General features: G+C 70.7%; 52 protein-coding genes, 1 tRNA gene, 1 pseudogene and 1 riboswitch. Of the genes and pseudogenes, 31 read left to right on the forward strand and 23 right to left on the reverse strand.

Annotation, left to right across the window (positions count from 1 at the left end; genetic code table 11):
- The 5 genes from ABZ194_RS01190 to der all read left to right on the forward strand — a co-directional run.
- The coding region (locus ABZ194_RS01190; RefSeq protein WP_355590397.1) for a pseudouridine synthase at positions 1-1,471 on the forward strand (1,471 nt) is incomplete at its 5' end.
- A gap of 75 nt (positions 1,472-1,546) precedes the next feature.
- Positions 1,547-1,906, forward strand: a complete 360-nt coding sequence (gene aroH / locus ABZ194_RS01195) for a chorismate mutase (protein ID WP_355590400.1) — start codon at positions 1,547-1,549, stop codon at positions 1,904-1,906.
- Between the two features lie 7 nt (positions 1,907-1,913).
- Complete coding sequence (locus ABZ194_RS01200) at positions 1,914-3,050, forward strand: prephenate dehydrogenase (RefSeq protein ID WP_355590403.1); 1,137 nt, start codon at positions 1,914-1,916, stop codon at positions 3,048-3,050.
- A 191-nt stretch (positions 3,051-3,241) separates the two neighbouring features.
- Entirely contained in the window at positions 3,242-3,898 is a 657-nt protein-coding gene (gene cmk, locus ABZ194_RS01205) for a (d)CMP kinase (protein WP_355590406.1), read from the forward strand.
- 41 nt (positions 3,899-3,939) lie between these two features.
- A complete protein-coding gene (der, locus tag ABZ194_RS01210; protein WP_355590586.1) occupies positions 3,940-5,328 on the forward strand; it encodes a ribosome biogenesis GTPase Der in 1,389 nt (462 codons plus the stop codon).
- A gap of 187 nt (positions 5,329-5,515) precedes the next feature.
- Here the strand turns inward: der and ABZ194_RS01215 are convergent, their stop codons facing one another.
- The 4 genes from ABZ194_RS01215 to ABZ194_RS01230 all read right to left on the reverse strand — a co-directional run bounded on the left by ABZ194_RS01215 (position 5,516) and on the right by ABZ194_RS01230 (position 9,338).
- Positions 5,516-6,208: an LppX_LprAFG lipoprotein gene (locus ABZ194_RS01215; protein ID WP_355590410.1), complete on the reverse strand. Its 693-nt coding sequence runs from the start codon at positions 6,206-6,208 to the stop codon at positions 5,516-5,518.
- 60 nt (positions 6,209-6,268) lie between these two features.
- A complete protein-coding gene (locus ABZ194_RS01220; RefSeq protein WP_355590413.1) occupies positions 6,269-6,745 on the reverse strand; it encodes a MarR family transcriptional regulator in 477 nt (158 codons plus the stop codon).
- A gap of 109 nt (positions 6,746-6,854) precedes the next feature.
- Positions 6,855-7,571, reverse strand: a complete 717-nt coding sequence (locus ABZ194_RS01225) for a 4'-phosphopantetheinyl transferase superfamily protein (RefSeq protein WP_355590416.1) — start codon at positions 7,569-7,571, stop codon at positions 6,855-6,857.
- Positions 7,572-7,907: 336 nt separating this feature from the next.
- A complete protein-coding gene (locus ABZ194_RS01230; protein ID WP_355590420.1) occupies positions 7,908-9,338 on the reverse strand; it encodes an aminopeptidase P family protein in 1,431 nt (476 codons plus the stop codon).
- A gap of 294 nt (positions 9,339-9,632) precedes the next feature.
- Between ABZ194_RS01230 and ABZ194_RS01235 the strand changes: the two genes are divergently transcribed.
- On the forward strand, positions 9,633-10,061 hold the full coding sequence (locus tag ABZ194_RS01235) for a CBS domain-containing protein (RefSeq protein ID WP_355590423.1): 429 nt from the start codon (positions 9,633-9,635) through the stop codon (positions 10,059-10,061).
- A 64-nt stretch (positions 10,062-10,125) separates the two neighbouring features.
- On the opposite strand, the gene ABZ194_RS01240 is transcribed toward ABZ194_RS01235, so the two are convergent.
- Positions 10,126-13,479 (reverse strand): S8 family serine peptidase, encoded by a 3,354-nt coding sequence (locus ABZ194_RS01240; RefSeq protein ID WP_355590425.1) that lies wholly within the window; start codon positions 13,477-13,479, stop codon positions 10,126-10,128.
- Positions 13,480-13,869: 390 nt separating this feature from the next.
- On the opposite strand from ABZ194_RS01240, the gene ABZ194_RS01245 reads away from it, so the two are divergent.
- The 4 genes from ABZ194_RS01245 (at position 13,870) to ABZ194_RS01260 (ending at position 15,830) form a co-directional block, all read left to right on the forward strand.
- Entirely contained in the window at positions 13,870-14,124 is a 255-nt protein-coding gene (locus ABZ194_RS01245; RefSeq protein WP_355590427.1) for a Smr/MutS family protein, read from the forward strand.
- A 202-nt stretch (positions 14,125-14,326) separates the two neighbouring features.
- A complete protein-coding gene (locus ABZ194_RS01250; protein WP_355590430.1) occupies positions 14,327-15,079 on the forward strand; it encodes a lysophospholipid acyltransferase family protein in 753 nt (250 codons plus the stop codon).
- A gap of 38 nt (positions 15,080-15,117) precedes the next feature.
- Complete coding sequence (locus tag ABZ194_RS01255) at positions 15,118-15,666, forward strand: hypothetical protein (protein WP_355590433.1); 549 nt, start codon at positions 15,118-15,120, stop codon at positions 15,664-15,666.
- Entirely contained in the window at positions 15,663-15,830 is a 168-nt protein-coding gene (locus ABZ194_RS01260) for a hypothetical protein (RefSeq protein ID WP_355590436.1), read from the forward strand. The genes ABZ194_RS01255 and ABZ194_RS01260 overlap by 4 nt, the downstream gene beginning before the upstream one ends.
- Here ABZ194_RS01260 and ABZ194_RS01265 read toward each other — a convergent pair.
- On the reverse strand, positions 15,820-16,791 hold the full coding sequence (locus ABZ194_RS01265) for an NAD(P)-dependent alcohol dehydrogenase (protein ID WP_355590439.1): 972 nt from the start codon (positions 16,789-16,791) through the stop codon (positions 15,820-15,822). The two genes, ABZ194_RS01260 and ABZ194_RS01265, sit on opposite strands and share 11 nt — an antisense overlap.
- 513 nt (positions 16,792-17,304) lie before the next feature.
- Between ABZ194_RS01265 and ABZ194_RS01270 the strand changes: the two genes are divergently transcribed.
- Entirely contained in the window at positions 17,305-17,541 is a 237-nt protein-coding gene (locus ABZ194_RS01270; protein ID WP_355590442.1) for a hypothetical protein, read from the forward strand.
- On the forward strand, positions 17,481-17,747 hold the full coding sequence (locus tag ABZ194_RS01275) for an FAD-binding protein (protein ID WP_355590444.1): 267 nt from the start codon (positions 17,481-17,483) through the stop codon (positions 17,745-17,747). Before ABZ194_RS01270 ends, ABZ194_RS01275 begins: the two co-directional genes overlap by 61 nt.
- Here ABZ194_RS01275 and cobF read toward each other — a convergent pair.
- A complete protein-coding gene (gene cobF / locus ABZ194_RS01280) occupies positions 17,701-18,465 on the reverse strand; it encodes a precorrin-6A synthase (deacetylating) (RefSeq protein ID WP_355590447.1) in 765 nt (254 codons plus the stop codon). The two genes, ABZ194_RS01275 and cobF, sit on opposite strands and share 47 nt — an antisense overlap.
- Positions 18,466-18,889: 424 nt before the next feature.
- On the opposite strand from cobF, the gene ABZ194_RS01285 reads away from it, so the two are divergent.
- The 11 genes from ABZ194_RS01285 (at position 18,890) to ABZ194_RS01335 (ending at position 27,936) form a co-directional block, all read left to right on the forward strand.
- Positions 18,890-19,309 (forward strand): CBS domain-containing protein, encoded by a 420-nt coding sequence (locus tag ABZ194_RS01285; RefSeq protein WP_355590450.1) that lies wholly within the window; start codon positions 18,890-18,892, stop codon positions 19,307-19,309.
- Between the two features lie 92 nt (positions 19,310-19,401).
- Positions 19,402-19,602 carry a hypothetical protein gene (locus ABZ194_RS01290; RefSeq protein ID WP_355590452.1) on the forward strand — a complete coding sequence of 67 codons (201 nt, stop codon included), beginning with the start codon at positions 19,402-19,404 and terminating at the stop codon, positions 19,600-19,602.
- 39 nt (positions 19,603-19,641) lie between these two features.
- The gene (locus ABZ194_RS01295) at positions 19,642-19,824 is read left to right on the forward strand and encodes a hypothetical protein (protein ID WP_355590455.1); all 183 of its coding nucleotides are present in this window, start codon (positions 19,642-19,644) and stop codon (positions 19,822-19,824) included.
- Positions 19,825-19,992: 168 nt separating this feature from the next.
- A riboswitch (cobalamin riboswitch) is annotated at positions 19,993-20,181 on the forward strand.
- A gap of 156 nt (positions 20,182-20,337) precedes the next feature.
- Positions 20,338-21,342 carry an ABC transporter substrate-binding protein gene (locus ABZ194_RS01300; RefSeq protein ID WP_355590458.1) on the forward strand — a complete coding sequence of 335 codons (1,005 nt, stop codon included), beginning with the start codon at positions 20,338-20,340 and terminating at the stop codon, positions 21,340-21,342.
- Positions 21,339-22,415 carry an iron ABC transporter permease gene (locus ABZ194_RS01305; RefSeq protein WP_355590461.1) on the forward strand — a complete coding sequence of 359 codons (1,077 nt, stop codon included), beginning with the start codon at positions 21,339-21,341 and terminating at the stop codon, positions 22,413-22,415. The genes ABZ194_RS01300 and ABZ194_RS01305 overlap by 4 nt, the downstream gene beginning before the upstream one ends.
- Positions 22,412-23,206, forward strand: a complete 795-nt coding sequence (locus ABZ194_RS01310) for an ABC transporter ATP-binding protein (RefSeq protein ID WP_355590589.1) — start codon at positions 22,412-22,414, stop codon at positions 23,204-23,206. Before ABZ194_RS01305 ends, ABZ194_RS01310 begins: the two co-directional genes overlap by 4 nt.
- Positions 23,203-23,901: a (2Fe-2S)-binding protein gene (locus tag ABZ194_RS01315; protein WP_355590464.1), complete on the forward strand. Its 699-nt coding sequence runs from the start codon at positions 23,203-23,205 to the stop codon at positions 23,899-23,901. Before ABZ194_RS01310 ends, ABZ194_RS01315 begins: the two co-directional genes overlap by 4 nt.
- A 300-nt stretch (positions 23,902-24,201) precedes the next feature.
- Positions 24,202-24,912, forward strand: a complete 711-nt coding sequence (locus ABZ194_RS01320; RefSeq protein WP_355590467.1) for a class I SAM-dependent methyltransferase — start codon at positions 24,202-24,204, stop codon at positions 24,910-24,912.
- 584 nt (positions 24,913-25,496) lie between these two features.
- The gene (locus ABZ194_RS01325; protein WP_355590469.1) at positions 25,497-26,228 is read left to right on the forward strand and encodes a class I SAM-dependent methyltransferase; all 732 of its coding nucleotides are present in this window, start codon (positions 25,497-25,499) and stop codon (positions 26,226-26,228) included.
- Between the two features lie 74 nt (positions 26,229-26,302).
- Positions 26,303-27,121: an iron-containing redox enzyme family protein gene (locus ABZ194_RS01330; protein ID WP_355590472.1), complete on the forward strand. Its 819-nt coding sequence runs from the start codon at positions 26,303-26,305 to the stop codon at positions 27,119-27,121.
- Positions 27,118-27,936: a glycosyltransferase family 2 protein gene (locus tag ABZ194_RS01335; RefSeq protein ID WP_355590474.1), complete on the forward strand. Its 819-nt coding sequence runs from the start codon at positions 27,118-27,120 to the stop codon at positions 27,934-27,936. The genes ABZ194_RS01330 and ABZ194_RS01335 overlap by 4 nt, the downstream gene beginning before the upstream one ends.
- Here the strand turns inward: ABZ194_RS01335 and ABZ194_RS01340 are convergent.
- The 6 genes and pseudogenes from ABZ194_RS01340 to ABZ194_RS01365 form a co-directional block, all read right to left on the reverse strand.
- Positions 27,900-28,022, reverse strand: a pseudogene (locus ABZ194_RS01340) (hypothetical protein); the annotation flags it as partial. The gene ABZ194_RS01335 and the pseudogene ABZ194_RS01340 overlap by 37 nt on opposite strands.
- A 410-nt stretch (positions 28,023-28,432) precedes the next feature.
- Positions 28,433-29,032: a hemerythrin domain-containing protein gene (locus ABZ194_RS01345; RefSeq protein ID WP_355590477.1), complete on the reverse strand. Its 600-nt coding sequence runs from the start codon at positions 29,030-29,032 to the stop codon at positions 28,433-28,435.
- A gap of 521 nt (positions 29,033-29,553) precedes the next feature.
- The gene (locus ABZ194_RS01350; RefSeq protein WP_355590592.1) at positions 29,554-30,255 is read right to left on the reverse strand and encodes a DUF2071 domain-containing protein; all 702 of its coding nucleotides are present in this window, start codon (positions 30,253-30,255) and stop codon (positions 29,554-29,556) included.
- A 272-nt stretch (positions 30,256-30,527) separates the two neighbouring features.
- Complete coding sequence (locus tag ABZ194_RS01355) at positions 30,528-31,724, reverse strand: PP2C family protein-serine/threonine phosphatase (protein ID WP_355590595.1); 1,197 nt, start codon at positions 31,722-31,724, stop codon at positions 30,528-30,530.
- Between the two features lie 423 nt (positions 31,725-32,147).
- Positions 32,148-33,773 carry an L-glutamate gamma-semialdehyde dehydrogenase gene (gene pruA / locus ABZ194_RS01360; RefSeq protein ID WP_355590480.1) on the reverse strand — a complete coding sequence of 542 codons (1,626 nt, stop codon included), beginning with the start codon at positions 33,771-33,773 and terminating at the stop codon, positions 32,148-32,150.
- On the reverse strand, positions 33,773-34,699 hold the full coding sequence (locus ABZ194_RS01365) for a proline dehydrogenase family protein (protein WP_355590483.1): 927 nt from the start codon (positions 34,697-34,699) through the stop codon (positions 33,773-33,775). Before ABZ194_RS01365 ends, pruA begins: the two co-directional genes overlap by 1 nt.
- A gap of 93 nt (positions 34,700-34,792) precedes the next feature.
- Here ABZ194_RS01365 and ABZ194_RS01370 point away from each other — a divergent pair, with 93 nt between their 5' ends.
- On the forward strand, positions 34,793-35,860 hold the full coding sequence (locus tag ABZ194_RS01370) for a helix-turn-helix domain-containing protein (RefSeq protein ID WP_355590486.1): 1,068 nt from the start codon (positions 34,793-34,795) through the stop codon (positions 35,858-35,860).
- 58 nt (positions 35,861-35,918) lie between these two features.
- Here the strand turns inward: ABZ194_RS01370 and ABZ194_RS01375 are convergent, their stop codons facing one another.
- Positions 35,919-36,674 (reverse strand): glycoside hydrolase family 16 protein, encoded by a 756-nt coding sequence (locus tag ABZ194_RS01375; protein ID WP_355590489.1) that lies wholly within the window; start codon positions 36,672-36,674, stop codon positions 35,919-35,921.
- Positions 36,675-36,785: 111 nt separating this feature from the next.
- On the opposite strand from ABZ194_RS01375, the gene ABZ194_RS01380 reads away from it, so the two are divergent.
- Positions 36,786-37,751 (forward strand): hypothetical protein, encoded by a 966-nt coding sequence (locus ABZ194_RS01380; RefSeq protein ID WP_355590492.1) that lies wholly within the window; start codon positions 36,786-36,788, stop codon positions 37,749-37,751.
- A 118-nt stretch (positions 37,752-37,869) separates the two neighbouring features.
- Here the strand turns inward: ABZ194_RS01380 and ABZ194_RS01385 are convergent, their stop codons facing one another.
- Entirely contained in the window at positions 37,870-39,021 is a 1,152-nt protein-coding gene (locus ABZ194_RS01385; RefSeq protein ID WP_355590495.1) for a glycosyltransferase, read from the reverse strand.
- A 302-nt stretch (positions 39,022-39,323) separates the two neighbouring features.
- Positions 39,324-41,183: a SpoIIE family protein phosphatase gene (locus ABZ194_RS01390; protein ID WP_355590498.1), complete on the reverse strand. Its 1,860-nt coding sequence runs from the start codon at positions 41,181-41,183 to the stop codon at positions 39,324-39,326.
- A 129-nt stretch (positions 41,184-41,312) separates the two neighbouring features.
- Here ABZ194_RS01390 and ABZ194_RS01395 point away from each other — a divergent pair, with 129 nt between their 5' ends.
- Entirely contained in the window at positions 41,313-42,029 is a 717-nt protein-coding gene (locus ABZ194_RS01395; RefSeq protein WP_355590501.1) for a GAF and ANTAR domain-containing protein, read from the forward strand.
- 68 nt (positions 42,030-42,097) lie between these two features.
- Here ABZ194_RS01395 and ABZ194_RS01400 read toward each other — a convergent pair whose 3' ends face one another.
- On the reverse strand, positions 42,098-42,469 hold the full coding sequence (locus ABZ194_RS01400; RefSeq protein WP_355590504.1) for an STAS domain-containing protein: 372 nt from the start codon (positions 42,467-42,469) through the stop codon (positions 42,098-42,100).
- A 193-nt stretch (positions 42,470-42,662) separates the two neighbouring features.
- On the opposite strand from ABZ194_RS01400, the gene ABZ194_RS01405 reads away from it, so the two are divergent.
- From ABZ194_RS01405 to ABZ194_RS01415, 3 genes are all read left to right on the forward strand, one after another.
- Positions 42,663-43,439 (forward strand): SigB/SigF/SigG family RNA polymerase sigma factor, encoded by a 777-nt coding sequence (locus ABZ194_RS01405; RefSeq protein ID WP_355590507.1) that lies wholly within the window; start codon positions 42,663-42,665, stop codon positions 43,437-43,439.
- Between the two features lie 120 nt (positions 43,440-43,559).
- Positions 43,560-44,015, forward strand: a complete 456-nt coding sequence (locus ABZ194_RS01410) for an ATP-binding protein (protein ID WP_355590510.1) — start codon at positions 43,560-43,562, stop codon at positions 44,013-44,015.
- Between the two features lie 26 nt (positions 44,016-44,041).
- Positions 44,042-45,379 carry an NAD(P)/FAD-dependent oxidoreductase gene (locus ABZ194_RS01415; protein ID WP_355590513.1) on the forward strand — a complete coding sequence of 446 codons (1,338 nt, stop codon included), beginning with the start codon at positions 44,042-44,044 and terminating at the stop codon, positions 45,377-45,379.
- Positions 45,380-45,764: 385 nt separating this feature from the next.
- Here ABZ194_RS01415 and ABZ194_RS01420 read toward each other — a convergent pair whose 3' ends face one another.
- From ABZ194_RS01420 to ABZ194_RS01435, 4 genes are all read right to left on the reverse strand, one after another.
- Complete coding sequence (locus tag ABZ194_RS01420) at positions 45,765-45,956, reverse strand: hypothetical protein (protein WP_355590515.1); 192 nt, start codon at positions 45,954-45,956, stop codon at positions 45,765-45,767.
- Positions 45,957-45,959: 3 nt separating this feature from the next.
- Positions 45,960-46,664, reverse strand: a complete 705-nt coding sequence (locus ABZ194_RS01425; RefSeq protein ID WP_355590518.1) for a hypothetical protein — start codon at positions 46,662-46,664, stop codon at positions 45,960-45,962.
- A gap of 395 nt (positions 46,665-47,059) precedes the next feature.
- On the reverse strand, positions 47,060-47,692 hold the full coding sequence (locus ABZ194_RS01430; RefSeq protein ID WP_355590521.1) for a hypothetical protein: 633 nt from the start codon (positions 47,690-47,692) through the stop codon (positions 47,060-47,062).
- A 198-nt stretch (positions 47,693-47,890) separates the two neighbouring features.
- Positions 47,891-48,340: a hypothetical protein gene (locus ABZ194_RS01435; RefSeq protein ID WP_355590524.1), complete on the reverse strand. Its 450-nt coding sequence runs from the start codon at positions 48,338-48,340 to the stop codon at positions 47,891-47,893.
- Positions 48,341-48,436: 96 nt separating this feature from the next.
- On the opposite strand from ABZ194_RS01435, the gene ABZ194_RS01440 reads away from it, so the two are divergent.
- A tRNA-Pro gene (locus ABZ194_RS01440) sits at positions 48,437-48,510 on the forward strand.
- A gap of 89 nt (positions 48,511-48,599) precedes the next feature.
- Here ABZ194_RS01440 and ABZ194_RS01445 read toward each other — a convergent pair.
- The gene (locus ABZ194_RS01445) at positions 48,600-48,779 is read right to left on the reverse strand and encodes a hypothetical protein (protein ID WP_355590528.1); all 180 of its coding nucleotides are present in this window, start codon (positions 48,777-48,779) and stop codon (positions 48,600-48,602) included.
- The gene (locus ABZ194_RS01450; protein ID WP_355590604.1) at positions 48,719-49,300 is read right to left on the reverse strand and encodes a hypothetical protein; all 582 of its coding nucleotides are present in this window, start codon (positions 49,298-49,300) and stop codon (positions 48,719-48,721) included. Before ABZ194_RS01450 ends, ABZ194_RS01445 begins: the two co-directional genes overlap by 61 nt.
- 14 nt (positions 49,301-49,314) lie before the next feature.
- Between ABZ194_RS01450 and ABZ194_RS01455 the strand changes: the two genes are divergently transcribed.
- Positions 49,315-49,483, forward strand: a 169-nt coding sequence (locus ABZ194_RS01455) for a UTRA domain-containing protein (RefSeq protein ID WP_355590598.1), incomplete at its 3' end; no start/stop codon positions are given.

Genomic DNA, 49,483 nt, shown 5'->3' on the forward strand with positions numbered 1-49,483 from the left:
CGACGGTCCGCGCCGCGACGATCGCGGCGGTTTCCGTGCCGGTGGTCCGGCTCGCGGGGACGACCGCGGTGGTTTCCGCGGTGACCGTGACTCCTCGCGTGGCGGCTTCCGTTCCGCGGCCCCTCGCGGGGACGATCGTGGCGGTTTCCGCTCCGAGGGTCCGCGCAGGGATGATCGTGACGATTCGCGTGGCCGGTACGGCAGGCCCGCCGCCGGTTCGCAGGGCGGTTCCCGTTTCGAGGGTCCGCGCAGGGATGACCGTGGGGGCTTCCGCTCCGACGGTCCGCGCAGGGATGACCGTGAGGGTTTCCGCGCCGGTCCGGCCCGCCGTGACGATCGTGGCGGTTTCCGCTCCGCGGCCTCTCGCGGGGAGGACCGTGGCGGTTTCCGCTCCGAGGGTTCCGCCCGCCGGGACGACCGGGACGACCGCGGTGGTTTCCGCGCCGACCGCGACCCCTCACGCGGCCGGTCCGGGGCGGACCGTGGCCGGACCGAGGCGCCGGGGAGCGGTTCCCGCGGCCGGTTCGGCAGGACGGCCCGCAGGGACGAGGTTCAGACGATCGGCGGCGGGCGGACCGGCCCCTCCACCGGGCGTGGTGCCGCGGCCGGCCGCTCCCCGGCGGCGAAGGCCGAGCTCCGGCCCGGTGCGATCCAGAACGACCGGTTCAAGACCGCCCGCCAGCCCCGCCGCGACTCCGACTTCTACGACGGCGGCTACGTCGACGAGCGCGACACCACCGAGGTTCCGGACGGCGTCCGGCTGCAGAAGGTCCTCGCCCAGGCGGGCGTGGCCAGCCGCCGGGCCTGTGAGGAGATGATCGGTGAGGGCAGGGTGACGGTCGACGGTCAGGTGGTCCGCCGCTTCGGCGCCCGGGTGGACCCGGCCAAGCAGGTCATCCACGTGGACGGCAAGCGACTGCCGACAATGCCCGACCTGGTCTACCTCGCCGTCAACAAGCCGATCGGCGTCGTCAGCACCATGTCCGACCCCGACGGCCGCCCCTCCCTGGCCGACTACGTGGCCGACCGCACCGAGCGGCTGTTCCACGTGGGCCGCCTGGACACCGAGACCGAGGGTCTCATCCTGCTCACCAACGACGGCGAGCTGGCCAACCGCCTCACCCACCCGAGCTACGGCGTGCAGAAGAAGTACTGGGCGAAGGTCCCCGGCAAGATCGAGCGCGATCTGGGCCGCCGCCTGAAGCAGGGCGTCGAACTGGAGGACGGCATCGCCAAGGCCGACTCCTTCACCCTGGTCCAGGAGCACGGGCAGCAGGCGCTGGTGGAGGTCGTTCTGCACGAGGGCCGCAAGCACGTCGTCCGCCGCATGCTGGAGGAGGTCGGGCACCCGGTCATCGACCTGGCCCGCATCGAGTTCGGCCCGGTCAAGCTCGGCCGCCTCAAGCCGGGTACGGTCCGCACGCTGACCCTCAAGGAGGTCGGCGAGCTCTACGCGGCCGTGGGCCTGTAACCTTCACGGGCATGCTCGGGACACGCCGGGCCGCCTCATGGGCGGTCCGGCGTGCCAGGATACGGAGGAGCGACGATGGTGCGGGCGATCCGCGGTGCGATTCAGGTGGAGGGCAACGACCGGGACGCGATCCTGGCCGGGGTGACCGAGCTGGTCACCGAGGTGATGGGGCGTAACAGGCTCACCACCGCCGACGTGATCAGTGTGATCTTCACGTCCACGCCCGACCTGACCGCGGAGTTTCCCGCCCTGGCCGCCCGCAAGCTCGGCTTCCACGACGTCCCGCTGATCTGCGCCTCCGAGATCGACGTTCCGGGCGCGTTGCCCCACGTCGTGCGGCTGATGGCCCACGTGGAGACCGATCGGCCGCGTCATGAGATCCAGCACGTCTATCTGCGCGGCGCGGTCGCCCTGCGCGTGGACATCGCTCAGTGAACCCGTCATGCGACACCATGTCCGAGGAGCGCGGGTGAGCGGGATCGAAAGCGTCCTTGTCGTCGGCACCGGCCTGATCGGCACCTCGATCGCCCTGGCCCTGCGGGAGCAGGGCGTCACCGTCTTCCTGGACGACTGTGACGCGGCGGCCGTACGGCTGGCGCGTGAGCTCGGCGCGGGCGTCGAGTGGCCCGCCGAGGGGAGCCCGGACACCGCCTCGGGCGTCGCTCCGGACACGATCGTGGACATCGCGGTCATCGCGGTCCCGCCGCACGTGGTCGCGGACCGGCTCGCCGGCCTGCAGAGGGCCGGGGCGGCCCGGTTCTACACCGACGTGGCCAGCGTCAAGGCGCTTCCGCTTCAGCAGGCCGCGGCCCTCGGCTGCGACCTGACCACCTATGTCGCCGGGCATCCCCTCGCGGGCCGGGAGCGTTCCGGGCCCGCCGCCGCCAGGGCCGACCTGTTCCTGGGGCGGCCGTGGGCGCTGTGCCCGACGGAGGAGACCTCACCCGAGGCGGTGGAGGTCCTGCGCGGGCTGATCAAACTCTGCGGCGGCGAGGCCGTCGAGGTCGAGGCGGCCGAGCACGACCGGGCCGTCGCGATCATCTCGCACGCCCCGCATGTGGCCGCCTCCGCGGTCGCCGCCCGGCTCGCCGACGCCTCGGCCACCGCGCTGGGCCTGGCCGGTCAGGGGGTCCGCGACGTCACGCGCATCGCCGCCGGCGATCCGGGCCTGTGGACCGGCATCCTGTCCGGCAACGCCCTGCCGGTGGCCGAGGTGCTGGAGGCGGTGGCGGCCGACCTGGCGGCGGCGGCCGCCGCGCTGCGTGCGTCCTCCGACCCGGCGGCCATGGGCGGCGTCACCGAGCTGCTGCACCGGGGTGTGGCGGGCACCGGCCGGATCCCCGGCAAGCACGGCGGTCCGGCACGCGTCTACGCGACCGTCCAGGTCATCATCGGTGACCGTCCGGGTGAGCTGGCCCGGCTGTTCCAGGTGGCCGAGGCCGCGGGTGTCAACATCGAGGACGTCCGGCTGGAGCACGCTCCCGGTCTCCCGCTGGGCGCGGCCGACCTGTCGGTGCAGCCGGAGGCGGTGGCCGCGCTGTCGGAGGCGCTGCGGGCCCACGGCTGGCACCTGCCCTGAGGGCTCCCGGCCAGACCCGGCCGGTCATTCCCGGCAGGCGCGGAGGGATTCCCCGCGGGGCCCGTTCCGGCGACCCCCGCGGCCCGCTCCGGCGGTCCTCGGGGGCGGCCCGCCGTCTTGATGCGTGATTCCCCCGTCGTTCCCGGTAGCCTCGTACGGACAACTGAAGCGGGCTGCAAGGGAGAGGCGTCGTGACCGGACTGGTCGTCGCCATGGACGGTCCTTCGGGGTCGGGCAAGTCGAGCGCGTCGCGCGGGATCGCGCGGGCGCTGGGGCTGCGTTATCTCGACACCGGGGCGATGTACCGTGCGATCACCTGGTGGATGCTCCAACGGGGTGTCGACCTCTCCGACCCCGAGGCGGTCGCTGCCAGGGCGCTGGATCCCCTTCTCACGGTCGGCACCGACCCCGGCGCTCCGTCGGTGGCCGTGGACGGAGTCGACGCCGCCGTGCCCATCCGCACCTCCGAGGTCACCGCGGCCGTCTCCGCGGTCAGCGCGGTGCCCGAGGTGCGGCGCCGGCTGGTGGCCGAGCAGCGTGAGATCATCGGTCTGGGCGACATCGTCGTCGAGGGCCGTGACATCGGCACGGTGGTCGTGCCCGGCGCCCAGGTCAAGATCTACCTGACCGCGAGCGCGGACGCCCGGGCCCTCCGCCGTACGGCGGAGCTCGCCGGCACCACGCTGGAGGCGCAGAAAAGCGCCATGGCCAGGCGTGACACCCTGGACTCGACGCGGAAGACCGACCCATTGGCGATGGCGGCCGACGCCGTCGAACTGGACACCACGGCGCTGAACCTGGAAGAGGTCGTCGCCGAGGTACTGCGCGTGATTAAGGAAAAGGCGTGACGGGGGAATACGACGGAGACAACGGCTGGATCGAGGCCGAGCTGCTCGATCCGGATACCGGTGACGGCTCAGGGGAGGCGGGCCCCGACTTCGACCCGCAGCCGGTCGTGGCCGTGGTGGGCCGTCCCAACGTGGGCAAGTCCACCTTGGTCAACCGGATAATCGGCCGCCGGGAGGCGGTCGTGGAGGACGTGCCGGGCGTGACCCGTGACCGGGTCACCTACGACGCCACCTGGCGAGGCCGCCGGTTCACGGTGGTCGACACCGGCGGCTGGGACCCCGACGCGACCGGCATGGCGTTGAAGATCGCCGAGCAGGCGCAGGTCGCGGCCGAGCTGGCCGACGTGATCCTGTTCGTCGTGGACGCCGTGGTGGGCGTCACCGACGCCGACGAGATCGTCGGCCACGTGCTGCGCGGTTCCGGGAAGCCGGTCATCCTCGCGGCGAACAAGGTCGACAACCAGCAGATGGAGCTGGAGGCCGCCGGTCTGTGGGCCCTCGGCCTGGGCGAGCCGCAGCCGGTCTCCGCCCTGCACGGCCGTTCCAGCGGCGACCTGCTCGACGTGATCCTCGACAAGCTGCCGGAGACGCCGCCCCAGCGTTTCGGCGCCGAGCGCGGCCCGCGCCGGGTCGCCCTGGTGGGCAAGCCCAACGTGGGCAAGTCCTCCCTGCTGAACAAGCTGGCCGGTGAGGAGCGCGTGCTCGTCGATCCGATGGCGGGCACCACCCGCGACCCGGTCGACGAGCTGATCCAGCTCGGCGGCAAGACCTGGCGCTTCGTGGACACCGCGGGCATCCGCCGGCGTGACCGGGAGCTGAAGGGCGCCGACTTCTACGCGAGCATGCGCACCCGGGCCGCCCTGGAGCGGTCGGAGGTGGCGGTCGTGCTCATCGACGCCAGCGAGGTGCTGACCGAGCAGGACCTGCGGATCATCTCCCTGGTGATCGACTCCGGTCGTGCCATGGTGGTGGCGTTCAACAAGTGGGACCTCCTCGACGAGGACCGCCGGCACTACCTGGAGAAGGAGATCGACCGCCAGCTCATCCGCGTGCCGTGGGCACTGCGGGTCAACATCTCGGCGAAGACCGGCTGGCACGTGGACCGGCTTGTCCCGGCCTTGGAGAAGGCGCTGGACTCCTGGGCCACCCGGGTGCCCACCGCCCGCCTCAACGCCTTCCTCACCGACCTGGTGGCGGCCACTCCGCCCCCGGTCCGGGGTGGCAAGCAGCCCAAGATCCTCTTCGCCACCCAGGCGACGACCGAGCCGCCCAGGTTCGTGCTGTTCACCTCGGGCTTCCTTGAGGAGACCTACCGCCGCTTCATCGAGCGCCGGATCCGCGAGGAGTTCGGCTTCGCCGGCTCTCCCATCGAGGTCACGATGAAGATCCGGGAGAAGCGGCAGTCCCAGAAGAACCAGAAGAAGAAGTAGCTACCCCCGGCGGACGGCCCGGCCCGCGCCGGGCCGTCCGCCGTCTTCGCCGAAGGCCCGTCCGGCCGGCGTGTCCGGAGGGCTCGGGGCTTTCGGGGTTCCCGGGGTTTTCGGCCCGTCGCGGGAGTGACAGCGGGAGCAGGGCTCCCACCGCGCACAGGGCGGAGGCCGGCAGGAAGATCTCGCCTCACTCCGCCGGCGCGGTGATCCGCGCCGGCACGTCGTAGTCGTGGAGGGCGACGGTCACCCCGCCGCCGGTCATCGGCAGATCGGCCCTGATCAGACGGCCGGTGGCCCTGTCGATCCAGAGCCTGCCGTCCACGCTCTGCTTGAGGCCGGGGACCATCGCCGCGAGGACCTGCTGGGAGAACGTGGCCGAGAGCCGGTAGGCGTCGGCGCCGTCCACCCTCTCCGTGGCCTCGGTCTCCGGGTTCTGCGCGGTGCTCAGCAGCCGCACGACGCCCCGTCCGGGGTCGAGGATGGCCGAGGGGTCGTAGATCGAGGCCAGCTGGCTCCGCGACATCCTCTGAAAGCCGCCCGTCGCGCCCTTGAAATGGACGGTGTCACCGATCAGGACGAAGCTGATCTCCTGGAGGGTGCCCATCAGGTCGATCTGAATGGTCCACTTGGCGTCGCCGGTCCCGCTGAGGCGGCCGGCGGCCTTCTTGACCGGCAACGGCGATGTGCCCTCGGTCTCCATGCTGAAGGCCGCGGACCTGACGGCCCGCATCGCGTCCGCGCACCTGGCGACCAGTTCGGCGCCGCTGGGAAGGGCCGCCCTGCCGTCGGAGACGTCACCACCGCCGCACGCTGTGATCAGGGAGAGCGCGGCGGCGACCACGGCTACGAGGATCCGGCGGGCGGGCGGGGGAACGGGCATGGCGGGATCGTAACGACCGCCCGGTCAACCAAGGGAGGAGCCGCCGGTATCGGTTTCGCGTCAGCGGAGGCTCTTGAGGTGGTCCACCACGGGGGTGTAGGCGGCCTCCAGTTCGCGAAGTTGGTCGTCGGTCAGCAGGTCGATGAAGTGCTGCCGCACGCTGGCCACATGGTGCGGCGCGACCCTCTGGATCGTGTCCCAGCCGTGTTCGGTGAGCACGGCGAAGGTGCCGCGCCGGTCGTCGACGCAGGTCTCCCGGGCGACCAGCCCGGCGGCCTCCATCCGGGAGATCTGGTGGGACAGGCGGCTACGCGACTGGATCGTGGCGTCGGCCAGGTCGCTCATGCGCATCCGGTGGCCGGAGCTCTCCGACAGGTTGACCAGGATTTCGTAGTCGTTCACCGACAGCCCGAAGGTCTGCAGTTCACGGTCGAGACGGTGTTCCAGAAGCTTGTGCGCGGCCAGATGAGCACGCCAGGCCCGCTGCTCCATTGAGGTGAGCCAGCGGGGCTCCCCGTTGTTCACTGGTGGTGTCACCATTCCTCATTCGCCACTCGCGGCCCGATTCGCGGCGCGGGAGCTCCGGCCGGCCGGTCGTTCCCCTGCCGTGTCGCGCTCGCTCCCGGCTCATAGATCAAAACCTACCTCAGGCAGGGGTGACGCCCTCGTCGCAGGTCCGGCGAACCGGGCGGTCCGCCCGGCTTCCGGCGGATCGGGCCAGCGCGGCCGGACGGTCGGTGACGGCGCAGGCCGCCACGCCCGAGTCGGTCCGCCACTCCAGCAGATGCCTGCCTTCCCACTCCAGGCGGCGGGGGCCGTCCGCCTCCCGCAGGCCGGTGAGAGGGAGCGCGGACAGGTCTGTCGTGTGCAGGTCGTCCAGGGTCAGCTCACCGCGTTTGATGAGCGCCTCCTTGCGTACCCAGAACCGGATCAGAGCCTCGTTGCCGGTGACCAGGGCGCGTTCGGCGGGGGAGAGCGTCTGCGCGGCCAGGGACTCCTTCAGCGGGCCCGCGGGGACGTGCTCGGCGTCCACCCCGACCCGTCCGGGGCCGGCCGCCGCGCAGACATAGCCTCGGCTATGGCTGAGGCTGACCCCAAGTTCCGGGGCCTCCGCGAGATACGGCCTGCCGTGCCCGGGACCGCATCGGCCGCAGTGCTGCAGCAGCGTGAGCCGGTCTTCCGGAACGCCGATGGCCTGGGCCGCGCAACGCCGTACGAGGAGGTGGGCCGCGATGAAGTCACGGCGGTGGTCCTCGTGGAGGAATTTCGCCGCGCGTCCGCGCTCGGCGTCGGTCAGCAGATCCAGCGCGGAGGGGGAGTAGATCTCGTCGGTCGGGCCGGCCAGCACCAGGCAATCGCGCATCCGCCTAGGTTATGCGGACCAGGCGGGCCTGTGGGGGCGGGGCGGGTCTTATCTCGTCCGCCGGGGCCCCGGATGAGGGCCCGCGTCCTGATCCGGTCGCCGCCGTTCCGGCCCGGACCACGTCACCGGGGCGGCTGGGGCGTTCGGAACTCCGGTGGGGCCGGGCCGCGCGTGGGGCGGGCGGGGGTCCCGGTTCCAGGAGTTGGCTCGGGGTGGGGCCGGGGCGCGGGTGGGGCGGTCCGGTCCCGCGCCCGGCCGGGCCGAAGCCGGGCGGGCGCGGAGTGGTCCGGGGCTGTCAGGAGGGTCGGGAGGGAGCGGCCGGAGGGAGACCGCCGGTCAGGAGGAGATCGCGTTCATCCAGCCCTCGATCTCGTCGGGGTGACGGGGCAGCCCGGCCGACATCAGACGGGCGCCGTCGGCGGTGATGACGAGGTCGTCCTCGATCCGCACGCCGATGCCGCGCAGTTCCGGCGGGAGCGTCAGGTCGTCCGGCTGGAGGTAGAGACCGGGCTCGACGGTGAGCACCTGTCCTTCGGCCAGCACGCCGTCCAGGTAGGTCTCCGCGCGGGCCTTGGCGCAGTCGTGCAGGTCGATGCCGAGCATGTGACCGCTGCTGCAGATGGTGTATCGGCGGTACAGGCCGCTGCCGGCCTCCATGGCCTCGTCGGGGCCGATCTTGAGCACGCCCCAGTCGTAGAGCCCCTCGGCGATGACCCGCATGGCCGCCCGGTGGAAGTCGCGGAATCTCGCGCCCGGCCGCAGCGTGGCGATCGCCGCGCTCTGGGCCTCGTAGACCAGCTCGTAGACCTGGCGCTGGATCGGGCTGAAGCGCCCGGACAGCGGCAGCGTCCTGGTGATGTCGGCGGTGTAGAGGTTGTCGGTCTCCACGCCCGCGTCGAGCAGCAGCAGCTCGTTCTCGTTCAGCCGGCCGTCGTTGCGGATCCAGTGCAGCACGCACGCGTGCGCGCCGGAGGCCACGATGCTGTCGTAGCCGACCGAGTTGCCCTCCAGCCGGGAGCGGAGGCCGAAGACCCCTTCGAGGTACCGCTCGCCCCGCCGGTGGGCCAGGGCGGCGGGCAGCGCCCGCACCACGTCCTCGAACCCGCGTGTGGTGGCGTCCACCGAGAACTGGAGCTCGGCGACCTCCCACTCGTCCTTGATCAGCCGCATCTCGGACAGGAAGACGGCCAGCTCCTCGTCCTTCTCCGGACCGCCGTCGTAGGAGGTGACCAGGGCGTCCACCGAGGGGTCCACCCCGCGCAGCACCCGGGCCGGCCCCTTGAGCGCCTCGTCGATCCTGTCGATCGCCGCGCAGTCGATCAGGTAGAGCGCCTCGGCCTCGGCCAGGTCGGGGCGGCGGCCCACCCAGAACTCGCCGTAGCGGCGGTCCCGGTAGAACTCCTGGCCGGCCCGTCCCGGCGCGGAACGCTGCGAGCGCGGGCGCAGGAACAGCGTGGCGGACCCTGACGGCTCGACGACCAGGACGTTGTCCGGCTCCTGGTCCCCCGTGAGGTAGGTGAACGCGCTGTGCGCCCGGAACCGGTAGTCGGTGTCGTTGCTGCGGACCTTCAGCGTGCCGGACGGGATGATCAGCCGTTCGCCGGGGAAGCGCGCGGCGAGCGCGGCCCGGCGCTTGGCGGTGTATGTGGCAAGCGGCAGGGCGGTCAGATCGTCACGGTGGGTATCGGCCCAGCCGGTGCGCATGAACGCGGCGAGGGCGTCGGAGACCGGCAGGTCGTGGCTGCCGGTGTTGAGCTTCTCGGTCATCGTGTCCCCGGGAACGGAGGTGTGTAGTATTTCACACATTACTCGTGCCGGGTTGGGCTCGCATCCCTCCGGGTGAGCCGTGGAGCGGTCCCGGGGCTATGGGCCCGGTGGCGCCGAGCCTCCGGGACGCACGCGAGATCCCGCCTCCGCAAAACCCCGGACACTCTCTCGGCGCGCCCCATTACTGTGTGTAACATTGCGATTACCGCTTTTGTCCTTGTCTGTGCTTAGAGAGGGCCCTGACGGGGCAAAGAATAGGGATACCCCCAGCCAGGCTGAACCGAGGTGGTCTTGATGCTGATCGGTACGATTCTGCAGACCAAAGGCTCGGATGTGGAGACCGTCCATCCCAGGGCGACGGTGACCGAACTGCTGGCCATACTGGCCGACAGGAACATCGGTGCCGTGGTGGTCTCCGAGGACGGCTCGTCGATTCTGGGCATCGTCTCCGAGCGCGACATCGTGCGGCGGCTCCACGCTCGCGGCGCGGACGCGCTGAACGCCCCCGTCTCCTCCATCATGACGACGGAGGTCCGCACCTGTTCACCGGGCGTCAACGTCGACGACCTGCGCCAGACCATGACCACGCACCGCATCCGGCACGTCCCGGTCGTGTCCGGCGACCGGCTGATCGGCATCGTGAGCATCGGTGACGTGATCAAGAGCGCCATCGAGACCCTGGAGACCGAGAGGGCCCACCTGGTCGACTACCTCCACCGCTGAGCCCCCGGTGGGGCCCGGCGACGGTGCCGGGCCCCATGGGTTTTTCCGGGTTTCCCCGGGTCTTCTACTGCACGGTTATCTTGTCGACCTCGATGGTGACGCCCTTCACCTGCGGTGTCGACGTTCCGGTTGTCACCGTTCCGGTTCCCGAGCCCACGCCCTTGACCTTCAGTGTGTAGTTCAGGCTGCCGCCGGGGGCGCCGGGCGTGCTGACCACCCGCAGGTCCCCGGCCGGCGCCCCGGCGATCCGGCCGCCGGCCGTACCCTCGTCGTTCTCGGCGCCGACGGTCAGGCCGTAGATCGCCGGCGCGTCACCGGGCAGCCGGTTCGGGTCGTAGGTGTAGGTGACGTCCTCGGCCCCGTTGAGCCCGATCCACTGCTGGAACACCTTGACGTCCGTCGTCCCGTAGACGTTGAGCCGCCATTCGACGACGAGCCACCTGTTCACGCCGTCGCTCAGCGTGCCGGTGTAGACGCCCGGCGCGCCGGTGCCGTCCAGGTCGGTCCAGTAGGGGGCGAGCACGTTGTTCGGGGCGGACGGATCCGGCAGGGGCTGAGGCGTGGCGTTGATGTCGGCCGAGCCCGAGGTGCCTCCCGCCACCGTGTAGCCGTTGGAGACGATGCCGATCCGGGTGTAGGTCTTGCCCGCGTACGTGAACGCGGGAACGGTGAAGTTAAGCGCCTGCTCGTCGCCGATCGGCGTCGGCTGGATGCCGAAGGTGTCGAGCGGCAGGTAGGGTGCGGGGCCGGTCCCCGGGGTGATGCCCGGCCGGTCGGGCCGCCTGGCCACCAGGGTGGCCTTGGCCGTCGCCACCTGCGAGCCCACCTTCGTGGCCCCGGTCACGCCGGTCAGCCGCAGCTTGCCGTTCAGCGTGCTGACCGCCGTCACCTCGGCGTCGGTGAGGGTGTCGTTCCGCACGCCGACCGTGCAGACGGCCTCGCCGGTCCCCTTCGGGATGGTGGCCGGCGTGCAGGTCTGCTCGATCGGGACCGCGCCCTCCTTGCGGAAGAACGCCACAGGCAGGTGCAGGTCGCGCCCGCCGCCCACCTGCTTGAGGTTCACCTGACCGAAGTACTGCCCGTCCGGCAGGTCGGGTGCGGTGATCATCACGGTGACCTTGGCGGTCTTGCCCGGCCTGACGCTGAACACCGGTGGCAGCACCGCGATGCTCGCCCCGCTCACGGTGGTGCCGGCGGCCCGGTAGGTGAGCGTCCGGCCGGTGACGTTGGTGAAGGTCCGCTTGGCCGTGATGAGACCCGGCATGATCGGGGCGTTCACCGACGGCAGGTTGAGGTCGACCCGGTTCAGCTCGTCGTTCGCCGAGGCGGTGAAGTTCTCCGCCGTCTCGTTCAGGGTCAGGCCGGGATCGCCCGCCTTGGTCAGGTCGATACGGCCGCCGCCCAGATCGAAGGGGTCGGCGGGGGTGACGCGGTCCTGTTTGGTGACCGAGGTCTTGGCCGTGGTCTCCAACGCGGACTTGACCTGGCCCGGAGTCCAGTCGGGGTGCAGCGCGAACACCAGGGCGGCGGCGCCCGCGACGTGCGGCGACGACATCGAGGTGCCCGAGATGACCTGATAAAGGTTGCCCTGCGGGCCGCCGGCCGGACCCTCCAGCGTGGGGGTCTGCCCGGCCAGGATATGCAGGCCGGGCGCGGTGACGTCCGGCTTGAGGAAGTCCCCGCCCGGGCCGCGAGAGGAGAACGTGGTGATCACGTCGCCCTGCCAGGCGGCCTTGGCCCCCTGGGTGAACGTGGCGGTCGCGCCGGGGTTGGCGGACAGGAAGGCCAGCAGCGCGTCGGTCTCCGGCTTGTCGGTGTGGACCGCCGGGACCCAGTGGTTGTCGGTCATCACGTCGAGCGGGGTGGTGTTGAGGAGGATCATGCCCGCCGCGCCGCCCTGAAGCACGTTGTGGCCCTTGAGCACGCGGTTGGGGCCGCGCTCACAGACGACGATCTTGCCGGTGAACAGGCCGGCCGGTGCCGGGCCGGCGCAGAGCGCGTTGGAGTACGGCGGGGCCGAGGCGAGGACCACCGGCAGCGGCGAGGCGACACCGGCCGTGATGGAGGCGCCCTTGACGGTGGTGGTCGCGCCGCCCGTGCCGGTCAGCGTGATCGTGGACTGGAACGTCCGGCTCTGCGTGGAGGCGGCCACCGTGGTCACCCACGGGCTGACGTGGTTGACGGTCGAGGCGCCGGGCCCCGAGTTGCCCGCCGAGGTCGACACGAGCACCCCGGCCGCGTAGGCGTCGAGGAAGGCCAGCTCCACCGGGTCGCTGTAGGGGGAGCTGCCGCCGGAGATGGAGAAGTTGATCACACGGACGCCGTCCAGGATCGCCCGGCCCACCGCCTGCGCCGAGTCGGAGGGGAAGCAGCCCTGCTCGCCGCAGACCTTGTAGACCGACACGTGTGCCGCGGGGGCGATGCCGTGGATCGGGCCGCGGCCGATGCCGAGCGGGTTGGCGTCGGCCACCGGGCCGCCGGCCGAGGTGGTCGCGGTGTGCGTGCCGTGGCCGTTGGAGTCACGGGCGCTGTCCGGGTACGTCTCCCCCGGGTAGACGGAGTTGTAGGTCTCCAGGAACGGCGCGCCGCCGATCAGCTTCCGGTTGCAGGCGAACGGGTCGGCCGCCGAGGTCAGCGGGTTGTCCCCGAAGTCACAGACGCGCGGGGTGCCGTCCTTGGTGGGCGGTACGGCGGGCAGCGTGCCGGGGTCGGCGAACTGGGGGTGCTCCGGCCAGGCGCCGGAGTCCAGGACGCCGACCACTACGCCCTTGCCCGAGGAGGAGCTGCCGCCCAGCCTGCTGTAGATCGCCGGCGCCCCGATGAAGGAGGCGCTGGAGTCGGTCAGGAGCTGTTCGGGCCTGTCCTCCTGGACGGCGGCCACTCCCGGCAGCTTCAGCAGCGCGGCGGCCTTGTTGGCGGGGATGCGCAGCGCGATGCCGCCGTAGACGGTCCGTAACCGCTGCCCGGCCTTCGCGCCCGGCACGTTCCTGGCGAGTTCGGCGAGGAAGGTGTCCTCCACGTCCTCGATGTGCTTTTCGTATTTCTTGGCGTCGGCGCTCTCCACATCGAGCGACCTACCGGTCTTGGCGGGGCTCGTGGCGGGCAGGCCCTTGAGCTCGCCCTGATAGGCGGCGTATGAGTCGTAGTCGAGTTTGACCATCACGCCGACGGTCGCGCCCGAGGTGGACTTCAGCAGCGCCTGGTCGCTCTGGGCGAGCCTGCCGGTCGGTGACTTGGCGCCCTGTACCAGCTCCCCACCGGTCAGCGGGGTCGCCGTCCACTTCCCGGCCGCCGGGGCGGGGGTCGGGGTGGGGGTCGGGTCCGCGCTCGCCGGCGGCGCCATCGCCGCGACGAGCCCGACGCCGGCGGCGAATATCGCCAGGCGGTTGACCCTTGCTAAACGGGACTTGCTTGACAACGAGACCTCCCTGTAGGGACGCATGACCGCGCCACACGACCGGGAGGTGCCAGGTCACCCGGGCATGCCCGAATCGGGGCATGGCTGAGGAGGACTCGGCCCTCCCCGTTGGGTGACGAGAGAACGGCCACCTGCAAAGGTGGCCGATCATGTCAGGGAGCCTAACTAAGCCTTTTTTATTTGCCTAGATCAGGAAATTGCCACATTTTTCGTCGGAAGTGGTCAGATTTAATTACCTGGTCTCTCCGGTGCCCGGACCGTGGAGATCGGCGCCGGCCGTACCGCCGACGCCGTACGGCCGGCGTCGGGCCGGCCGTGCCGGACGGCCGTGCGGGTACCGGCCACGAGGGGGCTCGCCCGCGGGGGGAGGGGAATGAGAGGGTTGGGCTCGTGAAGTTGAAACTGGATCTGCACCCGATCTTCAATCGCGGCGGTGAGATCGACAAGGCGCTGCGGGGCGTCATCGACGAGGCCATCAGGAAGAAGGCCACCGAGGTCGAGATCATCCCCGGCAAGGGATCCGGTCAGCTCAAGAAGAAGGTCCTGCGCTTCCTGGAGCAGAAGGAGATCAAGGCCCTCTACCACCGCATCGACAAGGACTCCAAGAACCACGGCCGCCTGTTCGTCTACTTCCGCCACAAGTAGGGGAGGCGGGTCCCGGGTGGTCCGCGGTGGCGGGCTGGAGCTGTCCCGAGGGTTCCCGCGCTCGCCGACACCACCGCCGCGGCCGTGCCCTCCACGGAGGGCGCGCCGTCGACCTCGGCACCCGGCGTCCTGGACAGCGGAAGGCGAGGCGGCCCCTATCTCGGGGGCTGAGGGAGACGGGCGGCTGGGGTACGGTTCAGCCATGGCTGAGATCGTGTACCCCCCGGTCATCGGGGCGGCGCTGACCCTGTTCCGCGCGCTGGACCTCAAGGTCCGCATTGAGGGCGCGGACCGGATCCCGTGGACCGGCGGAGCGGTGCTGGCCAGCAACCACATCAGCTACCTGGACTTCATCTTCGCCGGCCTGGCCGCGCGGCCCGCCAAGCGCCTGGTGCGTTTCATGGCGAAGAAGGAGGTCTTCGACCATCGGATCTCCGGTCCGTTGATGCGCGGCATGCACCACATCCCGGTGGATCGCGCGGCGGGCGCCTCGGCGTTCGGCGCGGCGCTGAAGGCGCTCAAGGCCGGGGAGGTCGTGGGGGTGTTCGCCGAGGCCACGATCAGCCAGTCCTTCACGATCAAGGAGATCAAGAACGGCGCGGTCCGGATGGCCGTCGCCGCCAAGGTGCCGCTGGTCCCGGTCGCCCTGTGGGGCACCCAGCGGTTGTGGACCAAGGGCCGTCCCAAGAGGCTCCTCCAGCGGCACGTCCCGATCACCATCCTGGTCGGCGAGCCGCTGCACCCCAAGCGCGGCGACGACTACGACGCCGTCACCGCCGAGCTGCGCGGGCGGATGGCCGAGCTGCTGGACCGGGCGCAGCGGACCTACCCGGAGATCCCGCCGGGCGCCTGGTGGCAGCCCCGCCACCTCGGGGGCACCGCTCCCACCCCGGAGGAGGCCGCCGAGCTGGAGGCCGCCGAGGCGCAGGCCCGGGCGGTCCGTCACAAGTCGTGAGCAGGTGGGCCACAAGTCGCCCGGTCCATGCTGTGCCCATGAGTGACGCGCTGGAGAACCTCGCCGACGCCTTTCAGCCCGGACCGGCTCCGGGTCCTGGACGCACCCCGGGGCCCATCGGCATGACGGTCCTGCTGATCTGCTGGGTGGGGCTGGGCCTGATACCCCTGGTCTTCTCGGTGGACGGGCTCAAGCTCGCGACCGGGAGGGTCGGCACCCCCGGCGTCCTCACGGTCGTCTCGTGTGAGTCGCTGGGCCGGGGGCGCTACGACTGCAGGGGCGTGTTCGCGCCCGACGGCGGCGGTGACGCGGTGCCGGTGGCGGCCTCGCCCGACTCCAGTACCGGAGACGTCGGACCCGCTCAGCTCACCCCCGAGGGCGACCGGGCCGTCCCGGCCGGCACCGCCGGCCTTCTCGCCGCGCTCACGCTGCCCTTTTTGGGGGTGGGGGTGTTCGGTTTCCTGCCCTACGTGCTCCTTCACGTTTTCCGGGTACGGCGGGGGCGCCGCGCCGCCGTGGTCTTCGGCTGTCTGCTCACGGCGCTCTCGCTCGCCGGGGTCGTCGTCGGCCTGGTCGCGGCCGGGTGAGCGACTACGGACCGGACCCCGGTGCGGCGGGATGGTTCGTGACCGTGCTCTCGGCGGGTGCCTGTCCGGGCGGGCTCGTGGTCAGCGCCCGGCCGGTGCCGGCCCGCCGAGCACGGACGGCCAGGGCCGCCCTCCTGTTCGCCGTGGTGCGCCTCACAGGGTGATGACGACCTTGCCTCGCGCATGACCCTCGGCCATGTAGCGGACGGCGTCGGGGACATCGCTCAGCGAGTACGTTCTGCCGATGATCGGCGTGACCTTGCCGTCCTCGATCAGTTCGGCCAGGAGGCGCAGGTCCTCCTCGCGCGGGGCGGACATGAGCGTGAGCAGCCTGTGCCCCACGAAGGGCGCCAGCAGCATCGCCCGCAGTTGACGGTCCACACCGCCGAGCCACCTCCCGCCTCCCTCTCCGCCCATGATGACGAGGGTCCCGCGGGGGGTGAGGGCCCGCCGCAGACGGGACAGCGGGCTGTTGCCCGCGATGTCGAGGATGAGGTCGTAGCGGGGTGGCCGGCTCGCGAAGTCCTCGCGTGTGTAGTCGATGACGTGGTCGGCGCCGATCGAGCGGACCAGGTCCGCCTTGTCCGTACCGCAGACGCCGGTGACCTCCGCGCCGAACTCCTTGGCCAGTTGCACCGCGAACGTCCCCACTCCGCCTCCGGCCCCGATGACCAGCACCTTCTGTCCCGGCTGGACCGCCCCCCGGTCGCGAAGGCCCTGCAGGGCCGTCAGCGCGGACACCGGTACGGCCGCCGCCTGCTCGAAGGTGAGACGGGCCGGCTTGTGCGCGAACCTGTCCTGCCGGCCGCGGGCGTACTCGGCGAAGGCGCCCCCGCAGGTGCCGAACACCTCGTCACCCGGCTGGAAGCGGGTGACGTCGCGCCCGACCGCCTCCACGCGCCCCGCCACCTCGACGCCCCGTACCCGGACCCTGGGCGCGCGCAGCCCGTAGCCGAACAGGCGCAGCAGGTACGGCAGGCCCGTCATGAGGTGCACGACGCCCGCGTCGACGCCGGCCGCGCGCACCCGGATGAGCACGTCGTCGTCCCCGGCCGTCGGCGGGTCGATGTCCCTGAGCTCCAGCACGTCGGCCGAGCCGTAGGTCTCCTGAACGATCGCTTTCATGAGGTCTCCTCACGTTGTCGGGTGGGGCGCCGAACGTCCGCGTGATCCGGAAGGCCGTCTCCGGGGGCGGGGCGGCGGTCCTGGAGACGGCGATGCCGGTCTGGCGGGTCACGCCGATATGGTCCGCCGGCTCCGTCCGGGTCATCTCGCCGCAAGCGAAGCGGAGGAGCCGGATCGTGCTGGTAACCCTGAATGTAAAGCAACGCAGACGTAATGTCTATTTTTCTTTACATTGGATCGGATGGTGCCGGGGCGGCGGTTCAAGGCCGGGGTGCGACGGGCGGCTCGGGCGACCTGACGGGAGGGGGCACATTCCGAGACGCCGCCACGAGAGACTCCCCACGGCGGCCCCCACAGGTCCGCGGGCGGTGGTGTGTCGGCACGCTCCGCCTGTGGCCTCCATGCGCGCCGTGTGCCCGCCTCTCGGCGAGGGGGTGCCACGCCTCTCGCCATGTGGGTGGACGTGACCGCCTCCGTCTCTGGAGGTGCCCGCCGGGCAGGAGGGAGGAGCCGATGCCGATCGAGGCCGAGGCGCTCTCCGATGAGACCGCCACGCTGGACGACGCGAAGCTCGCAGAACTCCAGGCGACCTTCCACGATCCTGTGATCGCGCAGGGGGACGACGGCTACGACGAGGTGCGAGCGGTCCAGAACGGGCTGATCGACCGCCGGCCCGCTCTCGTCATGAGATGCCGGGTGCCGCGGACGTCGTCGACGCCGTCGATCTGGCCCGCGAGTACGGTCTGCTGACGGCGGTGCGCGGTGGCGGCCACAGCGTCGCGGGCCACAGCGTCTGTGACCGCGGCCTGATGATCGAGAGGGGCGCGGCCGTCCTGCGGGTGAGGGCGCTGAGGCGGTTTCGCGTATCCGCTGCCGTTCTCGCGCACGCCATCGGGGGCACCGGGGCCGTTATGAGGGCTTCGGTGAGACGCGTCGCAGCAGGTACGTGTCCATGATCCAGCCTTTGCGCTCGCGGGCTTCGGCGCGGAGCTCGCGGATGCGGCCGGCGACCTCGGGCACCGGCCCGGCCACCAGGAGTTCGTCGGGGGTGCCGAGGTAGGCGCCCCAGTAGATGTGGAACTCCTCGCCCAGGCCGGCGAAGGCGCAGTGCGCGTCGAGCATGACGACGACGTCGTCGGCCGCGGCGGGTCCCTCCCGCGCCAGACGTCGCCCCGTGGTGATGTGCACGGCCCCGCCCACCCTGTTCAGGCCGGTGCGGTGCCGGGCGGTCAGGGCGGACACGCTGGTGATGCCCGCGACGACGTCGTACTCGAAGGCGACCGTGCCGCGCTCCGCGACCTCCTCGACGCCGGCCAGTGTGCTGTCGTACAGCCCCGGGTCGCCCCAGACGAGGATCGCGCCGGTCTCGTCGTCGCCGAGTTCGTCGCGGACGAACGCCTCGTACAGGTCGGCGCGCCTCGACCGCCACTCCTCGACGGCGGCGGCGTAGGCCGGGGTGGTGCGGTCCCGTTCGGGGTCACGGGCCTCCACCAGGCGGTACGGCGCGCGGGCGTGCGCCTCGATCATGTTCTGGCGGAGCCGGATCAGGTCGTGCTTGGCCTCGCCCTTGTCGAGGACGAGGAACGCGTCGGCCCGGCCGATGGCCTTGACCGCCTGGAGGGTGAGATGGTCCGGGTCGCCCGCGCCGATGCCGATGATGAGGATTCGCTTCACGTAGGAGAGTCTGCCGTCTCATCGGGGGGCGGCGCCCGCCGGGCCGCTCCGGGGGAGATGCCGAGCGGCCGGATGCGCGTTGACCCGCAGCCGCCCCCGCGAGACCTTCCGGGCCGATGCGGGGCGACGGACTTGGGGGCCGCCCCGAAACCCGGGGTCCGTCAGGTCGGCCACGGCCAGGTGGAGGTCCAGGTGGTTCCGATCTCACGCGGCCTCGCCTGCGACCGGGCTCTGCCCGGCGAGGGATTCCCGTCAGGTAGGCGATCTCGTCCGGAGCGGCCACCGGCCGATCCCGGGATCCGGCGGGCCGGACGCGAAGGCCGTACTCACCGGTCGCGGCGGCCCTTCATCGTCATGCCGGTAGGGACGAAGCCGGGAGGGTAAATACCCTAAAAGCAGATGAATCACCCGAAAGGGGATAATTGTGACGACAGCGCGGGACATCATGCATCCAGGCGTCGAGTGCGTCGGTGAGCACCAGAACCTCACCTTCGCCGCGCGGCGTATGCGCGAACTCGATGTGGGCGCGTTGCCGATCTGCGGCGACGACGACAGGCTCCACGGCATCATCACCGACCGGGACATCGTGCTCAAGTGCGTCGCCACCGGAGACGACCCGAACGTGGTCACAGCGGGGGAGCTGGCACAGGGCAAGCCGGTCACCATCGAGGCGGGCGCGGACGTCCAGCAGGTGCTCCACACGATGGAGGAGCACCGGATCCGCCGCCTGCCGGTGATCGACGAGCATCGGCTCGTCGGGCTGATCAGTGAGGCCGATCTGGCCCGCCACCTGCCCGAGGAGAGGATCGGCCACTTCGTGGAGGTGATCTGCGCAAGCCCGTGACCCGCGCAGCCGGTCAAGCCGGTGGGAACGGAGACGCGACCGGCCTGACGCCCCGCCGCGAGCGGAGGTGAACCGGGGCGACTCTGCGGATCGTGGCGGGGACGGCCAATCGCCCGCTGGCCGATTCTGTCGCCGGGGTGCTGGGGATCGAGCCGGCCTCGGTGACGGTGGAACGGTTTCCGGATGGTGAGCTCCGGCCCGACCGGTTTCCCAGCCCATTCACCAGCCACCTCCAGCGTGGATGCCCCGTCCTTCGGGGCGGGGAGGAAACGCGGCACGGTCAGGCACGGTGATCTCCTGGTTCTGTCGGTGGGCTCGGTAGGTTGATCGGCGTGTCCCGCTTCCGGCTTCGGCCGTCGCCCGCGCAGGAGCAGGCGCTCAAGGACTTCGCCCAGGCCATGGCGAACCTCTTCGGCGGCACCCACCGAAAGCCGGCCTGGCGCAGACGCGGCCGGGGCGAAGGGGGCCGTATCGTCGCGGTCAAGCCCGGAGATGTGCGCCGCCTGTCGCGCTGACCGTCCTGTTCGCCCTCCGCGCCCGCGGTACGGACTCGGAGGCAGACGGAGCGCGAGGCCGTATAACGAGACGAGGAGACCCGGCCGGGGCGCGGATCCGGAGGTCGACGTCGGTGAGGTTCTCTGGTGGTGGTGCGGAATTCGTGGTTTTGCCCGCCTGTGATCCTGTCTTTGCCTGTGAGACGATGTGCTCGTAGGCGACGGCGGATCGAGGAAACCGGTGTGAATCCGGTGCGGTCCCGCCACTGTGATCGGTGAGCGGATCCCGAACAGGCCACTGCCCGGATGACGGGTGGGAAGGCCGGGACGAGCGTCGACCCGAGAGCCAGGAGACTCACGCGGTCGCCTCCTCGCAGAAATTGGGGCGGATCTCCCCAAGAGAGGAGCGGTGATCGCCATGTCGCCCATCCGGCATGAGGTCCTTCGGGCTGCGCGCGTCATGAGCCTCTTTCGATGATCCGGCCCCCCCGCCCCGCTCATCGGGTTCGGCCCGTGGGTGAAAGGACCTCGTTCATGACGAGCCGACGCTCGCTTCCCCTCCTCCTGCTCCTCGCCTCCGCCCTGCTGGTGACCGGCTGCGGAACCGGTACGCAACCCGGCGCCTCTCCTGCCGCGAGCTCGTCCTCCACCGGTTCGGCCGTCGCGGGCTTCCCCCTCACCGTGACCAACTGCGGTGTGACGACCACCTTCCAGAGGCCACCGCGGCGGGCGGTGGCGCTCAACCAGCACGCCACCGAGATCATGCTCGCCCTGGGGCTGGAGAGGTCGATGGTGGCGACCGCCTACCTCGACGACAGGATCCTTCCCGAGTACGGGGCCGCCTACAGGGGGATCAAGGTGCTCGCCAAGGAGTACCCCTCCTACGAGGCGCTGCTGTCGGTCGAGCCCGACTTCGTCTACGGCGGGTTCAACAGCGCCTTCGACGAGAAGGAGGGACGTGGCCGGGCCGTCCTGGCCAGGGCGGGGATCGACTCCCACGTCAACGTCGAGGGATGCCCGACCGGCCCGGTGACCGTGACCCGGGCCGAGGACGAGATCCGGGCGATCGGCAGGATCTTCGGTGTGCCCGACCGCGCCGAGCGGCAGATCACCGCGATGCGCGGTGTGCTGGACGGCGTCAAGAAGAAGATCGACGGGGCCGGCCCGCTTAAGGTGTTCGTCTACGACAGCGGCGAAAAGACCGCTTTCACCGCGGGCGGAGCCGGTATCGGCAACGAGATGATCAAGTTGGCCGGTGGGACGAACCTGTTCGGTGACCTTCCCAAGTCCTTCGGAGACGTCTCCTTCGAGCAGGTCGCGGAGCGGGCGCCCGAAGTGATCGTCATCTATGACTACGGCGACGAGCCCCTGGAGGACAAGAAGAGGTTCCTGCTCGCCAACCCGGCGCTCAAGGACGTACCCGCGATCAAAAACCGGCGGTTCGCGGTGCTGCCGCTGTCGTCGGCGGTGCTCGGCGTGCGGGTGCCCTCCGGCGTGGAGTCGCTGGCCCGTCAGATCCACCCGGACCGCTTCGCGTGACCAAGATCGCCACCTCCCGGCCGCCGGTGGTCACGGCCGCCGGTGGCCGCGGGCGTGTGCCGTACACGCTGGTCCTGGCGGCGCTCGCGGTCGCCGTGACGATGGCCGCCACGGCAGGGATCGCGGTCGGCTCGGTGCGCCTGCCGCTCGGTGAGGTGTGGGCCATTCTGCTGCACCGGCTGTACGCGCCTCTGGCCGAGCCCACCTGGACGCCGGTCAGGGAGACGATCGTGATGGACGTCCGCGTTCCTCGCATCCTGCTCTGCGGCGTGGTGGGCGCGGGGCTGTCGGTGTGCGGGATGGCCCTGCAGGCGCTGGTACGCAATCCGCTGGCCGATCCGATGCTGCTCGGGGTGTCCTCGGGCGCGACGGTCGGCGCGGTCGTCGTCATGGTCTTCAACGTCTCGCTGATCGGTGCGTTCACGCTGCCGCTGGCCGCCTTCGCCGGCGCTTTCCTGGCGCTCGTGCTGGTCTACTTCCTGGCCCGCGCCGGGGGGCGGATGACCACCGTACGGCTGGTGCTGTCCGGGGTCGCCACGGCCGAGGTCCTCTCGGCCGTCGCCGGCTACCTGATCATCACCTCGGGCGACCCGCGCAAGACCGAGTCGGCGCTGCGCTGGATGCTGGGCGGCCTGGCCGGCACCACCTGGGACCTTGTCTGGATCCCCGCCGCGGCGGTCCTGCTCGGCACCGGCGTGCTGCTGGGCCTCAGCCGCCCACTCAACCTGCTGCTGGCGGGGGAGGAGGCCGCCGCCGCCCTGGGACTGAACGTGCACCGCTTCCGCGGCGCGCTGTTCGCGCTGGTCGCCCTGATGATCGGCACGATCGTCGCGGTCAGCGGCTCCATCGGGTTCGTGGGGCTGATGCTGCCGCACGTGGTGCGCCTGCTGGTCGGCGCCGACCACCGGCGCGGGCTGCCCGCCGTCGCCCTGCTGGGCGCGGCCTTCCTGGTCGCCGCGGATCTGGCCGCGCGCAGCGTGATCACCCCGGAGGAGATCCCGATCGGTATCCTGACCGCCCTGACCGGAGGCCCGTTCTTCCTGTGGCTGATGCGGCGCGGGGCGGCCCGATGACGGCGGCGGACGGGCCCGCCGTGCTGCGGGCCGACAACGTCGGCGTGGTCGTCGACGGCCGGGCCCTGGTGTGGAACGTCTCCCTGGAGGTCGCCCCGGGCGAGGTCGTCGCGCTCGTCGGCCCCAACGGGGCGGGGAAGTCCACCCTGCTGCGCACCTTCTACCGGGCGCTGCGCCCCACGTCGGGGCGGGTGACGCTGGACGGTGAGGACGTCTGGCGGATGACCGGCAGACGGCTGGCCCGGCGGCTGGCCGCCGTCCTGCAGGAGGCGCCCGGCGAGTTCGAGCTGACCGCGTACGACGTGGCCGCCATGGGCCGCACCCCCTGCAAACGGGCGTTCCAGGGCGACGACTCCGAAGACCGGCGCATCGTCATGGGCGCGCTGGGGACACTGGACGTCGCCGGCCTCGCCCACGCGCCCTTCGACCGGCTGTCCGGCGGCGAGAAGCAGCGTGTCCTCATCGCCCGCGCCCTGGCACAGCGGACCGGGACGATGGTGCTGGACGAGCCGACCAACCACCTCGACCTGCGCCACCAGCTGGACGCCCTGCGACTGGTCCGCAGGCTCGGTGTGACCGCCGTCGTCGCGCTGCACGACCTCAATCTGGCCGCGGCGTTCTGCGACCGGATCTGCGTCATGGACGCCGGCCGCCTGGTCGCGGCTGGTCCGCCCGCCCAGGTGCTCACCGCGGACCTGCTGGCCGAGGTCTACCGCGTGGACGCCGAGGTGGGCCCGCACCCTCACACCGGCGTCCCACAGATCAGCGTGCTCCCGGGAGATCTGACATGACCCGCCTGCGCCCCGCCCCGCCCGAAGCCGTCGCCGCCGCGCTGGCCGGCCTCACCGGCCTGGGCACCTTCTTCACCCTCGCCGTAGGCGAGGCCGACGGCGTCTGGCGGCCCGTCACGGAGGCCTACGCGGAAGGGCTCCCGCATCTGGTTGCCGGTCGTGTGGCCCCATACGGCACAGCCGAGCACCGCGTCGCCGCCTCCGTCGTCCAACTCGGCCACGCCGCCCGCCTGTGGTCTCCCGTACTGGGCTGCGTCCTGGTGTACGGCGTCGTCCCCGACCTCGGAGATCTGTGGCAGCAGGCGCACGGGCCCGCTCTGCGGCTGCCCGCGGCCCGCGGCTGGTACGCGCCCGAGGGCGAGGACCTCGTCCAGACCGTCTACCGCCTGGTCATGGACGAGCACCTGGCCGTGCTGGCCGCCGGGCTGCGGGTCAAGATCGCCCCGGGCCTGCTACGCGGCAACGCGGGATCCGCCCTGGCCGGGGCGGCGCACGTCCTCCTGCGAGCCCGCCCCGATCTGCGCGGGCCCCTCACCCAGCTCGCCGAACGGCTGCTCGACACCGCGGCGCTACGCGGCACCGGCGAGTTCACCGGGCCGGATCTGGCGTTCCGACGGCGAAGCTGCTGCCTGTACTACCGCGTCCCGGGCGGTGAGAGATGCGGGGACTGCTCACTGGAGCGGAAACTCCGATGAGGGTCGCGTATCCGCTGTGACCAAGAACACACCCCGGCCCGCGCGAATCAGGTCCTGAGGCGATACTGAGATGCCCGCGGCCGCCCCTCACAGGAGCGTCGCCGAGTGGGGAGCGCGCGTCCGGAGTCATCTGCGTGGCGGTCCCGGAAAGTGCCGGAAGGCCGCCTGCGCGGCCTTCTCCGCCGCCCCCGAGGGGGAGGGAGAGGTCATCCGGCCGGCGCTGATGTGCTGGAGGCGCCTAAGATCAGAAGGGACGGTCACCGCCGGGGGAGGTTCTGAGTGGACCGGACTATCCGCACAATGGATGATGTTCTAGGCCTGCTGGATCGGCTGTTCGCATCGGACGCGGACCAATGGACGCGGGACGCCTCGACGTGGTGGGACCGTTTCTACGCCGACCGCTCAAAGCCGGTTCCCTTCTTCGTGACCAAGCCGGACGAGAGTCTGGTGTCCTACCTGGAGCGAGGACTGCTCGCTCCGGGGCGTGCCCTGGACCTGGGCTGCGGGCAGGGTCGCAACGCCATCCATCTCGCCTCGCTCGGCTTCGAGGTGGATGCCGTCGACCTCTCTCCCGTCGCCGTGGCCTGGGGGGAGGAGCGGGCTCGTGAGGTGGGCGCCGACGTCCGCTTCCACTGCGGCGACGCCTTCACCGCCGGATCGGCGCTCGGCCGGTACGACCTGGTCTATGACTCCGGCTGTCTTCACCACCTGCCACCGCACCGCCGGGTGAGCTACCGGGACCTGCTGGACCGGGTACTCGCCCCCGGCGGTCACCTCGCCCTCACCTGCTTCGCCGCCGGCGGCGTGGGTTCCGAACTGCCCGACGAGGAGTTCTACCGCGAAGGTCGTCTGCACGGCGGCCTGGCCTACACGCCCGGCGCACTGCGCTGGATCTTCTCCGACCTCACCGAGATCGAGGTGCGCCACATGGAGGAGCAACCGGCCGGCGGACCGGTCTTCGGTGTCCCCTTCCTCCTGGCCGCGCTGTTCCGGCGCCCGGCGGGGGATTGACGGCGCGTACCCGGTCGATCGAGAAGGGCCGGGCGGCCGGATCAGAGCGGGAAAGACCGTCTCATCCAGGGGCTTTCCGCGGTGAGCCCCGTGGAAGGACCCCGTTCACGACGAGACGGTTAGGAGCCGTTTCTTGGATCTCCTGACAGCGGGCGTGTGACTGGTGACGCTTGATGTATGGGCCGTGGTGATCTGTGGTGATCCGACGTCGTGGCTGTGGTCGGTTGCGGGAACACGTGACGCCCGGGACTCGAATTCGGAGTCCCGGGCGTCGTCGTTCGGGGGTGAGCCTGCGGGTCGAAGGAGGTCCTGCGCGGGGCCGAGCCCGTTTCAGAAGAGCGGTGTACTGCTCGACGCGGATCTCGATCTTGGCATTGGGCGGTCCTTCCTCAGCCACACGCGGACGGGCTCAGGGACCGGAGACCTGCCGGCTCGACGCGTTAGCGATGATCACGCCGGGGGCGGTACCGCGGCGGTTCTCGGCCCGGCCACGCGCGACTCCTGCCGGGTAGCCGTAGCCGGGACGTTTTTACCGCCTGTCAACGGGCACGTCAGCCTCAAGGGTCAAGAGAGACGGGGGTCTTATGACGCAGGTGTTTGATGTGTCTACATATGGCCGCGCTATAGCCGACATCTACGACACGACCATGGCGGGGGCGGCCACGGAAGCCGCAGTGGACCGGCTCTGCGAGCTCGCCGGCGGCCTGCCCGTCCTGGAGTTCGGCATCGGAACCGGACGGCTGGCGCTGCCCCTGGCCGCCCGGGGACTGACCGTTGTGGGCGTCGACGGTTCCGCGGACATGGTTGAGGTGTTGCGCTCCAAGCCCGGAGGCGACCGCATCCCGGTGACGATCGGCGATTTCGCCGCCACCCGGGTCGAGGGTGACTTCAACCTGGTCGTGCTCGCGATAAACACGATCTTCGCTCTGCCTTCGCAGGACGCCCAGGTCGACTGCTTCCGCAACGCGGCGGCCCATCTGCGTCCTGGTGGCCGGTTCGTGGTCGAGGCATGGATACCCGACATGGCGGCATTCCACAACGGGACGGCGCTGCGCCTGGTGTCCCTGAGCGAGGACGGCGTTCTGGCGGAGGCGGCGCGGCTGTCTCCGGCGGACCAGATGATGTACACGACGAAGGTCCGCATGACCTCTGATGGCCTGCGACTGCTGCCCGCCAACCATCGTTACGCCTGGCCGTCCGAACTCGATCTGATGGCGCGCCTGGCGGGTATGGAGCGCGAGCACCGCTGGGCCGATTGGAACGGCGCGCCCTTCACCGACGACAGCCGAACGCATGTCTCGGTCTATCGCCTCTGACCCTTTCCTTCCTCTCGCCGGCTTTTTCACCGGCCCTTTTCGCCAAGTCCCTTTCCTCGTCTTGGGAGACCGCGATGCATTTGCCCACGCCCCGAGGCCCCATCACCGCCGCGCTGTTTGAACGGCTGACGCGTCCGCCGCACGGATTCGATCCGCCGGCCGTGCCCGCGGGGGAATCCGTCGTCGACGACGAGGACCTTCAGCTAGCCCTGTTCACCTGCTATGAACTGCACTACCAGGGCTTCGACGGGGTCGATGACCGGTGGGAGTGGGAGCCGTCGCTGTTGCGGCAGCGGGGTGCGCTGGAGGAGCGGTTCGAGCGGGGGCTTGAGGTGATCGTGCCCCGGCCCGGCACGCCGCCGGCGCACATACGTCACGCCTTGACGGAGCTGGTGGCGAACGCGGAGGAAGGGCCCTCATTGGCCGCCTTCCTGGACAGGAAGGCCGACCTTGACCAGTTCCGTGAGTTCGTCGCCCATCGGTCGGTCTATCATCTCAAGGAGGCCGACCCCCACACGTGGGCGATCCCCCGGCTGTTCGGCCTGCACCGGCGGCACCGGGGCGCTCTGCTGGGTCATCTGGCGGCTTTCGAGATGACCTCCTCGCTTCCCAACCGCAGGTACGGCCGCGGCCTGCGGCGGCTGGGCGGCGACGCCGCCGCCTGCTTGTTCTACGACGAACACGTGCAGGCCGACGCCGTCCACGAGCAGATCGCCGTCCACGACATGTGCGGCGGATTCGCCGCCGAGCACCCCGTCCTTGCCGGTGACGTGCTGTACGGGGCGGCTTGCGCCCTCGCGCTCGACCGGCTTTTCACCGAGCGGATCCTGGACCGATGGGGGCGGGGGAGCACGTTGTTGTGCGAGGCCGGCCTGGCGGTGAGCGGCCGATGACGGATCTCGACTACGTGCTGCCGCTGCGCTGGGACGACGACTCGGGGCTGGAGGAGCTGACCGGCTACCTGCGATGGCTGAGCCGCATCGCACGGATCATCGTCGTCGACGGCTCCCCGAATCCGCTCAACCGCGGCTTCGGCGCCGACTACCCGGGCACGTTCGGTGTGCGCCGGTCGACCTTCCTGGAGATGGGAGGCTACGACGGGAACGTGCTGTTCGAGAACCTGGAGCTCATTAGGACGGTGCGCGTACACGGGGGACGCGAGTGCCGTCCCCGCGATCTCTACGTCCGCCGTCTTCCACCCGATCCGGCCAGGTTCTGGTCGCAGCGCGTGCGGCAGGCCTACGACGACCTGGCGCAGCCCGCCCGGATGGTGCTTTTCCTGTCCGTGCTGCCCGCATTGGCCGCCGGAGTGCTGCGGCGGCGTCACAGGGCGCTCCTCGCCTGTGCCGGGCTGGCGGTGGGGCTGGCCGAGATCGGTCGCCGCAGGGGAGGTGGCCACCGGGTCTTTCCCTTCGCCACCGTGCTCTTCGCCCCCGTGTGGATCCTGGAACGGGCCGTCTGCAGCTGGCTGGCGCTGGTGACCCGCCTCCTTCTCGGCGGTGTTCCCTACGCCGGTCGCCGGTTGAGAACGGCCGCGCACTCGCGTCGGCGGCTCAGAACGCGACCTCAGGCCGTCGCTTCGGGCTCACTGGCGGCGTGGAAGCCGGCCAGTTTGTGCGAGCCGTCGCAGAACGGCTTGGCCGACGAGCGCCCGCAGCGGCACAGCGCCACGGTGGTCCGGCCCGGGTCGATGGAGGTGCCGTCCTGAGTCAACAGGACGAACCTCCCCCGCAGCAGGAGTGGTCCGTCCTCGCACGGAGTCACTGTAACCAGATTGTCCGTTTCGTGTCGCATGTGGTCCGTTGTGCCCGTGGGGGCGTCTGGGAAACTCCGCCACGCTCCCTCACGGACTCTCCGGCGGCGACGGACGGATCGGCCGCCCGTCGTGGCCGACCGCTGACTCTTGGTGTCCGAGTTGAACTAATATAAATCTCATTAACGTGCCATTTATTAGATGTCTGGACATTTAATAACGGTGGCCGGGCTCGCGCGCGGAGGAGTCAAACCCGCGAACCATCTCCGCTTGGGCGGAACGCGTTGGAAAATGCCGCCCGGCCACGAGTTTTGCCTGTATCACTCGTTCAAGGAGGCCGGCGGGTCGTACCCGGCTGCCCGGCCTACGCGCCGAGCGCTGGGGACGCGTACGGCCCGCGTCCCCGACGTGAATCAGGGACGCGACTCGCGACACCCCCGATAAGGGCTTGTCAGTTCTCCCTGCCCATGGCTTTGCGGATCACGTCGCGGGCCCGGTCCATCATCGCGAGAGGGGTGCCGACCAGCAGGTTCTTGGTGGCCGACTCCACCCCCGGGTGCGGATGGGTCGGTGCCAGCGCCTCGGCGGCCTTCACCCCGGCCGCCAGCGTGCGACGCTCGGCCTCGGAGGTCTGCGAACGCAGCTGAGTGAACTCGTACCGCTCCTCGGCGCGCGCGTGGGCGGTCACCGCGGCACGCAGCGTGGCGAGGTGGATCAGGAACTGCGGGTCGCCGGCTCCGGCCTTGTCCATCCGCATGAGCAGTTGTTTGGCCTCGTTCTCCTCGGCCAGCCGGTCTTCGACCACGTCCTCGCCGCCGTTGATCTTGCGGCGCGCGTAGGGGTGGACGACCTCCTCCTCGGCTGTCTCGTGTACGGCCAGCAGTCGCACCAGCCGCTGGAACGGCTCGGCCCGCTCGCCCGCAGGTGCGTTCTCGACCTCGTCGAAAAGGTCGCGGATCATTGCGTGCTGCCGTAGCAGCAGATCCACGACGTCGTTCTCCTCCATCAGCTCGGGAACGGTCTGACGATTGTTTTTGGTGTTTTCCCTCATATAACGGCCTTACCCCAAGGGGGCTCGTATATCTGCCCGCGTGTGCAACCGTTCATGTGATCTCTCCTTTACCCGCGGCACAGTACCGGCCCGGTACGGGCATCGGAAACCACCGGGACCGGGGCGAAGGTACGACGCGGGGCTGGGGCGTCCTCGGGTTGGGGCGGAGCTGAGGGGGTACGGCGGACGCCTCACCTCCGAGCACACCTCACTGAGCGGAGGAGAGGCGAGATGACCTTTAAATGGAGACCGCCGAGCGAGCTGGTCGTCGACGGGAACCGCGCCAAGTCCGGTGAGGAGTAGCGGCTGGAGACCGAGGGGCCGCATCCGGTGCAGAGCCTGCGCGCCGAACGCTGAACGCGCGGCCCGCCCGGGGCCGTCTCATCCCGGAGACGATGGCGTACACACGGTTCGAGCGCCTCTGACCGGGCTTCACCATGGACGCGCCCCTCTCGCCGGGCCGTGTGAGAGGAGCGCCCACGGCTGCGCGGTCGCCGGTGCCGAGTGGCAGGCCGTCCGCCTCACGGACGGTCGTGGGGCGTGCGTAGCCGGCTCCACATTCCCACCCGTACGCGCACCCCGGGGGAGGCGTGCAGGATCGGGTCGCCGTCCGGGGCGGTGAGCCCCGCCGCCTGGAGGAGATCCTGGTCGAGGTGGGTCAGCCGGGCGCGGTGTAGCGGCCACGGCCGATGCTCGACCTCGGCGTGGGCCGGTCTGCCTCCGATGACGGTGAACAACCGGTAGCGCTCGGTGAGGAAGTCCGTCAGTTCGTCGCGCTCGGCGTCGGCCAGCGGAGCACCCAGCTCCACGCCGGCGTCGCATCGGGCGCCGGTGGGCCCGGGCCGGCGACGCCGGCAACGATAGGCGCGCCGTCCGTCCTCGGCGCGCACCGACATGTCGGACCAGTAGTAGGGCAACCGGTAGCCTGCCCGGGCGCCGAGGACGGGAAGGAGACGTCCGGCGTCCAGCGACAGGAACCACAGGCCGCCGCGCCCCTGCGGGTCTCGCACGTAGGTGCGCACATTCGTCTCGGGGAACCGCGACAACCACGGCAGTGCCGGGACACCGGGCACCCGTACGTCCTCCATGAGAAAAGGCGTCAGGCCCACCCAGGCCGAGCCGTCGAACTCCTCCACCGTGAGCCCGGGGGGAAGCATCGACTGGACCAGTGCGGGGGAGTAGCGCCAATGGATGAAGGATATGTGGGACCACCGTTGATACATCACCGGTCGAGTGGCCTCTGGCGATCGTGTCGTTCGCATCCTGTCCTCCTACCCCGGTGGAACCGGTCCAGAGCGACGCCGACGACCCCGGAGACCGGTACGGCGCGGGGGCAGCTGAAGATCACGGAGCGTGATGTCGGAACCCGCTCCCTTGGGGGCGTCGCGGGATGCCTGATTACGGTCGTCAACTCGATCCTCCTTCCCGTACGCGGGACATGAGACTTGGCGAGGCCGAGTAGCGTCCGCGGACGCGGCGTCGGCCTTCTGCCGGCTCACGTCAGGGTCAGCCGGCGCTGCGCGGTGCCGTGCCACTCGGTCAGCAGCACGGTGGCGTCGTCCTGCAGTTCGCCGTTGTGGTATTCGAGCACGCTGCGGATCAGGCGGCGCAGGGTTTCGGGTACCGGCAGGCCGTCGGCGGTGTGGCGGATGATGAAGTCGACGAAGCGGTTCAGGCCGAACTCCCGGCCGGAGGCGCAGCGGGCCTCGGTGATGCCGTCGGTGTACAGCAGCACCCGATCGCCCGGCTGTAGCTGCTCGCGGCACACGGTGACCGGCAGTCCCAGGGCCAGGCCCATCGGGTGGGCGGGCCGGCAGACGAGGGAGACGGTCCAGCGGCCGCCGCGGATCACCACCGGCGGATGGTGGCCGCGGTTGACCCAGGTCAGTACGCCGGTGGTGGTGTTCAGGTCGGCCAGGATCGCGGTGACGTAGCGGGTGGAGCGGCCGAACTCGTTGATCAGGGTCTTTTCGACCTTTTCGGTGTTGGTGGCCAGGTCGACGCCTTGGCGGCGGTTGTTGCGGCAGCCGGCCACCGCCAGGCTGGCGGTCAGCCCGGCGGAGACGTCGTGGCCCATCGCGTCGAAGATTCCCAGATGCGCCACATCGCCGGCGATGGCGTAGTCGAAGGCGTCGCCGCCGACCTCGTAGGCCGGCTCCATCGCCGCGGCGATCACCATCTCGGTGCTGGCGAAGGTCAGCGGCGGCATCAGCTTCCACTGCATTTCGGCGGCCACGTGCATCGGCCGGGTACGCACCAGCCGGGCGTAGGAGTCGCTGTGCGAGCGTTTGCTGACCACCAGCAGCGCCACCAGCGACGCCAGCGCCCGCATCGCCTCCATCTCGCCGGCCGGGGCGCTGACGCGCAGCATCCCCAGCCGTTCGGTGCCGTCCAGGATCGGCACCCACCACTGACCGGCCTTCCCTTCGGCGCCGTTCTGGAGGAGCACCCGCGTCTCCTGAAAGCCTCGCCCGGCCAACGTCCCGTCGATCCGCAACTCGGAGGGCTCGCCGCAGGCGTCCTTGCGGGCCTTCTCGCCGTGGCCGGTCAGCAGCCGCAGCACCTCCTGCTGCAGATCGGCCAGATAGATCAGCACCTCACCCAGACCGGCGTACGCGGCATGCTCACCGACCAGGCCCGGCACCTGCTCCAGCGCCGTCAGATGACTGGCCTCCAGTAAGCCTGTCAGCATCCGCGCCGTACCGTCCCGGCTGCTCACCGCGATGGGTTTCTCTGCATGTGACCCACCCATATCCAGTGATGATGTGTTCACACCCAACCGGAGTGCTCATCCACCATAAGCCCGAGAGGGAAATCCCGAACACCGCGGGCTCCCTTACCCCCAACCGATGACCGCCGGCCCAAAAAGTCTCGCGGGCGCCCCACCATGGCGTCCAGCGCCGATCCGGTGTCGTGGGCCGGCGGGCCGGTGCGCGTGTACCCCGGCCACCGGCCGGGTTCACCGAACTCGGCTGCCGTGGCTGTGGCAGGTTCCGGAGAACACGTGACGCCCGGGACTCGAATTCGGAGTCCCGGGCGTCACGTGTTCTCCGGAAGAGCCGTCCCGGTGGCCGGGCCGTTGGGGCCGGGCCGCCGCCGGCCGGTCTGCGAGGTGTCAGCCCATGTGCGGGTAGCGGTGGTCGGTCGGAGGGACGAAGGTCTCCTTGATCGTGCGGGCGTTGACCCAGCGGATCAGGTTGAAGATCGAACCGGCCTTGTCGTTGGTGCCGGAGGCGCGGGCGCCGCCGAAGGGCTGCTGGCCGACCACGGCACCGGTGGGCTTGTCGTTGACGTAGAAGTTGCCCGCCGCGAAGCGGAGCCGCTCCGACGCCGAGGCGATCGCGTAGCGGTCCTGGGCGATGACCGCACCGGTCAGCGCGTAGGGCGAGATGCCCTCCATCTGGTCGAGCACCGCGTCGAAGTCCGCGTCGTCGTAGACGTGCACGCCGAGGATCGGCCCGAAGTACTCCTTGACGAAGATCTCGTCGGTCGGGTCGGCCGACTCCAGAATGGTCGGCTTCACGAAGTAGCCGGTGGAGTCGTCGTAGGAGCCGGTCAGCACGTTGACCGAGTCGAGTCCGCGGGCCCGGTCGATCGCCGCCTTGTGCTTGGCGAAGGCCCGCTCGTCGATGACCGCGCCCATGAAGGTGGACAGGTCGGCGGCCACGTCGCCAATGGTCAGCGACTCGGCGGTGCCGACGAGGTCGTCGCGGATCCGCGACCAGACCGAGCGCGGCACGTAGGCGCGGGAGGCCGCCGAGCACTTCTGCCCCTGGTACTCGAACGCGCCCCGGATCAGCGCGGTGGTCAGTACCGCGGGGTCGGCCGAGGGGTGGGCCAGCACGAAGTCCTTGCCGCCGGTCTCCCCGACCAGGCGGGGGTAGGACCGGTAGGAGGCGATGTTCGCGCCGACCGTGGACCACAGGTGCTGGAAGGTCGCGGTGGAGCCGGTGAAGTGGATGCCGGCCAGTTCCGGATGGGTCATCGCGACCTCGGAGACGGCGGCGCCGTTGCCGGTCACCATGTTGACGACACCCGGCGGGAGCCCGGCCTCCTCCAGCAGGCGCATGGTGAAGTGCGCGGCGAACTGCTGGGTGGGCGAGGGCTTCCAGACGACGACGTTGCCCATCAGCGCCGCCGACGCCGGCAGGTTCCCGGCGATGGCGGTGAAGTTGAACGGTGTGATCGCCAGGACGAAGCCCTCCAGCGGGCGGTACTCCATCCGGTTCCACACACCCGGCGACGACACCGGCTGGTCGCTGTAGAGCTGGCGCGCGTAGGCGACGTTGAAGCGCAGGAAGTCGATCAGCTCGCACGCCGCGTCGATCTCGGCCTGCTGGGCCGACTTCGACTGGCCCAGGACGGTGGCGCCGTTCAGCGTCTGCCGGTACGGCCCGGCCAGCAGGTCGGCGGCCTTGAGGAAGATCGCGGCCCGCTCGTCGAACGACAGGGCGCGCCAGGCGGGCGCGGCCTTCAGCGCCGCGTCGATCGCGGCCCGCACGTCGTCGGCGGTGGCGTCAGCCGTACGGCCGAGCACGGAGGCGTGGTTGTGCGGCTGGACCACGTTGATGGAGGCGCCGCCTCCCATCCGCTGTTCGCCGCCGATCGTCATGGTCAGGTCGAGTTGCGCTCCGGCCAGTTCCTTGACGCGGTTTTCGAGGGCGCCGCGCTCGGCGCTGCCCGGCGCGTAGCCGAGAACGGGCTCGTTGGCCGGGGCCGGGACGTTGGAGATGGCATCCATCACTTGCCTCCAAGGGCGCGAAGAAAGAAGGCGATGTTGGCCGGGCGTTCGGCGAGACGACGCATGAAGTAGCCGTACCAGTCGTCACCGTACGGGATGTAGACGCGCATCGTGTGGCCGGCACCGGCCAGGAACTGCTGTTTGTCGGTGCGGATCCCGTAGAGCATCTGATACTCGTAGTCGCCACGGGAGCGGCCGAACCGGTCGGCGAGGGTCTCGGTGATCGAGATCAGCCGGTCGTCGTGCGTCGCGACCATGGGGTAGCCCCGCCCCGCCATGAGAATCCGCAGGCAGCGGACGTAGGCCTTGTCGACCTCGCCCTTGCTCTGGTGGGCCACCGAGGCGGGCTCGGCGTAGGCGCCCTTGACCAGGCGGATCCGCGACCCCTCGTGGGACAGGTCGCGGCAGTCGTTCTCGGTGCGGAACAGGTAGGCCTGCAGGGCGACGCCGGCGGACGGGAAGTCCCCGCGTATCGAGCGCAGGATGCCGAGCGTGGAGTCGACCGTGGTGTGGTCCTCCATGTCGAAGGTCACGTTCGCCCCGGCGGCGTGGGCGGCCTCGCAGATGCCCCGGGCGTTCTCCAGGGCGATCTTGTCGCCGTCGGCGCCGAGCGCCTGGCCGACCGCGGAGAGCTTCACCGACACCTCGGCGCGGGTGCCGAGCCTCAGCTCACGCAGCGCGTCGAGCAGCACGACGTAGGCGTCGGCGGTCTGGGCGGCGGCCTTGGCGTCCCGGGTCTCCTCACCCAGATGGTCGATGGTGACGGCGAGACCTGCGTCGGTCAGCCGGTGGACGGCGTTGACCGCGTCCTGGACGGTCTCGCCCGCGACGAAGCGGTCGACGACCTTGCGCGTCAGGGGGACACCGGAGACCGTGCGCCGGACCACCGGCACCCGGGATCCGGCGAGAAGAAGGGAACCGAGCATGCTCCTAGACTAAAACCTCAAAACAGTCAACCCCATATGCATCTGCCACGACCCCCGGGAGCCGCGTTCATACAGATGCACAACAATGGAGGAGTGCTACAGGAGACAGTAGATGAGATCGCCACCCGGCTCGGGGCCTCCGCGACCCTGGAGGACCGCTCGTTCCAGCTCCTGGCCTACGCCGCGCAGAGCGGCGACATCGATCTGATCCGCCAGGAGTCCATCCTCCGCCGCCGCGCGACCAAGGAGGTGCGGGCCTACTTCGAGGGGTACGGCATCGCCACCGCCAAGGGGCCGGTCCGCATCCCCGCCGACGCCGAACTGGGGGTGCTGGCCCGGGTCTGCGTGCCGTTGCGGCACCACGACGTGACCTACGGCTATCTGTGGCTGCTGGACGACGGCAGCCTTGGCGACGCCGCGCTCACCTCGGTGTCCGCCCTGGTGGCCCGCGCGGCGGCCACACTCGCCCAGGACATCCGCCGCCGCCAGGACCTGGGCAGGAACCTGCGGGAGCTGTTCTCCTCCGACACCGAGGAGCGCTCCTGGGCGCTGTCGCACCTCGATGTGGCCGGCCCGGTGGCGGCGATCGCGGTGCGGAGCTCACTGGAACGGGTCGGCGCGCTCTGGACGCTCCCGCGCGGCGTGCTCGCCGACCCCGGCCTGCTCGCCCAGGGGGAGCCGCTGATCGCGCTCCTCGCCCCGGCCGGGCAGGCTCTGGAGGTGGCCGGCCGGATCCAGGCCATGTACGGCACGGCCGCCGGGGTCGGCGGCGTCCGTGCCGAGCCCGCGCAGTCCTGGCGGAGCTGGCGGGAGGCCGTACAGGCGCTCAGGGTCGCCGACCGGGTGCCCGGGTTCGCCCCCGTCGCGGTCTGGTCCGGCCTCGGCGTCTACCGGACGCTCACCCGGCTCTCCCCGCCCGACCTGCGTGATCTGGCGGGGGAGGTCGCCGGTCTCGCCGGGGATCCGGAGCTGGCGAGGACGGTGGAGGGCTATCTCGACCGGGCCGGTCACGTTCAGGAGACCGCGGCGGTGCTCGGTGTGCACCGCCAGACGCTCTACTACCGCCTGGGCAAGGCCGAGCGCCTCACCGGCCGTGACCTGGCCGACGGCGAGGACCGGCTGCTGATCCACCTCGGCCTCAAAGCCGCCCGCCTGCTCTGACCGCCCCCGCCGGTCTGCCTCTGGGTGCCCAGGGAGCCTGTGAAAGCCGGGGCAACGGTCAGAGCCGGGCGCGGTAGATCTTCACCCAGTCGACGTACATGCTGACCGTCTCCGGGGTGGAGGCGTCGCGGCACGGCGACCAGCGGTTACACGTCACGTCGTTCTGGAGTGCCAGGTGCATGGAGTGCCCCCTGGGCACGTTGGGCCCGGTGTAGTCCCATACCTTCCGGCCGTCCAGCCAGAAGGTCAGCCGGTCGGGGAGCCAGTCGACCGCGACCGTGTGCCAGCGGGTGAAGTCGGCACGGACCTGCCGCTGGGCCTGGCGCCGATCACCCCGGTGTACGAAGATCCCGCTCGACCTGCGGCCCGGGTCGATGATCTCGGTGAAGTCGACCTCGGCGTAGTCCGGCCTGCCCTGGCTGTCCGGCCAGAGCAGTGCCAGCGGGGTGTATCCGGCTCCGCGCTCGGCGCGCAACCGGACCTCCCACCGGCCGTACCGCTGTGACAGGTGGCTCGCGACGCCGCCGGAGAGATCTCTGCCTCCCGTGACACCGCCCTTGAGCCGGAGCGTGCCGCCGCCCACGCTGACGGCGCGACGGGTCCGGGGGTTGGTCTCCGCGCCGGGGGAGTGGTAGACGGCCCAGCTGCGGCCGTCGATCCGGGTGCCGTCGAAGTCGTCCGTCAGAACGGGGACCCCCCACCCGCCGGCGCCCTGTGCGGAGGTGGGGACGGCGGAGGCCGCCGACGGGGTGGTGAGGAGCGGGAACGCCAGGGCCGCCGTGATGACGCCCAGAAACGTGCGGCGAATCGACATGCGCCTTATCAAAGCAGCGATTTCACAGCAATAACAGAGGTATTCCGTTTTTGCCTCGATACCGGACATCCTCCGCTACTGCCTGGTATCCGACTGTGCGACCATTCCCGCATGAACCACACAGACCCGGTACGGCAGGCACTCACCCGGCTGGTGGAGTCCGGCACGCTCCGCGCCGAGCAGCTGGAACCGGTCCTGACGGCCGTGAACGACGCCCTGCGAGCCCGCGGGGCCGCGGGCCGGGTGCGGTGGAGTGAGATCGTCGCCTACGTCGGCGGCGGGCTCGTCCTCGCCGGTGCGGCGACCTTCGTCGGCCTGGGCTGGGACCGGATGACCGTCCCGGCCAGGGTGGTGGTGCTGACGGTGGTCACGGCGCTGCTGCTCGGGGTGGCCGCCGGCCTCGGCTGGTCGGCGCGGTCGGCGACCGGCAGGGCGGGCGCCGTACAGCACCGGGTCGCCGCCACGCTGGCGGCGCTGGGCTCGGGTACGGCCGCCCTCTGCGCGGGGGTCGTCGCCGACCGCTACGAGACGCTGCTCGCCGGAGTGGTGGGCCTGTCCGTGGCCGCGGCGGGGTACGCGCTGCTGCCCGCCGCGATCGGCCTGCTGGCCGGCGGCGTACTGGCCCTGGTCGCCGTCACCGGGCTGCTGGAGGTCCTCGCCCCCCAGGGCGGCGCCGCCCTGGGGGTCGGGTACATCGCGCTGGGCACGCTCATCCTGGCGCTCGCCCTCGGCGGGCGGCTCGTCCCCCGCGGGCTCGCCCTGGGGATGGGCGCGGCCATCGCGCTGTTCGGCGGACAGTGGCCCCTGCTGTGGGAGGAGAAGATCTGGGGTTACTCGGTGACCGCGGTGATCGCGCTGATCTGCCTGGCGCTGTACACCCGGGAACGCACCTGGGTGCTGATCGTCGCGGGGGTGGCCGGGCTGACGCTGGCGATTCCCGAGGCGGTCTGGCACTGGACCGACGGGGCCGTCGGCGGCGCGGTGATCCTGGTCCTGGCGGGGGTCGTGCTGCTGGCCGCGAGCGGCCTCGGCGTCCTCCTGCACCGCCGTACGGCACAGGCGGGCCCCGTCTCCTGACGCCGGCCGCCTCCCACCGCCGTACGAAAGGCCGGGGTCCCCGAATCGGAACCCCGGCCGGTGCTCCGGGCGGCGCCACCCCGCGCCCGACGGCGCTCGGTGCGCTCGGTGCGCTCGGTCAGTGCTGGGTGGCCATCGCGCCCTCGTAGACGTGGAGCAGTTCCTGGCTGATCCGCTCCCAAGAGTAGCGGGACCGGGCCCGGTCGGCGCCCGCGAAGCCGAACGCGGTGCGCCTGGTGGGGTCGGCGAGCAGCTCACGGGTGAGCCGGGAGGTCTGCGCGGGACGGTCCGCCGGCACGAGGAGGCCGGTCACCCCGTCCACCACGGAGTCGAGGTGGGCGCCCACGGCCGAGGCGACGACGGGCACGCCGCACGCCATCGCCTCCAGGGCCACGACGCCGGCGGGGGCCTCGCGCGGCAGCGAGACGACCACGTCGGCGCTGCGCATCAGCTTGGCCACCGAGGTGTGCGGCACCCGGCCGAGCAGGGTGATCCGGTCCTTCACCCCGGCCTCCTCGGCCAGCAGCATGACGCGGTGTGCCTCGGCGTCGTGCTTCAGCTCTCCGGCGGCGGGCCCGCCCGCGATGATCAGCTCGGCGTCGGGGATGCCCTCCAGCGCACGGATCGTGGTGTCCACGCCCTTGTCCTGGGTCAGCGGACCCACGTGCAGCAGCCGGGGCCGGGCCCCCCTGGTGGCGGACGGCCCCTGGCGCCGGAAGCGCTCGACGTCGACACCACACGGAACCACCGAGATGCTGTGGCGCGGCACGCCCATCCGGATCAGCGAGGACTCCTCGTCGCCGCATCCGGCGATCACCGCGCCGGCCCGGCGGCCGATCGCCCGCTGAAGCCGGGCCTTCCTGGCGTCGTTGGTGTTCTCGACGCTGAGGGTCTGGGTGAACGGCACGTTGAGACCGTTCGCGCCGGCGATGGCGGCCAGGCCGCCGGTCCAGGAGTACGCGTGGATGACGTCCGGGCGGTTCTGACCCCAGCGGCGCATGAGCTGGTCGCCGAGATCGGACAGGTAGGGCAGCACGCCGTCCTCGGGAAGGTCTGTGGCCGGACCGGCGGGAAGGTGCTCCAGTGTGACGCCGGGAAAGACGCGGACCCGGGGCCTGTCGGTGTCGGAGTTTCTCCGGGTGTAGATGGTGACCCTGTGCTCACGGCCCAGCTCGCGGGCGACGGCCATGAGGTGGGCCCGCTGTGCGGCGATGTCGGCCTGGCTCTGCGAGGCGGAGGGAGCATCGGAGGAGACGAATGCAATGTTCACGGCACACCTCTGTGAGGAGATTAGGCATGGAACGCCTGTGATTCCTTCAGGGGTGCCTGCTTCTTAGGCACTCATTGGTAATGCCCATAACCATACCCAACTCCCGCCCGCGGGCAAACCTTGGTTTTGTCCGACTTGCCGGAAATGTTGCTGATGGATGCCCGGGGCGCGAGGCCGTCCGGGCGCCGGGCCTCTCCGGAGGCCGCCCGCCGGGTCACGGAACGTGAGCGGCCGGCCGCCAGGTCACGGGGCGCGGTCACCGGACCGCCATGCCGTGGGGCACGACCGTCGAAGCGTCCTGATCAGACCACGCGCAGCGCGAGTATCACGACCTCGTCCCAGACGCGTCCGCCGGAGAAGGTGTGCCGATCTTCCTCCACCGTCTTGACCACCTCGGCCGGAGACCGTCCCACGCAACGCGCCAGCGCGTCGGCCAGACGGCTCTCGCCGTACGCCTCACCCTGGTCGTCCCGCGACGTCACCAGCCCGTCGGAGTAGAAGACCAGGGTCTGGCCCGAGGTCAGCCTGAGCTCCTCGGTGAACATCTCCGCCTCGGGCGCGATGCCGAGCGGCACGCCGCCGCCGGCGGTGAACCTGACCGCGCCGTCGGGCTGCAGGATCGCCGCCGGATGGTGCCCCGCGCTGGCCAGCCTGATCCTCCGCGCCCGGACGAACCCCGCCACCGCCATCACGAACATTCCGTTGTTCTGCGCGACCAGCGCGTGGTTCAGCTTGCGCAGCGCCTCACCCGGATCGGACTCCCATACGCTCACCACCCGCAGCCCGTTGCGCACCATGGCGCTGACCGACGCCGCCTCCTCGCCCTTGCCCGCGGCCCCGCCGAGGGCGAAACCCCACCCGTTCTGTGCCGGGAAGACGTCGTAGAACTCGGCGCCGACCGGGCTGGAGCCCGCGTGGTAGATCGCCGCCGCCTCGAACCCCGGGATGTCCGGCAGGCTCCGGGGCACCACGCTGGTCCGCAGCGCGTCGGCGGCCTGGGACCGCGTCTGGAAACCGCGCCGCGCGCGCAGGGCCAGTCCGAGATGGACGCCGATCTCCTCCATCACTCCCAGATCGGCCAGGGAGAACGGCTCGCGGTCGCGCAGCCGCAGGAGGGTGAGGGCACCCAGCGCGCCGGCCTCGCCCTGGATCGGCACCACGAGCAGCGACGCCCCGCCCATCACCCGCAGCAGCGGCGGCCCCCCCGGAACCTCGCCGAGCAGCGTCTCCTCCTCCAGCATCTCGTGGACCACACCCGAGCCACCGGTCAGCACATGGGCCACGGCCGGTGCCGCCAGCGGACTCAGCCCCTCGACGAGGCGGACCAGTTCGGTCACCGGCTTGTCACTCGGCCCCAGTACGACGGCGCGCCGGGGCATGCCGTCGCGCACCACGTCGGCGATCACCCAGTCGGCGCTCTCGGCGGCCAGCAGCCGCGCGGCCCGGGTGACGGTCACCGGCTGGTGCAGGCTCTCCTCGTCGAGCAGCAGCCTCGTCATCCTGGACAGCAGCTCCTGACGGCGCGCGGCGGCCAGGACCAGTGAGGCGTCCGACCGGTCGGCCGGTCCGGGGTGAGCCCCCGCCACCTGGGCCTCCAGCGGGAGAATCACGACCGCGGTCATCTCCTGCGGCTCGCCGGGCATCGTCAGCCGGGTGACGGCGAGCTGTACCGTGTGCGCGCGCCCCTGGTGGGCCAGCCGGGTCTGGAACGTCGCCGTCTGGCCGCCCTGCCGCACCGCGGTCAGATGGGAGCGGAACGCCGCCCGCCGGGAGACGTCGACGAACAGCGGGAACGAGCGGCCGATCAGGTAGCCGGCCGGGCTGCCCAGCATGTGGGAGGTCTCGGCGCTGATCCGCCGGACCACCCCCGAGGCGTCCAGCACCACCACCGGGACGGGGAAGGCGCGAAACACCTGCCGGAGCAGCTTCAGCTCCCGCTGGGAGCCGCTCTCCCGCTCGCCGGACCGCCTGGGCGTCTTGCGCAGCTCCCGCAGGGACGCCTCCAGCAGCTCTCCGGCGGTGTCCAGCTCCGCGAGGGCCGCGTCAAGTGTGGACCTGGGGTCGGCGGGGTAGGCGGACCTCGCCTCACGCAGTGAGGAGACCCTGGTCGTGAGCGCGTTGAGCGCCTGCTCCAGGGCCTGAAGGCCAATGGCGTCGGTCAATGCTCATCCTCATCAGCGGGCCGGTAGGGGACCGGCCCCGTCTCGTAGACGGTACGCCACCCGGTGGATCGGATCGATGCGCGGTCAGATAGTGATTAAGTTAGCGAAATCGGGAAGGGGTTTCGTGACATGGACATGGTCACTCCCGTTCTCGCCCGAGATCTCGCCACTCTCGGCAGAGTCAGCGAGGAAACCTCAAGCGAGAGCGTGCTACGGGGCCTCACCGCCACACTCGCGAGCGGAGTGCCCGGTTGCGCGGGCGGCTCCGCCGAGCTGTGGCGTGAGGAGCGCGTGGTCGTCTCAGCCTCGCACAGCGAGCTCATCGTGCTCGTCGAGAGCGAGGGCGACCTGGGAGACGGGCCGTCGGCCGAGGCCCGTTCCACCGGCCGGCCCGTGATCGTCCAGGACGTGCTGCGCGACGACCGCAGGCCCGCCTACGCCGCCATGGCGGTCCGCTGCGGCGTCCGTTCGGTCCTCGCCATGCCGATCACCGTCGAACGTGCCGTCCTGGTCCTCGGTCTCTACGGCGTGCGCCCAGGCGCCTTCGTGAACCGGAGCGTCGCCCCGCTGGCCGACATGCTGGCCGAGCAGGTCACCGTGGCGCTGGCCAACATGTGGGACTACGACGAGGTCCGCACCGACGCGGCCCAGATGCAGGAGGCGCTGGCCGGCCGGGCGATCATCGACCAGGCCAAGGGCATCATCATGAAGTCCAGCGGATGCTCGGCCGAGGCGGCCTTCGACGAGTTGCGCCGGATCTCCCAGCACCACCAGGTGAAGGTGTCCGACCTGGCCAAACTGCTGGTCGACGAGCACCGGCGCAACCAGGGGGGGCAGGCGAACTGAGCGGTCGTTCCACGGGGAGCCGGCGGGGAGGCGGGAGGTCGTCCGCCGGGGATGCGCCGGGGAACGCGCTAGCCGAACGCGGCCAGCGCGTCGTCGATCGTGTCGTAGAGCGGCAACCGCTGGGCCAGGCCGGTGATCCACATCACCCTGGTCTTGGCGTACTCGACCCCGATGAGGGCGAACCTGCCGCCCCCGTTGGTGCTGAGCTGCCAGTGATGCACGATCAGGCCAAGCGCGCGGGAGTCCATGAAGGTCACCCCGCCCAGGTCCAGCGCCATGTCGAGGCCGTGCTCGTCCACTTCGGCCGCGAGGTGGTCGGCGAACTGGTCCCTGGTCGTCGCATCCAGCACGCCGGTCACCCGGATCACGTTGATCCCACCGATCAGCGCCGACGTGAGAGTCAGGGCCGCCGCTCTCTCGCCGTTCTCCGACACCGTCACTCAGGTCCTCCTAGAGGTTCGATTAGCAACCCTACTGTTACCTGCGAGCGAGCAATACTCCCGGAATCGGGGTAATACTAGAGACGAGGTCCAGCAGAGGGCCTCGCCTCGAAAAGTGGTCGAGGCGATGCCGTCTGCCCGGATGTCGCTCCGTGGCGTCGGTGTCGTCCGACAGTCATATCAAGGAGCAGCGATGTCTGTTCAGGCCCTCGAAATCATCGACATGACCGCCGAGGACCTCCTCGCCGAGATGGTTCTGCCCGAGATCTCCGACTACCGCGCCGAACGCCTGCGTGAGCGTCTGGTCGAGATGCATCGGCCGCTCGCCATGGAGATCGCCCGCCGCTACCGCTACCGGGGCGAACCGCTGGAGGACCTCCTCCAGGCCGCCTACGTCGGGCTGATGAAGGCCATCAACGGATTCGACCCCACCCTCGGTCACGCCTTCCGCGGCTACGCGGTGGTCACCATGACCGGCGAGGTCAAGCGCCACTTCCGCGACCGCACCTGGGCCATCCGGGTGCCCCGCGTCTATCAGGAGCGCAGGGCCGAGCTGAACCGGCTCGTCGCCGACCTCAGCCAGGACCTCGGCCGCTCCCCGACGGTCGCCGAGCTCGCCGTCAAGATGAAGATCTCCGAAGAGGACGTCCTGCTCACCCTGGACGCCTCGGCCGCCTACAGCGCGCTCTCGCTCGACGCGCCGCTCGGCGGTGACGACGACGCGGCCGCTCTGGGTGACGTGATCCCCGACGAGGACGACGCGCTGGATGTGCTCGTGGACCGTGAGGCGATCAAGCCGCTGATCGACAAGCTGCCGCAGCGCGAGAAGAACATCCTGCTCCTGCGCTTCTTCGGCAACCTGACCCAAGCCGAGATCGCGGCGGAGTTCGGAATCTCCCAGATGCACGTCTCCCGTATCCTGCGGAAGGTGCTGGACCAGCTCCGAGCGGAACTGGTCGCCGAATGCTGAATACACCGCCCCTTACCGGGCACCCCAGTCGGCGACCGCACGACGTGGCGTAGGGTGCGTTTGAACGATCCCCAGGTGCTGACGACGACGGCGCCGTGGGACAGGGGAGGCGGATCTCGCGTGAACGAGGACGGTATTCGTCCGGCTCGCTTCATGGCGAGTGGCGACCGTTCCCGGCTTCCCCCCGCCGGAGCCCCCGTGGCCGAGCTCGCCTTCTGCCTGCCCGACCTGCCTGACGTGCGCGACTTTGTCACCGCCCAGGCCCTGCGAAGCGGAATGCCGGAAGAGGGCCTGGCGGACTTCCTCGTGGCGGTGAACGAGGTGGCCACCAACGCCGTCACACACGGCCATCCCACCGCCAAGGCCGTGCTGCGGATGTGGGCCGTCGGCCGCAGGCTCGTCGTGGAGGTCCACGACGAGGGCCGGTGGAGCCCCGAGACGTCCCCGGGCCGGCTGCCCCCCGGCCCGCACGCCACCAGCGGCATGGGCCTGTGGGTGGCCAGGACGGTCAGTTCCGACCTCACGATCGAGACCGGGGCCGCGGGCACGTTCATCACGATGTCCTTCAAGATTTAAACCGTTTTTCTGGGTAGGGGCGGTCTATGACCGAACCTGCCCGCATCCTGATCGTCGGCGGTGGCTACGTCGGTATGTACGCCGCCCTGCGGCTCCAGCGCGAACTCCGCCGTCACGAGGCACTGATCACCGTCGTCGACGCCGACTCCTACATGACCTACCAGCCGTTCCTGCCGGAGGCCGCGGCGGGCAACGTCGAACCCCGGCACGTCGTCGTGCCCCTGCGCCGGGTCCTGAACAGGTGCAGGATTCTCAACGGCTGGGTCGTCCGCGTCGACCCCGAGGCCCGTACCGTCGACCTCCGCCCGCACGGCGGTCCCGGCCGCACCCTGGAGTACGACCTCCTGGTCTTCGCGCCCGGCTCCGTCTCCCGCACCCTGCCCATCCCGGGCCTGGCCGAGTGCGGCATCGGTTTCAAAACGCTCGAAGAGGCCATCCACCTGCGCAACCAGGTTCTCAGCCGACTCGACCTGGCCGACTCCACCACCGATGAGACGGTCCGGGCCAGGGCGCTGACCTTCGTGTTCGTCGGCGCGGGCTTCGCCGGCGTCGAGGCGCTGGCCGAGCTGGAGGACATGGCCCGCGGCGCCTGCGCGTACTATCCGACGATCGAGCCCGGCGACATGCGCTGGTTCCTGGTGGAGGCCACCGACCGCATCCTGCCCGAGGTCGGCCCCGAGATGGGCCGCTGGACGCTGGAACAGCTCCGCGGCCGGGGGATCGACGTGCGCATCCGTACCCGCCTGCGGTCCGCGGTGGACGGCCACATCGTGCTTGACGACGGCACCGAGTTCGACGCGGACACCCTGGTGTGGACCGCGGGGGTCAGGCCGCACCCGCTGGTGCGCGACAGCGGGCTCCCGATCGACGACAAGGGCCGGGTGAGGGCGACCGCCGAGCTGACCGTCGAGGGCTTCCGCGACGTCTTCACGGCCGGGGACTGCGCCGCCGTGCCCGACCTCACCAAGCCGGGAGAGATGTGCGCGCCCAACGCCCAGCACGCCGTACGGCAGGCCCGCACTCTGGCCGCCAACGTGGCGGCCACCCTCAGGGGCCGGGAGCGCAGGCCGTACCGGCACGCCTACGCCGGATCGGTCGCCAGCCTGGGGCTCCACCAGGGCGTCGCGCAGATCTACGGCCACAAGCTGCGCGGCATGCCCGCCTGGTTCATGCACCGGACCTACCATCTGTCCCGCGTTCCCACGCTGAACAAGAAGGTGCGGGTCCTGATCGACTGGACCCTCTCGCTGTTCTTCCGCAGGGAGATCGTCTCCCTCGGCCAGCTCAGCCAGCCTCGCAAGGAGTTCGAACGGGCCGCCAGAGCGGACCGGGAGGACAGGGCGGAGCGGGCGATCCTCGGCTGACTCGCCCGTCCCGGCCGGCGCCGGGATCCCGAGGGGGCGCACCGCAGGACCGTCTTGTTCACACGGCTCGCGGCGCCCTGGAGCTCGCGGCACCTTGAGGAGCCGGAGGGGGCGAGGTCCCAGGGGCGCGGGGGTCTGCCGTCGATCCGCGGGCCTCGGCGTCCGCCTGCCCGTCGAAGACCCGGGGCCTGAGGAGGTCTCGCCGGAACGGGGCTTCCGGCGAGACCTCCTCAGGCCCCGGAGTCATCTCGTCACGGTGCCGGTTCGCATGATGCCGGTTCTCACGATGCAGGTCGAGCGGCGCGGACGCTGTAGGGATGCCTCTTCGCGGATGGAGCCCCTTCACGGTGGGCGGCTCCGCGGCCGGTCTCCGAGGGGCGGGAGCTCAGCGCCTGCGGCGCCAGGACCCTCCGCCCCCGCTCCGTACGCCCGCCGTACCGACTCCGGCCTGGTGCAGGGCGAGCAGGAGCAGCCCGCCCAGCAGGAAGGTCGTACCGCCGATACCACCGATGCTGGTATTGATCAGGTCAAGCAGAAGGCCGAGGCCGAACACGACAGCGGCGGCGATTGCGAACATGCGTCACCTCGTTCCGGTGGAAAGGTCAAGGAGCTGCTCCAGCAGCGCCCGGTAGTCACGCAGGGCGGTGCGGAGGTCTTCGGTGTCCTGCCGGCCGGTGTCCTGCCAGCGAGACCGAAGCTCGGTGGTGCGGGCCTCCAGCGCGGCGTGCAGGGAGTCCGTGAGCTCCGCGACGAGGGAGTCGGCACATGCCACCGAGTCGCGAGGATCGTCCACGAAGCCCGTCTGCACCTCCTGCCAGCGATGCCTCACCTCCTCGGCGTCCTGATCGAACAGCGCCCCGTCGGCGGCGGACGAGGCCGCCGGGTGCGCGGGCCGGTCGCCCCGGACGGCCACCTCCGGGCCTGCCCGGCCCACCCGGTCAGCCCGGTCTACCTGATCAGCCCGGTCAGCCGGCTCCGCGGCGTGCGCCGGGTCCGCCGGGTTCATCCGGTCCGCCTGGCGTGCCGGATCCGTCGGTTCTACCTGATCGGCCGAATGCGTAGGGTGCGCCGGATCCGCGGAGTCCGCCGGGTTCATCCGGTTCGCCTGGTGCGCCGAGGCAGGGGCGAGGGTACCGTCGGAGCCGTCGTGATGCTCCAGGGGGGCGCCGCGCCGAGACTCCTCGAACCCAGGGGGCGCCTCGGCCCGCCGGGACGGAACGGTCAGATCGTCGTCGGAGTGCTTGTGGACCAGGCGATCTTCGTCCTGGCCGATTCGGTCGTTCATCGTAACTCCTTGAGCGTGGAAACCCGGCCCTTCAAGGCCGGGAGGAAACGCGGCACGGTGTCGCGCGGTCCGGTAGCCTGTCCAGCGGTGGCGATAACCAAGTCACCGGACGTGTAGTCGGTTGTTTCCTCGCCGCCGGGCCGGCGGAGAGGTAAAACGCCTGCGGAGCTGGTGTAAGACCCCAACGGAAGATCCTTTCGGGCGGGCGACCGGCGGTGAAACAGGAACCCTCACGGGCGACCGTGGGAATCCCCCTCGTTTACGAGGGGGAGGATGTCAACGAACCTCCTTGGGTACGGGGACCCCCGCCTTCGGGCGGGGCACGGAACGCGGTTCGGCGGCGGGTCCGCCGATGGCCTGGTGGCGACGGTCAGGCCACCGGACGTGTGATCCGATCACCGTCCTGGTGAATCGCGTCGGCCGGTCCGCCCGGTGATCGTCCCCTCGCGATCCGGACCGGTTCGGATCGGGGAGTGGTCACCGTTGACCGCGCCGTCGGAGGCCGCGAGCAGTTCCTCGAACAGGGCGCGATAGTGCACCATGGCCTGCCGGAGCTCCTCGGTGGAGGCCTCCTTACGGGCGGCACGACTGCTGATCTCGTGGGCCCGCCGGTAGTGGTCGAGGGTGCGGCCGTGCGCGACCGACAGGTCGGAGAGCCGCTGCTCGAAGTTCTCGGTCGGATAACCCCGCTCCGCCATCACGGAGGTCACCAGGTGATCGGCCTCGGTCACCGCGAAGCCCGGCGCGTCCACGAAGCGCTCCTGGACCTCCATCCACTTCCTGGCGTAGGTCTCGCGGGTCCCCGAGTCGAGCGGGCGGATGTCAAGAGAGCCGAAGCGCTGCTCGCGGGCCAGAAGCTCCTGCTCGGCCTCCCGCCGGGTCTCGCGCTCCTGCACGGTACGGTCGTACTCGGGGCCGAATCGGTCGCGAAGTCGGTGCCGGCGCTGCTGCCGCAGTACGGCATAGCCGACTGCGACGATCGCCACCACCACGGCCACGACGACGGCCACCCAGATCACGGTGGACATGCCTGCCTCCGGTTGCGTAAGCGTTTGTCCCCGTGCGCTGCCCCAAGGACAAGCCTCGAAACCGGCCTTCACCGCTCATGGCCCCCGGCGCTCTCCTGCTCCGCCCGCCACCGCCCGGACCGCCCGCCGGCATCCGAGCGGCCTCCCCGCCACGTGCGGGTCCTCGGGACGCCGTCCGGAAGGCGGCGTCCGGCTCCGTCAGCTCCGAGTGGGGTCGAGGGCCCCGCGCGCCTCGGCGAGGAGCGCTCCAACAAGCGACCCCTCGGGAGAGGCCGGAACCTCGCTGAACCCCTCCTCGGGCTCATAGGCGATGTCCAGACCGGCGAAGACCAGCCGATCGGCCCAGCGCAGCGCCGTATTGAGCTTCTCGGCGGGGATCGCACCCCCCTGGGCGACCACCGACAGGTTGCGCAGGTTCGTCGCCGGACCGGACTGGCTGTGCGCGCGCCTCAGCTTCCACGGGATGGCCCGCGAGTGGTCAAACATCCGCTTGGAGAGCCCCGCGGCCCGCTTGGCCTGCAGGATCCCCGACTCGCTCACCCCGAACCGCGAGGCCAGTTCCGCGTTGGACAACCCCTCCCCGGCCAGCCGCCGAAGCTCCTCCTGGTCGATCAGCGCCTTGCGCCCCACATCCACCTCGTTCTTCACGTGATCACATATGCCCGGCGGACACCATGGCGTACGCATGTCCGTCCGATCTGCGCTAAGGTTATGACGTCCCGCCCGAGAGGGCGAAGGGCAGACCGGGACGTAGCGCAGCTTGGTAGCGCACTTGACTGGGGGTCAAGGGGTCGCAGGTTCAAATCCTGTCGTCCCGACAGATCGAAAAGGTCTGTTGGTCTGGTTGAAAGCCCAGATCAACGGACTTTTTTGCATTCTCCTCCCGCTATCCGCTATCCGCGATCAGCTAGACGACCCGCAGCCGGGGACCATCCGGGGACCGCCGGACTGTGAGATGAGCGCTCAGCGCCTCCCCGGCATCGGCGATCGAGCGCGCGTCCGGATGAAGGTATCGCTGAGTCGTGGTCAGCGAGCCATGACCGGTGATCTTCCGGGGGACGTGCATGGGAACGCCGGCGCCGGCCATCCAGGTAAGATCGGTGTGGCGGAGATCATGACGGCGAAGTGTTCGTAGCCGAGTTTCGTCACCACCTCATCCCAGTGGGTCGCGTCCCGGAGAACCGCGGTGGTGATGCGTCCGCCGCGAGGCCCAACGAACAGCCGCGAATCCGGCTTCGACGCCATCACGTCCAAGCGCCGGCCGACCAGGTCGCGAACTTCGGCGATGAGCGGCACGGTACGCGCCCGCTTGCCCTTCGTGCCCTTGTCCATGACCCCGCCAGGGCTGGGTGTGGTCTGCCGGCGCACGGTCCACGTCCAAGAGTCTCGGTTGATATCGCCGACACGCACCCCGGAGACCTCACCGATGCGGGCAGCAGTGCAGGCCGCGAAGATGACCACCTCACCCCAGCCCGCATATGCGTCAGCCGATCGCTCAACGAGCGCGGCGGCGAGCCGAGTCAAGGTTTCCCAGTCCGGCAGCGCCAGCGAGCGAGGGTCGTCCAGTTCATCTTCCGCCCGCCGATATTCACGCTGCCAACCGGTCACCCGAGCAGGGAGGAATCTACCGTGCGTTACTCCAAGCAGGCTTGACGCCGGCTAGTGCCGAAGAAGAGATCCGCTCACGGCCTCCAGCGGCAGACGAGGCTGCCGAACTTCGGCTACGCGGCGGAGGGTGGATCCTCGAAGTGCGCCGAACAACTTTCGATGCTGCCAAGACACCCATTGAGT

The organism is Streptosporangium sp. NPDC006007 (assembly GCF_040614315.1).
GTDB lineage: Bacteria > Actinomycetota > Actinomycetes > Streptosporangiales > Streptosporangiaceae > Streptosporangium.

What these genes read in the sequence shown, in the direction of transcription:
- ABZ194_RS01415 (WP_355590513.1), top strand. Translation starts at nt 44,042, where the DNA reads ATGACCGAACCTGCCCGCATCCTGATCGTCGGCGGTGGCTACGTCGGT.
- ABZ194_RS01330 (WP_355590472.1), top strand. Translation starts at nt 26,303, where the DNA reads ATGCATTTGCCCACGCCCCGAGGCCCCATCACCGCCGCGCTGTTTGAA.
- ABZ194_RS01325 (WP_355590469.1), top strand. Translation starts at nt 25,497, where the DNA reads ATGACGCAGGTGTTTGATGTGTCTACATATGGCCGCGCTATAGCCGAC.
- ABZ194_RS01430 (WP_355590521.1), bottom strand. Translation starts at nt 47,692, where the DNA reads ATGTCCACCGTGATCTGGGTGGCCGTCGTCGTGGCCGTGGTGGTGGCG.
- ABZ194_RS01265 (WP_355590439.1), bottom strand. Translation starts at nt 16,791, where the DNA reads ATGAAAGCGATCGTTCAGGAGACCTACGGCTCGGCCGACGTGCTGGAG.
- ABZ194_RS01270 (WP_355590442.1), top strand. Translation starts at nt 17,305, where the DNA reads ATGCCGATCGAGGCCGAGGCGCTCTCCGATGAGACCGCCACGCTGGAC.
- aroH (WP_355590400.1), top strand. Translation starts at nt 1,547, where the DNA reads ATGGTGCGGGCGATCCGCGGTGCGATTCAGGTGGAGGGCAACGACCGG.
- ABZ194_RS01250 (WP_355590430.1), top strand. Translation starts at nt 14,327, where the DNA reads ATGGCTGAGATCGTGTACCCCCCGGTCATCGGGGCGGCGCTGACCCTG.
- ABZ194_RS01200 (WP_355590403.1), top strand. Translation starts at nt 1,914, where the DNA reads ATGCGACACCATGTCCGAGGAGCGCGGGTGAGCGGGATCGAAAGCGTC.
- ABZ194_RS01300 (WP_355590458.1), top strand. Translation starts at nt 20,338, where the DNA reads ATGACGAGCCGACGCTCGCTTCCCCTCCTCCTGCTCCTCGCCTCCGCC.
- ABZ194_RS01255 (WP_355590433.1), top strand. Translation starts at nt 15,118, where the DNA reads ATGAGTGACGCGCTGGAGAACCTCGCCGACGCCTTTCAGCCCGGACCG.
- ABZ194_RS01405 (WP_355590507.1), top strand. Translation starts at nt 42,663, where the DNA reads ATGTCTGTTCAGGCCCTCGAAATCATCGACATGACCGCCGAGGACCTC.
- ABZ194_RS01380 (WP_355590492.1), top strand. Translation starts at nt 36,786, where the DNA reads ATGAACCACACAGACCCGGTACGGCAGGCACTCACCCGGCTGGTGGAG.
- ABZ194_RS01335 (WP_355590474.1), top strand. Translation starts at nt 27,118, where the DNA reads ATGACGGATCTCGACTACGTGCTGCCGCTGCGCTGGGACGACGACTCG.
- ABZ194_RS01215 (WP_355590410.1), bottom strand. Translation starts at nt 6,208, where the DNA reads ATGCCCGTTCCCCCGCCCGCCCGCCGGATCCTCGTAGCCGTGGTCGCC.
- ABZ194_RS01320 (WP_355590467.1), top strand. Translation starts at nt 24,202, where the DNA reads ATGGATGATGTTCTAGGCCTGCTGGATCGGCTGTTCGCATCGGACGCG.
- ABZ194_RS01445 (WP_355590528.1), bottom strand. Translation starts at nt 48,779, where the DNA reads ATGGCCGGCGCCGGCGTTCCCATGCACGTCCCCCGGAAGATCACCGGT.
- ABZ194_RS01345 (WP_355590477.1), bottom strand. Translation starts at nt 29,032, where the DNA reads ATGAGGGAAAACACCAAAAACAATCGTCAGACCGTTCCCGAGCTGATG.
- ABZ194_RS01425 (WP_355590518.1), bottom strand. Translation starts at nt 46,664, where the DNA reads ATGAACGACCGAATCGGCCAGGACGAAGATCGCCTGGTCCACAAGCAC.
- ABZ194_RS01310 (WP_355590589.1), top strand. Translation starts at nt 22,412, where the DNA reads ATGACGGCGGCGGACGGGCCCGCCGTGCTGCGGGCCGACAACGTCGGC.
- pruA (WP_355590480.1), bottom strand. Translation starts at nt 33,773, where the DNA reads ATGGATGCCATCTCCAACGTCCCGGCCCCGGCCAACGAGCCCGTTCTC.
- ABZ194_RS01375 (WP_355590489.1), bottom strand. Translation starts at nt 36,674, where the DNA reads ATGTCGATTCGCCGCACGTTTCTGGGCGTCATCACGGCGGCCCTGGCG.
- ABZ194_RS01350 (WP_355590592.1), bottom strand. Translation starts at nt 30,255, where the DNA reads ATGTATCAACGGTGGTCCCACATATCCTTCATCCATTGGCGCTACTCC.
- ABZ194_RS01395 (WP_355590501.1), top strand. Translation starts at nt 41,313, where the DNA reads ATGGACATGGTCACTCCCGTTCTCGCCCGAGATCTCGCCACTCTCGGC.
- ABZ194_RS01355 (WP_355590595.1), bottom strand. Translation starts at nt 31,724, where the DNA reads ATGCTGACAGGCTTACTGGAGGCCAGTCATCTGACGGCGCTGGAGCAG.
- ABZ194_RS01315 (WP_355590464.1), top strand. Translation starts at nt 23,203, where the DNA reads ATGACCCGCCTGCGCCCCGCCCCGCCCGAAGCCGTCGCCGCCGCGCTG.
- ABZ194_RS01365 (WP_355590483.1), bottom strand. Translation starts at nt 34,699, where the DNA reads ATGCTCGGTTCCCTTCTTCTCGCCGGATCCCGGGTGCCGGTGGTCCGG.
- ABZ194_RS01225 (WP_355590416.1), bottom strand. Translation starts at nt 7,571, where the DNA reads ATGCGCGATTGCCTGGTGCTGGCCGGCCCGACCGACGAGATCTACTCC.
- ABZ194_RS01235 (WP_355590423.1), top strand. Translation starts at nt 9,633, where the DNA reads ATGCTGATCGGTACGATTCTGCAGACCAAAGGCTCGGATGTGGAGACC.
- ABZ194_RS01230 (WP_355590420.1), bottom strand. Translation starts at nt 9,338, where the DNA reads ATGACCGAGAAGCTCAACACCGGCAGCCACGACCTGCCGGTCTCCGAC.
- ABZ194_RS01420 (WP_355590515.1), bottom strand. Translation starts at nt 45,956, where the DNA reads ATGTTCGCAATCGCCGCCGCTGTCGTGTTCGGCCTCGGCCTTCTGCTT.
- ABZ194_RS01275 (WP_355590444.1), top strand. Translation starts at nt 17,481, where the DNA reads ATGCCGGGTGCCGCGGACGTCGTCGACGCCGTCGATCTGGCCCGCGAG.